The organism is Abyssisolibacter sp. ZYX002 (genome assembly GCF_056892235.1).
This window is the reverse complement of record NZ_JARMXH010000001.1, coordinates 1,211,102-1,268,772: the sequence shown is the minus strand read 5'-3', so window position 1 is coordinate 1,268,772 and position 57,671 is coordinate 1,211,102. Positions and strand designations below refer to the sequence as shown.

General features: G+C 30.6%; 49 protein-coding genes (1 of these 49 cut by a window edge). 41 read left to right on the top strand and 8 right to left on the bottom strand.

Annotated features, from left to right (window positions below; genetic code table 11):
- Nucleotides 1–175: 175 nt before the first annotated feature.
- From P3X86_RS05765 to P3X86_RS05755, 3 genes are read left to right on the top strand one after another with little or no spacing between them, the layout of a single operon-like run.
- Nucleotides 176–1,951: a helix-turn-helix domain-containing protein gene (locus tag P3X86_RS05765; RefSeq protein ID WP_483291678.1), complete on the top strand. Its 1,776-nt coding sequence runs from the start codon at nucleotides 176–178 to the stop codon at nucleotides 1,949–1,951.
- A 39-nt stretch (nucleotides 1,952–1,990) separates the two neighbouring features.
- A complete protein-coding gene (locus P3X86_RS05760) occupies nucleotides 1,991–2,371 on the top strand; it encodes a ribosomal maturation YjgA family protein (protein WP_483291677.1) in 381 nt (126 codons plus the stop codon).
- Nucleotides 2,372–2,373: 2 nt separating this feature from the next.
- Nucleotides 2,374–2,865 (top strand): NUDIX hydrolase, encoded by a 492-nt coding sequence (locus P3X86_RS05755; RefSeq protein ID WP_483291676.1) that lies wholly within the window; start codon nucleotides 2,374–2,376, stop codon nucleotides 2,863–2,865.
- A gap of 212 nt (nucleotides 2,866–3,077) precedes the next feature.
- Here the strand turns inward: P3X86_RS05755 and P3X86_RS05750 are convergent, their stop codons facing one another.
- Together P3X86_RS05750 and P3X86_RS05745 are read right to left on the bottom strand one after the other, a co-directional pair.
- Nucleotides 3,078–3,275: a transposase gene (locus P3X86_RS05750; RefSeq protein ID WP_483291675.1), complete on the bottom strand. Its 198-nt coding sequence runs from the start codon at nucleotides 3,273–3,275 to the stop codon at nucleotides 3,078–3,080.
- Nucleotide 3,276: 1 nt separating this feature from the next.
- Entirely contained in the window at nucleotides 3,277–3,573 is a 297-nt protein-coding gene (locus tag P3X86_RS05745; RefSeq protein ID WP_483291674.1) for a transposase, read from the bottom strand.
- Nucleotides 3,574–3,815: 242 nt separating this feature from the next.
- On the opposite strand from P3X86_RS05745, the gene P3X86_RS05740 reads away from it, so the two are divergent.
- The 3 genes from P3X86_RS05740 to P3X86_RS05730 all read left to right on the top strand — a co-directional run bounded on the left by P3X86_RS05740 (nucleotide 3,816) and on the right by P3X86_RS05730 (nucleotide 6,278).
- Entirely contained in the window at nucleotides 3,816–4,595 is a 780-nt protein-coding gene (locus tag P3X86_RS05740; protein ID WP_483291673.1) for a hypothetical protein, read from the top strand.
- Nucleotides 4,596–4,616: 21 nt separating this feature from the next.
- A complete protein-coding gene (locus P3X86_RS05735) occupies nucleotides 4,617–5,396 on the top strand; it encodes a hypothetical protein (RefSeq protein WP_483291672.1) in 780 nt (259 codons plus the stop codon).
- Nucleotides 5,397–5,471: 75 nt separating this feature from the next.
- On the top strand, nucleotides 5,472–6,278 hold the full coding sequence (locus P3X86_RS05730) for an ETX/MTX2 family pore-forming toxin (protein ID WP_483291671.1): 807 nt from the start codon (nucleotides 5,472–5,474) through the stop codon (nucleotides 6,276–6,278).
- A gap of 66 nt (nucleotides 6,279–6,344) precedes the next feature.
- Here the strand turns inward: P3X86_RS05730 and P3X86_RS05725 are convergent, their stop codons facing one another.
- Nucleotides 6,345–7,166 (bottom strand): alpha/beta fold hydrolase, encoded by an 822-nt coding sequence (locus P3X86_RS05725; RefSeq protein ID WP_483291670.1) that lies wholly within the window; start codon nucleotides 7,164–7,166, stop codon nucleotides 6,345–6,347.
- A gap of 310 nt (nucleotides 7,167–7,476) precedes the next feature.
- Between P3X86_RS05725 and P3X86_RS05720 the strand changes: the two genes are divergently transcribed.
- Nucleotides 7,477–9,012, top strand: a complete 1,536-nt coding sequence (locus tag P3X86_RS05720; RefSeq protein ID WP_483291669.1) for a methyl-accepting chemotaxis protein — start codon at nucleotides 7,477–7,479, stop codon at nucleotides 9,010–9,012.
- 170 nt (nucleotides 9,013–9,182) lie between these two features.
- Here P3X86_RS05720 and P3X86_RS05715 read toward each other — a convergent pair whose 3' ends face one another.
- Nucleotides 9,183–12,275, bottom strand: coding sequence for a DUF4183 domain-containing protein (locus P3X86_RS05715; RefSeq protein WP_483291668.1), 3,093 nt, complete (start codon nucleotides 12,273–12,275; stop codon nucleotides 9,183–9,185).
- A gap of 179 nt (nucleotides 12,276–12,454) precedes the next feature.
- Here P3X86_RS05715 and P3X86_RS05710 point away from each other — a divergent pair, with 179 nt between their 5' ends.
- From P3X86_RS05710 to P3X86_RS05660, 11 genes are read left to right on the top strand one after another with little or no spacing between them, the layout of a single operon-like run.
- Nucleotides 12,455–13,450, top strand: coding sequence for an NAD-dependent 4,6-dehydratase LegB (locus P3X86_RS05710; RefSeq protein ID WP_483291667.1), 996 nt, complete (start codon nucleotides 12,455–12,457; stop codon nucleotides 13,448–13,450).
- Entirely contained in the window at nucleotides 13,447–14,634 is a 1,188-nt protein-coding gene (locus tag P3X86_RS05705; protein WP_483291666.1) for a LegC family aminotransferase, read from the top strand. Before P3X86_RS05710 ends, P3X86_RS05705 begins: the two co-directional genes overlap by 4 nt.
- Nucleotides 14,615–15,790, top strand: coding sequence for a UDP-N-acetylglucosamine 2-epimerase (gene neuC, locus P3X86_RS05700; protein WP_483291744.1), 1,176 nt, complete (start codon nucleotides 14,615–14,617; stop codon nucleotides 15,788–15,790). The genes P3X86_RS05705 and neuC overlap by 20 nt, the downstream gene beginning before the upstream one ends.
- Nucleotides 15,780–16,856 (top strand): N-acetylneuraminate synthase, encoded by a 1,077-nt coding sequence (gene neuB / locus P3X86_RS05695; protein WP_483291665.1) that lies wholly within the window; start codon nucleotides 15,780–15,782, stop codon nucleotides 16,854–16,856. Before neuC ends, neuB begins: the two co-directional genes overlap by 11 nt.
- On the top strand, nucleotides 16,853–17,476 hold the full coding sequence (locus P3X86_RS05690; protein WP_483291664.1) for a NeuD/PglB/VioB family sugar acetyltransferase: 624 nt from the start codon (nucleotides 16,853–16,855) through the stop codon (nucleotides 17,474–17,476). Before neuB ends, P3X86_RS05690 begins: the two co-directional genes overlap by 4 nt.
- A 29-nt stretch (nucleotides 17,477–17,505) precedes the next feature.
- Nucleotides 17,506–18,333 carry an SDR family oxidoreductase gene (locus P3X86_RS05685; RefSeq protein ID WP_483291663.1) on the top strand — a complete coding sequence of 276 codons (828 nt, stop codon included), beginning with the start codon at nucleotides 17,506–17,508 and terminating at the stop codon, nucleotides 18,331–18,333.
- Nucleotides 18,324–18,668 (top strand): hypothetical protein, encoded by a 345-nt coding sequence (locus tag P3X86_RS05680; protein ID WP_483291662.1) that lies wholly within the window; start codon nucleotides 18,324–18,326, stop codon nucleotides 18,666–18,668. The genes P3X86_RS05685 and P3X86_RS05680 overlap by 10 nt, the downstream gene beginning before the upstream one ends.
- Complete coding sequence (locus P3X86_RS05675) at nucleotides 18,655–18,969, top strand: hypothetical protein (protein ID WP_483291661.1); 315 nt, start codon at nucleotides 18,655–18,657, stop codon at nucleotides 18,967–18,969. Before P3X86_RS05680 ends, P3X86_RS05675 begins: the two co-directional genes overlap by 14 nt.
- Entirely contained in the window at nucleotides 18,966–20,891 is a 1,926-nt protein-coding gene (locus tag P3X86_RS05670; protein ID WP_483291660.1) for a motility associated factor glycosyltransferase family protein, read from the top strand. Before P3X86_RS05675 ends, P3X86_RS05670 begins: the two co-directional genes overlap by 4 nt.
- Before the next feature lie 10 nt (nucleotides 20,892–20,901).
- A complete protein-coding gene (locus P3X86_RS05665; RefSeq protein ID WP_483291659.1) occupies nucleotides 20,902–21,270 on the top strand; it encodes a tetratricopeptide repeat protein in 369 nt (122 codons plus the stop codon).
- A complete protein-coding gene (locus tag P3X86_RS05660) occupies nucleotides 21,263–23,761 on the top strand; it encodes a glycosyltransferase (protein WP_483291658.1) in 2,499 nt (832 codons plus the stop codon). Before P3X86_RS05665 ends, P3X86_RS05660 begins: the two co-directional genes overlap by 8 nt.
- A gap of 74 nt (nucleotides 23,762–23,835) precedes the next feature.
- Here P3X86_RS05660 and P3X86_RS05655 read toward each other — a convergent pair whose 3' ends face one another.
- Entirely contained in the window at nucleotides 23,836–24,198 is a 363-nt protein-coding gene (locus P3X86_RS05655) for a DUF4183 domain-containing protein (RefSeq protein WP_483291657.1), read from the bottom strand.
- A gap of 184 nt (nucleotides 24,199–24,382) precedes the next feature.
- Nucleotides 24,383–24,763, bottom strand: coding sequence for a DUF4183 domain-containing protein (locus P3X86_RS05650; protein ID WP_483291656.1), 381 nt, complete (start codon nucleotides 24,761–24,763; stop codon nucleotides 24,383–24,385).
- Between the two features lie 374 nt (nucleotides 24,764–25,137).
- On the opposite strand from P3X86_RS05650, the gene P3X86_RS05645 reads away from it, so the two are divergent.
- The 4 genes from P3X86_RS05645 to P3X86_RS05630 all read left to right on the top strand — a co-directional run bounded on the left by P3X86_RS05645 (nucleotide 25,138) and on the right by P3X86_RS05630 (nucleotide 43,770).
- The gene (locus P3X86_RS05645; protein ID WP_483291655.1) at nucleotides 25,138–25,929 is read left to right on the top strand and encodes a YiiX/YebB-like N1pC/P60 family cysteine hydrolase; all 792 of its coding nucleotides are present in this window, start codon (nucleotides 25,138–25,140) and stop codon (nucleotides 25,927–25,929) included.
- Nucleotides 25,930–26,216: 287 nt separating this feature from the next.
- Nucleotides 26,217–27,332 (top strand): hypothetical protein, encoded by a 1,116-nt coding sequence (locus P3X86_RS05640; protein WP_483291654.1) that lies wholly within the window; start codon nucleotides 26,217–26,219, stop codon nucleotides 27,330–27,332.
- Nucleotides 27,333–27,396: 64 nt separating this feature from the next.
- On the top strand, nucleotides 27,397–43,320 hold the full coding sequence (locus P3X86_RS05635; protein ID WP_483291653.1) for an amino acid adenylation domain-containing protein: 15,924 nt from the start codon (nucleotides 27,397–27,399) through the stop codon (nucleotides 43,318–43,320).
- Nucleotides 43,321–43,470: 150 nt separating this feature from the next.
- On the top strand, nucleotides 43,471–43,770 hold the full coding sequence (locus tag P3X86_RS05630) for a type II toxin-antitoxin system HicB family antitoxin (protein ID WP_483291652.1): 300 nt from the start codon (nucleotides 43,471–43,473) through the stop codon (nucleotides 43,768–43,770).
- A 176-nt stretch (nucleotides 43,771–43,946) separates the two neighbouring features.
- Here P3X86_RS05630 and P3X86_RS05625 read toward each other — a convergent pair whose 3' ends face one another.
- Nucleotides 43,947–44,084, bottom strand: coding sequence for a hypothetical protein (locus tag P3X86_RS05625; protein WP_483291651.1), 138 nt, complete (start codon nucleotides 44,082–44,084; stop codon nucleotides 43,947–43,949).
- A 220-nt stretch (nucleotides 44,085–44,304) separates the two neighbouring features.
- Nucleotides 44,305–45,489, bottom strand: coding sequence for a DEAD/DEAH box helicase (locus tag P3X86_RS05620; protein WP_483291650.1), 1,185 nt, complete (start codon nucleotides 45,487–45,489; stop codon nucleotides 44,305–44,307).
- 255 nt (nucleotides 45,490–45,744) lie between these two features.
- Between P3X86_RS05620 and P3X86_RS05615 the strand changes: the two genes are divergently transcribed.
- The 19 genes in view from P3X86_RS05615 to P3X86_RS05525 are tightly spaced (at most 58 nt apart) and all read left to right on the top strand, a layout consistent with a single transcriptional unit that may run on beyond the window.
- Entirely contained in the window at nucleotides 45,745–45,906 is a 162-nt protein-coding gene (locus P3X86_RS05615) for a YqzN/YkzM domain-containing protein (RefSeq protein WP_483291649.1), read from the top strand.
- 1 nt (nucleotide 45,907) lies between these two features.
- On the top strand, nucleotides 45,908–47,233 hold the full coding sequence (locus P3X86_RS05610; RefSeq protein WP_483291648.1) for a phage tail sheath family protein: 1,326 nt from the start codon (nucleotides 45,908–45,910) through the stop codon (nucleotides 47,231–47,233).
- 1 nt (nucleotide 47,234) lies between these two features.
- Complete coding sequence (locus P3X86_RS05605; RefSeq protein ID WP_483291647.1) at nucleotides 47,235–47,705, top strand: phage tail tube protein; 471 nt, start codon at nucleotides 47,235–47,237, stop codon at nucleotides 47,703–47,705.
- Between the two features lie 13 nt (nucleotides 47,706–47,718).
- Nucleotides 47,719–48,135 (top strand): phage tail assembly chaperone, encoded by a 417-nt coding sequence (locus P3X86_RS05600; RefSeq protein WP_483291646.1) that lies wholly within the window; start codon nucleotides 47,719–47,721, stop codon nucleotides 48,133–48,135.
- A gap of 14 nt (nucleotides 48,136–48,149) precedes the next feature.
- A complete protein-coding gene (locus P3X86_RS05595) occupies nucleotides 48,150–48,311 on the top strand; it encodes a hypothetical protein (RefSeq protein ID WP_483291645.1) in 162 nt (53 codons plus the stop codon).
- Nucleotides 48,312–48,332: 21 nt separating this feature from the next.
- Entirely contained in the window at nucleotides 48,333–50,138 is a 1,806-nt protein-coding gene (locus P3X86_RS05590) for a phage tail tape measure protein (protein ID WP_483291644.1), read from the top strand.
- Between the two features lie 14 nt (nucleotides 50,139–50,152).
- Nucleotides 50,153–50,776: a LysM peptidoglycan-binding domain-containing protein gene (locus P3X86_RS05585; RefSeq protein ID WP_483291643.1), complete on the top strand. Its 624-nt coding sequence runs from the start codon at nucleotides 50,153–50,155 to the stop codon at nucleotides 50,774–50,776.
- A gap of 8 nt (nucleotides 50,777–50,784) precedes the next feature.
- The gene (locus P3X86_RS05580; protein ID WP_483291642.1) at nucleotides 50,785–51,753 is read left to right on the top strand and encodes an XkdQ/YqbQ family protein; all 969 of its coding nucleotides are present in this window, start codon (nucleotides 50,785–50,787) and stop codon (nucleotides 51,751–51,753) included.
- A gap of 13 nt (nucleotides 51,754–51,766) precedes the next feature.
- Nucleotides 51,767–52,129 carry a DUF2577 domain-containing protein gene (locus P3X86_RS05575; RefSeq protein WP_483291641.1) on the top strand — a complete coding sequence of 121 codons (363 nt, stop codon included), beginning with the start codon at nucleotides 51,767–51,769 and terminating at the stop codon, nucleotides 52,127–52,129.
- A 1-nt stretch (nucleotide 52,130) separates the two neighbouring features.
- Nucleotides 52,131–52,526 (top strand): DUF2634 domain-containing protein, encoded by a 396-nt coding sequence (locus P3X86_RS05570; RefSeq protein WP_483291640.1) that lies wholly within the window; start codon nucleotides 52,131–52,133, stop codon nucleotides 52,524–52,526.
- Between the two features lie 3 nt (nucleotides 52,527–52,529).
- The gene (locus P3X86_RS05565) at nucleotides 52,530–53,603 is read left to right on the top strand and encodes a baseplate J/gp47 family protein (protein WP_483291639.1); all 1,074 of its coding nucleotides are present in this window, start codon (nucleotides 52,530–52,532) and stop codon (nucleotides 53,601–53,603) included.
- The gene (locus tag P3X86_RS05560; protein ID WP_483291638.1) at nucleotides 53,600–54,142 is read left to right on the top strand and encodes a putative phage tail protein; all 543 of its coding nucleotides are present in this window, start codon (nucleotides 53,600–53,602) and stop codon (nucleotides 54,140–54,142) included. The genes P3X86_RS05565 and P3X86_RS05560 overlap by 4 nt, the downstream gene beginning before the upstream one ends.
- Complete coding sequence (locus P3X86_RS05555) at nucleotides 54,130–54,744, top strand: hypothetical protein (RefSeq protein WP_483291637.1); 615 nt, start codon at nucleotides 54,130–54,132, stop codon at nucleotides 54,742–54,744. The genes P3X86_RS05560 and P3X86_RS05555 overlap by 13 nt, the downstream gene beginning before the upstream one ends.
- Before the next feature lie 10 nt (nucleotides 54,745–54,754).
- The gene (locus P3X86_RS05550) at nucleotides 54,755–55,066 is read left to right on the top strand and encodes a hypothetical protein (RefSeq protein ID WP_483291636.1); all 312 of its coding nucleotides are present in this window, start codon (nucleotides 54,755–54,757) and stop codon (nucleotides 55,064–55,066) included.
- A 2-nt stretch (nucleotides 55,067–55,068) separates the two neighbouring features.
- Nucleotides 55,069–55,218 (top strand): CD1375 family protein, encoded by a 150-nt coding sequence (locus P3X86_RS05545; protein ID WP_483291635.1) that lies wholly within the window; start codon nucleotides 55,069–55,071, stop codon nucleotides 55,216–55,218.
- A gap of 58 nt (nucleotides 55,219–55,276) precedes the next feature.
- A complete protein-coding gene (locus tag P3X86_RS05540; RefSeq protein WP_483291634.1) occupies nucleotides 55,277–56,335 on the top strand; it encodes a baseplate J/gp47 family protein in 1,059 nt (352 codons plus the stop codon).
- Nucleotides 56,336–56,350: 15 nt separating this feature from the next.
- Nucleotides 56,351–56,944, top strand: coding sequence for a putative phage tail protein (locus P3X86_RS05535; RefSeq protein WP_483291633.1), 594 nt, complete (start codon nucleotides 56,351–56,353; stop codon nucleotides 56,942–56,944).
- Nucleotides 56,944–57,219 carry a hypothetical protein gene (locus P3X86_RS05530; RefSeq protein WP_483291632.1) on the top strand — a complete coding sequence of 92 codons (276 nt, stop codon included), beginning with the start codon at nucleotides 56,944–56,946 and terminating at the stop codon, nucleotides 57,217–57,219. The genes P3X86_RS05535 and P3X86_RS05530 overlap by 1 nt, the downstream gene beginning before the upstream one ends.
- Nucleotides 57,216–57,671: the beginning of a hypothetical protein gene (locus P3X86_RS05525; protein ID WP_483291631.1), read on the top strand. 1,182 nt of this gene lie beyond the right edge of the window; the window shows 456 of its 1,638 coding nt (coding positions 1–456); it begins with the start codon at nucleotides 57,216–57,218; its stop codon lies off the right edge, out of view. The genes P3X86_RS05530 and P3X86_RS05525 overlap by 4 nt, the downstream gene beginning before the upstream one ends.

Here is a 57,671-nt window from a genome sequence, read left to right as displayed (position 1 = left end):
ACTCACAGACACAATTTTAAAATTACAAAAACAAGAATAAACATATATAGTCTTTTATATATTCAAAGATTTAACCAATAGTTAAAATTTGAGTAGTAAGCTTAACTATTGATACATAGTTCTCAGCAATACAGGATGGTAACATTATAGTATAATAATATAAGGAGGTAATATAATGTTTAATACAGGGGAAGTTGGCAAACAGATTGCACTATTACGTAAAGAGAAAAAATACACCCAAGAAAAGCTTGCAGACAAGTTAGGAATTAGTTGTCAAGCTATAAGTAAATGGGAGAATGGACACTCACTACCAGAAGTTTCATTATTACCATTACTTGCAAAAACATTGGATTGTACTATAGATACTATTTTGATACCATCAAGATTACAAATTTTAGAGGCAAAATATACAGATGGTTATAGAGAATTAAATGTAACACAAAGATTAAATAGATTAGTGCAAGATGGAAATCTTTCATTAACTGTGTGTAGTGAAATGATATTAAAAGTAGATAATGATAGAGTATGGTATTTATTAATAAAATACAAGAATGCTACTGGTGTATATTATGCATATAGTAAGCAAGGAAGCCATATTCATATTAAAGAAGAACAAGAAGGCTTAAATATTGAAAAAAGGAATCTAAAGATAATAGATGCTTATTATGGAAACAAAGAAGCTATGAGTAATGTTAACGATATAATAAAGCAGCTTAAATTCTTGAATTATACAAAGATCTATGTGAATCATGAAACATTTCCAAGTAATCCATCGACATCTGACAGAGAATATTTATCTATAATCTATATGAACGAAGAAGGCATACAGATAATAGTTTGTGAAGAAAATCAGACTATTGAATATTCATCAGATATGAAAAATCTAAATAAAGTATCAGAGAACAAGAAAATCATAAAGGGAATAGAGCCATTAGATTATGAAAGAAGGATGTATTGTACATGGGCAGGAGCCTTGACGGTATCATTGAGAGCAATGGGAATAGATACCACATACGAGAAAATAATGGGTGTTTCTGGAGCATGTTATAGAGTAGCATGTCATTCAGTATGGGATTATAGCTGGGCAGATGCATTAGTTTCATATGACTATGCTACGCCAGGATATAAAGCATTTGGATATAGACATGCTCATGCACAGAGAGTGCCAAAAGAACATAGAGATGAAGAAAGAAGTTGCATAGTTAAAGATATTGACAAAGGCTTGCCGGTGTTAGCGATTAATTTAAAAGTAGCGCCACAATGGGGAGTTATAACGGGTTATGAACAGAAAGGAAAAAAGTTATTGTGCAGAACTTATTTTGACAAAGATGTTATAGGAGAAAAGTTTTTGGAACAAGATAGATACTTACCAGCTGATAATTGGCCATTTATAATAACCCACTTTGAGGAGAAAATAAAAACTCCATCTGATAAAGAGAACTTTATAAATTCATTAAAAACAATGATTGACAGTAATAATAGTAAAGATAATAGATGCGGATATCTACAAGGATATGATGCTTATAAAAAATGGATAAATGCTTTAGAAAATAGTAATCATTTTATAAATCTAATAAAGAATGATTACGAACAATTCTCTAGAAACTTTGATGTCCATTGCCATTGTATAAAATCATTAGTCGATGCACGAAGATGTGCCTATTTGTATATTAGAGAGTCATCAAAACTATTTGACAATTATTTTGATGATATTATTAATATTGCTAACGTATACAAAAGCATATATAATAAAGCTAATACAATGTTAAAAAAGTTGCCTAGAGAGAAAAAAATTGGTAAAAACATTGCTAAAGTTTGGACTGGAAATCTCCGCTTAGAGCAAGCAAAGATTTTAAAAGAGATTTTGACATTGGAGAAAGAAGCCGAAGAAAAAGCAACTAAATTACTAAAAATCATTGGTAAAGAAAAGTCTGAAAGGATAGAAGAGTAGCCAATATATGCATAAAAACTAAACAAATGAAGGGGTTATATGATTAAATTAAATAAAAGATACTTCATTATATTTATAATATTTTTTATAGTAGAAGTATTAATAGCTGTGTATGTACATGATGGTATAATCAGACCGTTTGTAGGTGATATATTAGTAGTAATATTAATATATTGTTTTGTAAAAGCGTTTGTCAGTGTTAGAACTAAGTTATTACCATTATATATATTTTTATTTGCTAGTACAGTAGAACTACTGCAGTATTTTCAAATAGTGAAACATTTAAATTTGCAAAACAACAGAGTTCTTAGGATTGCAATAGGATCAACCTTTGATAAAAAAGACATTCTATGTTATCTACTAGGCTCTTGTATTTTATTTATATACGAAAGGATACAAATAAATCAAAGGGGGAAATAACAATGATTTTACCAACGCATATAGTAGGAGCAGGGGGATTAGTAATGAATGATGAAGGTAAGATATTACTTGTAAATAATCCACGTAAAGGCTGGGAATATCCAGGTGGGATAGTAGAAGTGGGAGAAACTGTTATACAAGGCGTAAAAAGAGAAATAAAAGAAGAGACAGGAGTAGATGTAGAAGTCGTTAATATGGTAGGAATCTATTCTAATACGAAGAAGAAAAAAGGTTATGGCGGCGTAGAAGTAGTACCTACAATAGTTACTATAGATTTTATATGTAAGTACATATCAGGAGAACTAACTACAAGTGTAGAAAGCAGTGATGTTAAGTGGTTTTCAAAAGAAGAAGCTATAAATATAGTAAGAAAAAAACAACAGTATAGGTTAAGAAAAGCTCTAGATTTTGGAAATGCAATTACTTGCGCTGGATTTATAGTAAATGATGAAGATGAAATAGAGGTACATGAAGAATATGAGTTTGAGAGATAAAATAAAGGAATATAGATATTCCTATGTGTTCAAACTATAGACAAAAGCCAAATATCTGCGCCCGTGTTAAAATTTCCGTTGCTCACTTACCTCTAAGTAAGCTCTGCTACTCAATTTTAATACGCCTTGAAATTGGACATTTACTACAGTTTGCTATCTTGATGACTTAGTCATCAATCTAAACAAAGAAATGGAGATATTTCTTTGTTTTTTTATATAGAAAAATATAAAATTAATGTAAAATAATTAATAAAAAAGGGTGCATCTGTTCTTACTTTGTAGTGTATTGCATCCATTACTACATGTGCATAGGTTGTATCTAATGGTCTGTTTTGCCATCTTTTTATTACTGGCATTATTTTATCTGTTATGCTTGATATCATTGTCGGTGATATTTCTATCCCATACAAGTTATTTTTTTACTATTTGTGGCTCAAATTCTCCTGTTCTATCTCGCGGTACATCTATTTGTAGTTCTCCGTGGATTGACCTAACTTTTTTTGAGCGTTTACTGTTTCTTGTATTTTCTGTATTTTTATTTTTATAGTCATATTTACTATATCCTAATTCATCTTCTATTTCTGCTTCTAGCATTTCTTCTATTAGGTCTTTAAACTGTTCTTTTAATAGCTCTTGTATATTTGTTATGTTGGTTAGCTTTCCTTCTTTCATTAATTTTCTTACTGTTTTTTTGTCTATTAAACTCATAAATGGTGTACCCTCCTATTTGATATTTTTATTATCATTTTAGAAGTTTACACCATTTATTTTACACTGTAGTTTACATCTTATTTCAATAAACTTTTGATTCTTATAGCTCTTGTATAATATTTATCTGGTACTTGAAACATTAATAATTAGATGCTATCCATCAAGATAAGAGCTGTATAGTTACAATAAGCAATAAGGAGACATATCTTATAGTAAGAATATTCATAAAAGAGGTGAATATGTTGGGAATAGACATTCAAATAAATGCTGGGATGGATGCGAAGTCTTCAAGTGTTAAGGCAACAGGAAATATAGTAGATACGGTTTCAGATACAGAAATGAAATCTTTTGGTTTAACTGGTAAGGATTTTTCAAAAGCAATTAATTCTCTAACAAAGCTATTTCCGATGGTTATATCTACTAAAGATGTAAAGAGAGAAGTTGTTGTGAAAAGTGCAGAAATTGTGGATATTACTTCTGAGCCAATCATAGTAAAAACTCAGAAATTTATTAATAACAGTGATGTCTCAGGTACGTTTGATGTTTCAATATCTGACTCTGTAGCAGATAGTGTAACAAATAGCTGGAGTACTACTTCCACGATAACAGTTGGTCAAAAGATTGGATATGGTGTAAAGTTCTTAGGTGGAGGGACAGGTGAGACGTCAATCAGTTATAGCCAATCATGGACGCAAGGGGGGTCACATTCAACCACTATAACAGTTGGCTCGACATCTGGGGTTACTGTTAAATTAGACCCTGGACAGAGTGTATTAGCAACATTATCAGCTAGTAGAGGTAAACTTAATGTAAAGGTAGTCTATAATGCATATATTTACGGAACTTTATATGTAAGAGGAGTTTCAGGAATATCAGCTAAGGTAGATATTCAAGATTTGTTAAATAAAATGAATAAGCAAAATAGTATATTAACAACAGAAAACCTTAGTATAGGTTACTATGGTAATTCAACTATAGAGCTTAAAAAAGGTGGGGAAACAAAGCTTTATCATGTATAAATTTTATAGGAGGAAATTTTTATGGGAATAGATATTCAGATTAATGCTGGGATGGATGCGCAATCATCAAGTGTTAAGGCAACGGGATATACAGTAGAATCAATTTCAGATACCGAAATTAAATCATTTGGGTTAACGGGTAAAGACTTTACAAACGCTTTTTTAAAAAAATATAAGACACTTCCTATGGTTATAGCGTCAAAAAAAGATGCAAAAAGGGAAGTTGTGGTAAAAAGCGCAGAAATCGTGGATATTACTTCCGAGCCTATTATAGTAAAAACTCAGAAATTTATTAACAACAGTGATGTATCAGGTACGTTTGATGTTTCAATATCTGACTCTGTAACAGATGATGTAACAAATAGCTGGAGTACTACTTCTACGCTAACAGTAGGTCAAAAAATTGGATATGGTATAAAGTTTTTAGGAGGAGGAACAGGAGAGACATCAATAAGTTATAGCCAGTCATGGACACAATCAGGTTCACATTCAACAAAAATAACCGTAGGCTCAACATCTGGAGTTACTGTTGTTTTAGATCCTGGACAGAGTGTGTTAGCAACATTATCAGCTAGTAGAGGTAAGCTTAACGTAAAAGTAGTCTACAATGCATATATTTATGGAACATTATTAGTATCAACAGTAGGAGGATGGTTAGTTAAAGTCGATGTTCAAGAGTTTTTAAAGACACTGAATAAACCAAATAGCATTTTAACGACAGAAAACCTTAGTGTAGGTTATTATGGTGATTCAACTATAGAGCTTAAAAAAGGAGATGAAACTAAGGTTTATTATGTTTAAAACTCTGTAGTTGTGAATCTTCCCTTCTATACATTAGATAAAATTATAGTAAGAATATTCATAAAAGAGGTGAATATGTTGGGAATAGATATTCAAGTAAATGCTGGGATGGATGCGAAGTCTTCAAGTGTTAAAGCAACGGGTTATATAGTGGATACGATTTCAGATACTGAATTAAAAGCATTTGGAATACTTGGTAGTAAGTTTAGTAGTAGTTTTAAAAATTATTTTGAAAAAAAATACAAAGCACTTCCTGCATATATAGCTGATAAAAGCCATGCAAAAAGAGAACTTGTTGTAAAAAGTGCAGAAATTGTAGATATTACTTCTGAGCCTGTTATAGTAAAAACTCAGAGATTCATTAATAATAGTGATGTGTCAGGATTGTTTGATGTTTCAATTCATGATGAAGTATCAGATACCGTTGAAAACAGTTGGAGCATTACCTCAACAATAACAGTAGGTCAAAAAATTGGTTATGGCATAAAGTTCTTAGGTGGAGGAACAGGTGAGACATCGATATCCTATAGTCAATCATGGACACAGGCAGGATCTCATTCCACAAAAATAACAGTAGGTTCAACATCTGGAGTTAGGGTTAATTTAGATCCTGGTCAAAGTGTGTTAGCGAAATTATCAGCTAGTAGAGGTAAACTTAATGTAAAAATAACCTATAATGCATATATTTATGGATATATACAAGTAGGCGTGATTGGTGGCATATCACCGATGCCTTTTGTAAAAGTAGATCTTCAAGATGCATTAAAAGCAATGAATAAAGAAAATAGTGTTTTAACAACAGAAACTCTTAGTGTTGGCTACTATGGTGACTCGACTATAGAACTTGATAAAGGTGATGAAACTAAGTTTTATTTTGTATAAATTAATAAATAGATTAAAAAAGGGGAGGTGTGATTATACCATCCCCTTTAATGCTGTTATACTTATTTATACAATATTTATTTGTTTAATAGATGTTTTGGTATTATCTATCTCATTGATATATTTAATAACTATATCATTAAATTCCTGTGCTTTATCAAATATAAAGATATGACCCGAATCCTTGAATGTTATAAACTTGCAATTTTTATACTTTTTGCAGAGCTTTACAGCATCGTTATAGAAGCAAAAATCTTTTCTACCTGCTATAATTAATGCAGGTATTTCAGAATGAGGAATATAATCATAATGATTCCCTTGTAAAACAATTTTCCACCATTTCGCAAATTCAAGGTCATCCATTTTTTTTGATTCCCTAATAAAGAATTCTCTAGATTTTTTATGCTTTTTACCAGGTAACATTAGTTTAGATATTAATCTACAATAAGTGTCTTTAGAGAAAATTTTCAGAAATATTTTATCAACAAAATTGTTATAAATAGTGGTGAATAGATTAGATTTTGTTAATGGGCTAGTATAAATTAAGGAAAATACTCGTTCGGGGAATAGTGCAGCAAAATACTGTTCAACTATTGCACCTAAAGAAATTCCAAGAAAATGTGCTTTGTCAATATTAAGTTTGTCCATAATCATCCTAACTTGATTAGCCATTAAGGAACCACTATAAAGTTTGGTATCAAGACTAGGTGATTTACCATGACCATTTAAATCCAAATTAAGAACAGAGAAGTGCTTGTTAAAACTGTCAATTTGAGCCTTCCAACTCTTTGTAGAACCTGATAATCCATGTAATAAAATTAACCAAGGACCATCCTTATTACCTGTGATTTCATAATTTAAGATACTTTCACTAATTGTTTTTTTCATAAGTTAGCCTCCTTTGTAGTTTAATATTTTTTGATAATATAAATTGTCAATGACTCTGTAAAATGTTTCAAAATATTATTACAGGAGAAAAGTTGATAATTCCTTTTTAATGCATTCTGCTATATTATGGTAAAATGTGTGTAAATAAATGATAAGACAAAATTAAATATATGTCAAATAGACAAAATTTATTTATTTAATAAATATTTATACTTGAGTGGAGAATAAGACCTTAATTGGTAGAAGAATATTGTAAAATAATCAAATAATGATATAATTAATAATAGATTATAGAATAAGGAGAATAAAAATGGAACAAAAAATTGTCGAACGATTCAAAGAGAATTTAAAAAAGTATCAAGATGATGTTAACTATTTAATTCTTAAGGTATGTTTTTCTGGAGCTATTGGTGGTATAGTTTTTTTCTCATTACTAAAAATTACAGGTATCCTTAGTAAACTAACGTGGTCAGGCATAACTAAACTAAGTATTGGAAGTTTAGTAGATGTAGCTATTCCAACGGCTGTATATTTTTTATTTGTCAGAAATAAGAAAACAAATAAAACAGTTAATTTTTTCAAATACACATTAATATTATGTACTTTGATTAACTACCTAGTCCTAGTAATAGCGATACCATATCAAGGAATGTGGGCAACGATATTCATGGTATTGTTTATATGTTCATTCTTTCTAGAGATACATACAGTAATAATAACAATAATTTTTGGAATAATCTTTTCTATAATAGCTTACTTTATTAGTCCCACGCCTAAACCAGATACAGCAGAATTAATTATTAGAGCTACGACATATTTCTTTGGCGCTGGTGGCGCAGTATTTGTGACAATGCTTTCAAAGAAGTTATTACTTAGAGCTACAATAAGTGAAGTAGAAGCTAATAAATCCGTTGATAGTTTAGCTATAGTTATGAATAAGGCAAAAGGAATCTCAGAATCATTGGCTCAGTCGAGCGAATTAGTAGCATCAATGGCTACTGAACATAATGCTACATCAGAAGAAATGGCTACTACAACAACATATGTATCAAACAGCATGATACAGACAGCAGAGAGTATAAAAGAAGGATCAAAGAACCTTGATACTTTAGTAGAGGGCATAAATATAGTGCTTAAAAGAGTAGAAAAACTTTTAGCATCATTTAGTAACTTAAAAGTTGTAACGGACCAAGGTAAAGATGAGATGAATGAGGTAGTTACTAAGATTACTGACATAAAACAAGAGGTAATGAAAGTATCTTTAAGTACTAAAAAACTAGATGTTAAAGCAAAAGAAATAGATAAAATAGTAGAGTTCATAAAACAAATAGCAGATCAAACTAATTTATTGGCACTAAACGCATCAATAGAAGCCGCTAGAGCAGGAGAACATGGTAAAGGATTTGCAGTAGTTGCAGATGAAATAAGAAAGTTAGCGGAACAAAGTCATGAATCATTAATAGCTATAACAAACACACTAAAACACATAATTGATTTGAGTAGCGAAGTAGATGATATGATGAATTCCAGTGTTCATCTAGTTGAAGAAGGTGTTGAAGTTGTAAAGAAATCTATGGACAATTACAAACAAATAGATGATAGTATAGTTTCATCAGCAGAGGAGCTTGATATTATCAATGCTGTATCATTAGAACATGCACAGCAATCTAAAGAATCGAACAAGCTTATGAATAATATAAATGAAGTTTCATTAAAAACAACAGAAGATATAGAAAGAATAGCAGGTTCTATGCAAGAAGGTTTTTCAACTAGTGAAGAGCTTTTAAATGTAGCTAGAAATATAGAAGAAAGTGTAAAAGAATTAAACAATGTAATGGAGAAATAATGTTAAAAATAAAGGGATGTATTATCAGTTTTAATACCACTGATGATACATCTTTTTTAATTTAAACAAAAATAGCCAACAACTGTTCTAAAGTTGACCTAAGGAGTTAGCATTTTTCATAAACACTTTCTTATTATGAGGATAAGTTAATAGTAAAATATGACTTAATATTAATCAGTATGAATAGTAATAAACTTTAAGGTCATAGGAGAATTAGTTATAGGGATATCTAATGTCTGTAAATCTAGTAATCCTTCTAATACTGAATAATTAACAACAGGTTGCAGAACACCATTTACATTTAGATGGTAGTATGAAGCATCTTTTGGATTTAAGATTCCCTTGTCACCGTATGCAGCAATTTCATCACTATTTGTGTATTCTTTTTTATTATCTGCAACAGTATTGTACTGATATGTGTTAGCTTTTAGAAGTTGGTTATTTTCATCTTGAATAATTAAATATTGTAGTATTATAGGTGAATTTGCTAGAGGTATATCTGTTGTTGTTAAAGTAAGTAAGTTTTCATTAACAGAGTAGTTGACAGGTGGTTGTAGCACCCCATTAATATATAAGTTGAAGAACGATACAGTACTAGGGTTAGGAATATTATCAGAGCTATATTCTGCGATTCCATCAGCATTCGTAAATTGAGTTTTGATCCCATCAGAAATAACAAAATAATGACTATTTTCTGTTTGGAATTGTTTTTCTATAACATTAAACGATCCAGTAACTTGCACTGATAGAGTTGCCATAGTTACAGAAGGAAGTTCACCAACATTCCATATGATTTTATTATATTCTACAGTAGCAGTACCTTGAGAAACACTTTCAATATCAATACTTTCTATATCATCTAACAATAGAGTGTCTACTACTACTATGTTAGAAATAGGACCATTGCCATCGTTAGTGACACGTATCTCAAAAAACCATGTGTTAGGTTCATTTAAAGATATACTTAATGGACCGTTAACAACGATCTTTGACATAGTGAGATGACCAAATATAGGAGGGCCTGGAGCAGGTATGCATTCGCTTGGATCATCTGTACCAATATCGTCAATAACTTGATAAATGCTCTCAAACTGAGGTGGATAGAAATCAGGGAATTCTTCATTGAAGAATTCATCGCATAGCTGATCACTATCTGCTTCTATACATGGCAATAGAGTAGGAGCAAAATTAAATGCAGGAATCAATAATTGAACTTTTCCAACTACTTTAGTTATTATAAATACACCAGCTGCAAAATTCAAATCCTCATTACTTTTATATGGTTCGTTTAACAATTTTGAACTAGTTTCTACAACAATTTTGAAAGAAAATTCATCTCTAGACTCTGGTATAAATAGTACTATATCTTTATATATATCAGGGAGACAACCATCTATAGTATTGTTATTTGTAGTAGTAATAGTATAAGAAACCCTCAATGCAAACTGCACTCTATTAAAGTTAGGTCTATTTTTTATAGGAGAAATAATTAATGTATTTTCTACTATAAAGCCTTCTTTAAACATAATACTCTCAAATGTTTCACAACCTATAGGAATGATTATATTATCAAAACAATGCCTTTGCCTACAATGTGAATAAACTTTATCTGTTATAATGCAATCAGTAACCAAATCAGAAAGATTAGCAACATATATAGAAGAACCTGATTGAATGTTAGATAATACATAATCATTATTTAATAGCATTGCAAACGCTAAACTTCTATTAAGAGATCTGTAACCATTTGACACAAAATACCCAGACACTTTAAAATAAGCTTGTGCAGATTCATATGGTTCAAGACTGTTAATATTCCAAGTTATAGTTTTATTGGATATAATAACACTACCTGTAGTGACAGATATGTTTTTTAAACTAATTATAGTATCTAAAAGTATATTGTCAGTAACAATGATATTAACAAGAGGCATATTAGTATTGTTGGTGAGTTTTAGGGAAAAATGATACGCATTTTTTATACCAATCATAGAATAAAGAGACCCTAATGTTATAGCTTTTTGTAAATTTAGTTGATTAATTTGTGTATATTGGTCTGATACAACTATCTGAATATCCCTAGAAGGACCACTAGTGATAATCGGACCATAAGGAGTGTCATTAAGTACATTACCTGTAACGGTTGCTTCACCTATATTATAAAAACCAGTATTACTGAAAGAGCCTTCAATATTGAATACTAAGAGAACACTTTGAGAACTTTTTAATGTACCTATATTCCAAATATATGATGATGGCTGAAGCTTTGTCGTACCATTTGATATACTAATATCTGAGATATTATTTATATTAAAATTCTCACTTAAAACATCATTTACGGTTATATTGTAAAGATCTACGGAACTAGAGTTGGTTACTTTTAGTTCAATACGCCAAGTATTTTGGTTTAATGTAGCAATTTCTAAAGGGCCAGAAATCATAGTGTTAGTTATTTGAAGACCATTTTCAATATCTTGAGCAAAACCAGATATCATATCTGAGATAACACTACTAGATGAAGTATCAACGGTTAAGTAAGATTTATTCAAATAACGTTTGCCAGAAGTGATAAAATATCCATTAGTATAATAATTAAAGTAGATTGTTTCATTAGGAGATATACTGCTTATATTCCATAAAATTGTGTTACCATTTATAACACCATTTACTTTTGGATTTTGCAACATAGGAAAGAATATCTTAATGATTTTATCTAAAAATACCGTAGTTGTAACAGTTATATTATTGAAAGTAGTACTACCAATGTTTTTTAATTTAAAAAATGAACCCCACTCAATATTATATCCTGCAATAGGAGTAACATGTTTATGAACACTATTTTGAAACACCAAACCTAAATTTTCAATATCGGTAAATGAATTATTATTATTAATTATAATATCAACATCTGATGACACCTCTATGCAAGTCTGCCCAGATGGAATAGTACCTTGACCTTTAGCTTCATTAACATCAACAGTGTTATTAAAGGTAACAAAACTAATGATTATAGGAGAACCTTCAACAGGAGTATTATTTGTAGTAAGAGTAAGTAAACCTTCTTCTATAGTATAATTAGTTTTTGGCTGAAGAACACCGTTAATAAAAAGATCATAATAAGAAACAGAAAGAGGGTCAAGTATGCCTCTAGTGCCGTATTCAGTTATTTCATCAGCATTTGTATATTCAGTTTGACCTTCTACGGCAAATGCATTGTATTGATATACTTGAGCATTTACCAACGATTTAGTATATCCATTCATTGCGTCACCCCCATAACTATAATATTAAGAATAATGAGTATACCTTTTATCATTTTATGTGTAAATGCCCAATTAGTTACAACTTAAAGAATATTCTTTACTATATGTCCAATAGACATAATTCATTATTACACAAAATAAGATATATAAAGAAAATAAACGATCTCTGGAGGAATAACATGAAAATTTTAGTTACTGGAGCAGATGGATTTATAGGTTCACACTTGACACAAGAATTAGTCAAAAGAGGACATAAAGTAAATGCATTTGTTTACTATAATTCATTTAATACATGGGGATGGCTTGATCATATACCAAAAATTATACTAAAAAACATAGAGATAATACAAGGAGATATTAGAGATGCAGTTAGGGTTAAATATGCAATGAAAGATTGTAAATTAGTATTTCACTTAGCAGCATTAATTGCTATACCATATTCTTATTATTCTCCAGAGTCATACATAGACACTAATATCAAAGGTACGTTGAATATATTGCAAGTTGCAAAGGAGCTTCAAGTTGATAAACTTGTTCATACATCAACAAGTGAAGTTTACGGTACTGCTAGATTTGTTCCTATATCAGAAGAACATCCATTGCAAGCACAATCGCCATATTCGGCATCAAAAATAGGAGCTGATCAAATAGCATTAGCATACAACAAATCGTTTTCAACACCAGTATCTATTGTTCGTCCGTTTAATACATACGGACCAAGGCAGTCCGCTAGAGCAGTAATACCAACTATAATAACGCAAATAGCAAAAGGAAAAGAAAGTATAAAATTAGGTTCATTGACTCCGACAAGAGATTTTAATTATGTAGAGGATACAGTTAGAGGATTTATAGAAGTTGCTAAATCCAATAAAACAATAGGTGAGGTAGTTAATATAGGTAGTAGTTATGAGGTATCAATAAAAGAAACTGCAAAGATTATAGCAAAAATAATGGGTAGAAGCATTGATATCATAACAGATGAAAATAGAGTCAGACCTCAAAATAGTGAGGTAGAAAGATTATATGCAGATATTACTAAAGCTAAGAGGTTATTTAACTTCACTCCTAAATACGGTGGTAAAGAAGGGTTTAGACGTGGATTAACAAAAACGATAGAATGGTTCAGCAAACCAGATAATCTGAAGATGTATAAAGGAGATAGGTATAATATATGAATGAAAAATTAGACACTCTTAGCATAGTATCATTAGTTAAAGATGTTTTGGATAAAGGAGAAGAAAAGATATCGTTACATGAGCCTAATTTCCAAGGAAATGAATGGAAATACATTAAAGACTGTTTGGATAGTGGTTGGGTGTCATCTGTAGGTAAATATGTGAATGAGTTTGAAAAGAGGCTAGTTGAATATACAGGAGCAAAGTATGCTATATCAGTAGTGAATGGGACCGCTGCATTGCATATATGTCTAAAAATATCTGGAGTAAGCATAAATGATGAAGTGTTACTACCAGCATTGACGTTTGTTGCTACAGCGAATGCAGTAAAATATTGTGGTGGGATACCTCATTTTGTAGATAGTGAATATGTGAGTTTGGGTATTAATCCCAAGAAATTGAACAGGTATTTAAAAACAATTGCAACTATTAAAGATGGTTGTTGTTATAATAAATTGACAAATAGGCGTATAAAAGCTGTAATAGCAATGCATACGTTTGGTCATCCAGTTGATCTGGAGAAGCTTATGAAAGTATGTCAAAGATACAAATTGATATTAATAGAAGACGCAGCAGAAGCGCTAGGTTCATACTACAAAGATAAACATGTGGGTAATTGGGGCAATGTCTCTTCCTTGAGTTTTAATGGTAATAAAATCATTACAACTGGTGGAGGGGGAGCTATACTTACAAACGATAGGAAATTAGCCACTATAGCAAAACACATTACTACAACGGCTAAATTGCCACATAGGTGGGCATTAATACATGATAAAGTGGGATATAACTACAGAATGCCAAACATAAATGCAGCTCTTGGGTGTGCGCAAATAGAACAACTAGATAGATTTGTTCAAAAGAAAAGATCACTAGCAAAAAAGTATCATAATAAATTAACAAGAGCTAAAGGTATTACAATTATGAAAGAACCGAAATACGCACGTAGCAATTATTGGCTTAATACAATATTAATTGATAAAAAACATTCTGACTATCGTGATGAGCTATTAAATATCTTCCATCAAAACAACATATATTCACGTCCTGCTTGGACTTTAATCAACAAATTGATACCTTTCAAAGATTGCCCAAGGATGGATTTGTCAACATCTGAGAGTTTAGAGAAGAGAATAATAAACATCCCTAGTAGTGCATGTTTTGGAGATGATATCATTGAAAAATAAAATATGTGTAGTCACAGGATCTCGAGCAGAATATGGACTTCTCTATGCATTAATGAAAGAAATAGACAAAGACCCAGAGTTGCAATTACAGCTAATAGTGACGGGAATGCATCTGTCACCAGAATTTGGACTTACATACAAGGAAATAGAAAGAGACGGGTTTAGCATAGATAGTAAAATAGAAATGCTTTTATCGAGTGATACTCCTATAGGAATATCAAAATCGCTAGGATTAGGGATTATAGGATTTGCAGATGCTTTAGATAAATTGCAACCAGATTTACTGATATTGTTAGGAGATAGATATGAAATATTAGCAGTAGCTCAGTCCGCAATGATAGCTAAAATACCAGTAGCTCATATTGCCGGAGGAGATATAACAGAGGGTGCATTTGACGAAGCAATTAGACATAGTATAACCAAAATGTCACATATTCATTTTGTGACAAATGAGAGTTCAAGACAGATAGTTAAACAATTAGGAGAAAATACAGACAACATTTACAATATAGGAAATCCTAGTATAGAACGTATAAAGAGTATCAAATTAGTGCAACGAAAAGAGTTAGAAAAAGCATTTAAGTTTATATTTCAAAAAAAGAATTTACTCATTACATTTCATCCAGTTACCTTAGAAAGGCAATCTTCTAGCGAACAATTCATAGAGTTATTAAAATCACTAGATACAGTAGGATCCGAGATTGGATTAATATTTACAAAACCTAATGCAGATCCTCAGGGTAAAGAAATCATAAATCTAATAAACAAGTTTGCTGATAGACATATTAACGCTGTTGCATTTACTTCATTAGGTCAACGATATTATTTTAGTTTTGTTGCTCAAGTAGATGCAGTTGTTGGTAATTCATCAAGTGGAATATGTGAAGTTCCATATTTTAATAAACCTACTGTAAATATTGGGGATCGTCAGAAAGGAAGAATGATAGCATCGTCTATTATAAACTGTATCCCTTGTAAGGACGAAATAGATAAAGCTATAAAAAAAGCATTAGAGATGGATTGTAAAAATGTAGTGTTTCCATACAATGGTGAAAATAGTTCAATCAAAATGCACAAAGTAATAAAATCCATTTCAGATTTTAAGGTGTTATTGAAAAAGCATTTTTACAAAGTAGGTGAGAGACATGGAAAATAGGGTTTATATTATTGCAGAAATAGGAGTAAATCATAATGGTTCATTAGAGATGGCAAAGAGGTTAATTAATATTGCTTCAAAGGCAGGCGTAGATGCAGTAAAATTTCAAACATTTCAAACAGATAAATGTATGATATCAAGCACGCCAAAAGCACAATATCAAATTGATAATACAAATTCAAACGAATCTCAATATGAAATGGTAAAAAAACTTGAGTTGAACCAACAAATACATTTTGAATTGAGAGACTACAGTATCAAAAATAATGTTCAATTCTTATCAACTCCGTTTGATTTTGAAAGCCTTGATTTTTTAGTGAATAGATTGAATTTACCTACAATCAAAATTGCTTCAGGAGAAATTACCAATGCTCCATTACTTCTTAAAACAGCACGAACAGGAAGAAAGATAATTTTATCTACAGGTATGTCAACATTAGGGGAGGTTGAAGAAGCATTGGGAGTTATAGCCTTTGGATATTTGGGTAATGATATAACACCTTCTGAAAGAGCATTTAAAAAAGCATATTTTTCAGAAGAAGGTCAGAAATATTTGAGGAAGAACGTTAGTCTACTACACTGTTGTACAGAATATCCAGCTCCATATGAAGATATAAATTTGAATGCACTAGACATTTTAAAAAAATGTTTTAATTTACCAATAGGATATTCAGATCATTCGTTAGGCATAGCAATACCAATAGCAGCAGTTGCACTTGGAAGTGTAATCATAGAAAAACACATTACACTTGACTGTAATTTACCTGGACCAGATCACAAAGCATCATTAGAGCCAAAAGAACTGTTTCGGATGGTTAAAGGGATACGGCAGACAGAAGAAGCATTATTGAAAACACAAAAAAAACCAACCCTTTCAGAGCTGAAAAATTTAGCTATAGCCAGAAAGAGTATAGTAGCATCCTGTAATATAAAAAAAGGTGAGAAATTTACAGAAGAAAATATAACAGTTAAAAGACCTGGTAAAGGAATGTCGCCGTTTAAATATTGGAATTTATTAAATAAAATATCGCATAAATCTTATCAAAAAGATGAGGTGATTAAATGAATGTAGCTATTTTTGGAGTTTCAGGATTTTCTAGAGAGGCAAGAGATATAGCTTTGGAGCTAGGTTATAAGGAAATCATATTTATAGATAAGTATTCAACTGGTTTCTTAGACGATTATTTAGTTTTTTCAGAAGATAATGTTTATAAACTTGCGCAAGCAGGATATACATTTGTTATAGGGATTGGCAATCCAAGTATACGTAAGGAAATAGCGAGTAAATATAGTGATTTAGAATTCATAAATTTAGTGCATCCTAAAGCAACATTTGGATATGATCAACTACATGAAGTAGAAAACAGAGTAGGAAATATAATATGCTCTGGAGTACGAATGACTAACAATATACAAATAGGGGACTTTGGTATATACAACCTGAACTGCACTGTAGGTCACGATTGTATTATTGGTGACTTCGTCACAATAGGACCAGGAGCAAATATATCTGGAAATGTAAAATTATCAATAGGTTCATACATCGGCACAAATGCTTGTATACTGCAAGGCAAGTCTATAACAGAGAAATTAACCATAGGGCAGTATGCGACAATTGGAGCTGGAGCTGTAGTTACAAAAAATGTTCTACCATATAGAATGATAAAAGGTAATCCTGCCAAATAATTCAAGATAGATTCTAATGGAGGAGAAACATGGATAAGACATATTACCATAAGTTATTTGATTTGAATAATAAAACAGCGATAGTTACAGGAGGCTTAGGGATACTTGGAAAGAGGTTTTGCTTAGGGTTAGCAGAATTTGGAGCAAATGTCGCAGTAGTGGATTTAGACGGAAAAGAGACAAAATCATTTGCCAAAGAATTAGAAGATAAATATAAAACTAGAGCTTTAGGTGTTAGTTGTGATGTATCTTCACCTAGTAATGTAAAAGAAATGGTATCAGAAGTAGTAAGTGTCTTTGGAGAAATCAATATATTACATAATAATGCAGCTACCAAATCAGATGATTTAGATGCTTGCTTTGCTTCTTTTGAGAAATATTCACTTGCGCAGTGGCGTAAAATAATGTCTGTGAATTTAGATGGAATGTTTTTAGTTGCACAAGCTGTAGGCACACAAATGATCAAGCAAGCAAAGGGAGGTAGCATCATACAGACATCATCAATATATGGTATGCTAGCTCCAGATCAAAGAATTTATAAAGGGTCATATTATATGAACAGAGAGATAAATACACCTGCCGTATATTCAGTGTCTAAAGCAGGTGTAAATGGATTGACTAAATATTTAGCAACTTATTGGGCTGACAAGAATATTAGAGTGAATACATTGACACTTGGTGGTGTTGAAAGTGGTCAAAATGATACTTTTAAAAACAAATATTCGGCTAGAGTTCCACTTGGCAGAATGGCTAGAGGAAAAGAAGTAGTAGCGTCTTTAGTTTTTCTAGCCTCAGAAGCATCTAGCTATATAACAGGGCAGAATATTGTAGTAGATGGAGGGTTGAGTTGTTGGTGATGGTAGATGAAATGATGAAAATAAATCAAGATATTCAAATTAGCAACGAAGAATACACTGACGAAATAAAGGAGATAGTTAAAAGTACATATGAATATGTTATATGGAAATCTGAGTTTAAAGAAATAGTGAGTTCAATTAAATCAGAAATAAAGAATTTAAGTGATATATTATTATCTCAAGATGAAATAATAAAACGCAATCAAGTAGTGGATTATTTTGATGAAAGAGTCAAAGCTACGGTGTATTATACTTTAAAAAATTTAGAAAGCTACAGACAAATAGGTTGGCAAAAATTAAAATATGAAGGAGTAAGCAAAGATGAGCAAGTTTAGTCAATTCAATAATAGATGCGTTAGATTTCAAGAATTATTGCTTGAGGCTATCGATTGTTTCAAGATAGGACAGGAACATCTAGGTATAAATGCGATGTTGGACATACTTGATGATTTAGAAAATTTGGTAGAACATTGCGAGTATTGTAGTGATAAAAATATCCACATTGAAAGTATCGTATTAATTCTTAGAAATATCTTAAAATGCATAGAAAATCAAGATGTAGTAGGTATGACAGATGCACTTGAATTTTCGTTATATCCTTTGACAATAGAATGGATTAAAGAGGTGGTAGTATGATAATTGCTAAAAAAGAAGAAATAAATAAGATGTTTCAGAAAAATATTAGTTTATTGTCGCCTTGGCTTAGAGAAACAGTGTTAAATATAGACGAAAAAAAGCTTTGGGAGAAGATAAATATAAATTATAATAGTGAAGGTTTTCCTATATGCAAGTACATACAAGATAATAGAAAATTTCAGATTACAAGTACCAAGCCTGTCCAGGAAGCTAAGCAGTGGAGTAGAACTGTTAAAGTAAAAGGGACAGGTGTTATTTTTATGTATGGATCAGGTTTTGGATACTCGTTATTTGAGTTATTCAAAATTAAGCAACCACATACACTTGTAGTTTTATTTGAACAGGATATATATTTATTCGCAGCAATGCTTTACTACTTTGATTTTAGAGAGATTATTGATACAAAGAAAATATCAATGCTCATAGGGGATTCAAAAAATTTTGCAAAAGCATTTGATAACCTGTTTTTTAGTATTACTCTAATAAACAGCACATCACCTGTACTAGCATTTACAAACATAGCACGAAGAAATTTTAAAAATCAATACAACAAAATACATCAATATGTATTTAAACAGCTGGGCTTGTTTGTATTTTATATTGGCAATGACCACTTAGATAATTTAATAGGTCTTCACAATCTTCTAGCCAATATAAATGAGATAGTAACAAATCCCTATATAACGTGCATAAAAGATACATTCAAAGAGGTACCAGCATTTATAATTGCTAATGGACCATCACTTGATAAAAATATACATTTTTTAAAAGAGATTAAAGAAAAAGGGTTAATAATATGTGGAGAGTCAGCAATAATTCCACTAATGAAAAATAATATAAAGCCAGATATATTAACTATTGTAGAGAGAAGTATATATACTTATTTTTATCACTTTGAAGATATAGATTATCCAAAAGATATGGCTCTGCTTTGTCTTGGGTTAGTAGATAAACATGTATATCCTTGTTTTCCAGGTGCTAAGATTCCAATATTCCGAAAATCAGAATTTATCAACGAGTGGATTAATAGTTATGTAGGCGATAAAAGTGCATTAAATGCAGGTGCAAACGTATCACATTTAGCTTTTGAACTGGCAGTGTATCTAGGGGCTAATCCAATAGTATTTGTTGGTCAGGACTATGCATATGGAAAGGAAGGTGTCACACATAGTAAAGATGCACTTTATTTAAAAGAAAAAGGTAAACGAGCAAGAGATATATTAAAATCAAAACCTACCGTATATGTTGAAAGTAATGAAGGAGAAATGATACCTTCCATTCAACTATGGGTAGATTTTAAACAAGGATTAGAAGGGAAAATAGCTACAAACTCAGATAAGATATTGATAAATGCAACCGAAGGCGGTGCAAAGATCCATGGTACAGAGTATATGAAACTAAAAGATGTAATTGATAAGTATTGCAAAGAGCAGATGCCATATAAAGTATTTGAATTGATAAATAATAGCAAAGATAATATTTCTATAAAAGAGAGAAAAGAAGGACTTGAAAAGTTCATAAAAAGTGTAGAGAAATACGGTAAAGAATTCCGAGAATTAAGTAAAAAAGCAAACGAGGGTAAGTTTTCTTGCAGACAGATGATGCGTTTAGCTAAAGACAGTAACAACCATGAATATAGGGAAATACTAGAAAAATCATATCGTAATAATATCGATACTTTTCAACAATTCATAGAAGATGAACTTTATCGTTGTTTTTCACAACAGATTATTTTCGTGTTTTATTATCTAATGAATAGCTTAGGACTTATAGATACTCAAGATAAGATTATAGAAATTTTTAAAATACAACGTGATTTCTTTAATCATTTAAATATTGTATTTCAAAGTATAGCAGTGCATTTAGAAGATGCAATAAAGCCACTAAAAGATTTATTAAATGAATTGGATAATATAGATTAGGGGGAGTTATATGGAAAAACTAAAAACTATATTAGAGCGTTTGATAATGCAACCAACTAATTATCGTATGTTTAATGATATAGGAGTGATACTTTATCAATTAAGAGATTATGAGAATTCATATAGATTTATAAATAGAGCGTATGAGTTAGATAAAACAAATAAAACAATATTATATAATTATGCAAGTATTTTATACGAATGTTCTAAATTTAAAGAAGCAGTAGAGATATATAAAGAATGTTTAAATACTAACCAATCTTCAACAGAAATTATGCAAAGTATAATTGATTGTTATTATATATTAGGCAAATATGAATTAGCAACAAAAGCTTTGTATGACTTAGAAAAAGCCAAGGTAGGTGAGCAGAATGTATGAAAAATACCGATTAACAGTTTGCATAATATCAAAAAACAGTCAAAATAATTTATCAAAGTGCATAGAAAATATTATAGATATTGCAGATGAGATAGTAGTAATAGATTTAGAGAATGATGACTATACAAATGAGATTGCATTAAAATACAATGCTAAATATATTAATGTAGATTATAAAGGTGATAATAGTAAGGTAAAAAATTATTGCTTAGATATCGCTAGAGGAAGGTGGATATTGTTTCTAGATGCAAGTGAAATTGTTACAATGCAAGAAGATACTATAGATTGCCTGTTAGATAATCCAAATGTAGAAGGATATTTGGTTTATATTGATTACATTGAACAAAACAGAATAAACTCTCCCGTACAATCTATGAGACTTATTAGAAATAGAGCTGATTATAGATTTAAATATAGAGTATTTGAATATATTGAGATTAGCAATATAAAAGATGCAAATATTAGAGTAATAAAAAAGAATGATGAAGGTGATAAAAATAACTTTAAAATTTTATTAGAAGAGCTAAAAATATATCAAAATAATTCATATTTGATGTATATTTATGGTATAGAACTATTAAATCAACAAAGAGTTGAAGAGAGCATTGAATATTTAAAAAAATCACTAGAAAGTATAAATTTAGAGTATATATATGCACCACATCTATATAAGTGTTTAGCTTGGGCTTTAATATCAAGTAAAAGGTTTGATGAAGCTTTGAATATATTGGAAGAAGGAGTAAATGAATTTTCTTTTTATACAGACTTACTCGTATTAAAAGCAGAAGTAGAACGTATAAATAATAACAACATAGGAGCTATAAAGGATTTGGAAGATGCATTGAGAATGAATGCAAGTTTCAATATTGTTATTCCAAAACCAGAAATACACAACACTGTTATATTAGATACACTTGGAGAAATACATGAATCATTATTAAATTACAAACAAGCAATTACGTGCTATAGAAATTCATATGAACTAAATAAATCAAATATTGAAAATTTATATAATATAGGGCGAGTTATACAAAAAAATAACTCAGTATATATACTTGATGAAATGTTGGAGGAATCTATAGAGCAAAATGACATGAATCAGATGATGGCTATAATGGACATATGTTGCCAGCAAAGAGAGTATAGCAGAATTTTAAAACATATAAAACAATTACAACCATCATTGTTACAAGAAGAACAGGTAAGTAGTGTAAAAACTGTATGTCATATGATGCTAGGAGAAAAGGAAGAAGTAAAAAGATACTTTGAACAAGCGAACAATAAAAGCCCATTTTATAACTATATGCTACTTCAACGTATGGAGTATTGTTGGGCAAATGATGATTGGAAGAAAGTAGATGAAATTATGGATGAAATAAATAACATAGAAGATATAGAAAAAGAGTTAAAAGAGATTTATATGCTAGTCAATAGTGTTATATTAGAAAATAAAATACAAAATATTGAATTAAATGAATTTAAATATGATGTAATCAATTCAGTTATGGAAAATCTATTATTTCTAAATCAAACAGATAAAGCAAGTATATTGCTCACATTGTTACTACAAGTTAAAAGAAAACATAAATATATTGATTTAGCATTACCTTGGATAAAGCAATGTAATACACAAGCAATAAAACAAATATATACATGTATACAAAGTAAGTCAGATCAAAAAGAGTTCTTAGTACAAATAGTAGAACAATTACTAAGATATGATTATATCAAGGAATCACGAGAAATGGTTCAGCTAGGAAAAGACCTTGATTTAGGACTATATGAATATGTACTAAATACAAAAGAATTCATGCAGAAACTTGATAATTGGATTAATGATGTATCTACTAATAAAATTATAGAAAATAATAAAGCAAATATTAATAAAGAGTTATTATTATTTTATAGGAGTTTAGAGATGTCAGCAAAAGATGACGATTTAACTAATGATAAAATACATGTAGAGATAGGTAATTATTATTATGAAGAGTTAAATAAAACAACAGAATCATTAATAGCATATCTAAGAGCGGTTCAACTAAATCCTCTGAACTATGAAGCACTAAAAAAAATAAAAAAGATTAATGATAATAACTTAACTTTAACTGTTAATATATTAAAAAATGATTTTATAATAGAGGGAGATTATTTTTATAGCAAACAGAGCTTGGAAAGTTATCTTAATGGATTCATCTATTTTTTAGATTACAAATTTAATGAAGCAATCACTACTATGCTCAGTGTGAATGAAGATGATATGAGAGATAACCTAAAAATCGCTTTTATAACTAGTTGTTTGTGGATTGATAATAACATAGAAGTAAATGACTGGATTTGTAGGCATGGTAAAACTGATGAATTCTTCATATATATTTTTGAAATTTGTAAAATATATGCTTTGAATAGAATAGATAACGGACTAAAGGAATATAGCTTTAGTGAAATTATAAGAGATGAAAGAATTAGGATAGAGAAGTTAAAATTAATTTAAAACATACATACATAATAAAAGCTACCTTGAATAATTAAATTAAGGTAGCTTTTATTATCCATACGAAATTTTTATCAAGTTATATAATCTTTAGAAGTTGAAACAGGAGCAAAGTTATTTACAAGTAAAGTTATAGGAGATCCTATAGGAACTGATTTTGCCTGAGTTATTACAACAGAAGAACCTGTAGTAGCTACTGTGAACAAGCCAGATTGTCGTACAACAGAATCCACTATCAAAAGATAATATCCGCCATTTGGAGAAATGGTAGTGAGATTGCTAGTTACAGCATTACCACAATCATCTGTAAAACTTGTAGATGGAATAGTAATGGTACCACTGACTATATCACTTGGCACTAAATTATAAAAATATCTTGCTATTTGCGGGTCAACAGTAGTTGGTGTTGATATTGGATTTATTACAAGTTTATACAATGAAGTTGAAATAACTGTTCCCCCTCTTTTTTATAAATTTTATAACTCTATGTTAAGAATAGAAGAATAGAACGGCAGTCTCCCAAAACCTAAGATTTGAAAACTGCCTATTATTTCAAAAATAAGGAATCTAGCAAACTGCTATAACTTTGTTACAGCAGTTTTTTTATAAAAAAGAATATAATTATCCGGTTACCGTAGTTATTGAAGATGAAATAGGGCTAAAATTGTGAACAGCCAGTGTTATAGGGGCACCTAGAGGAACTGTAGATGCTTGAGTTATAACAACAGATGAACCAGTGCCGGATACAGTAAATAAACTAGACTGTTGCATTTGGGCATTTATGGTTAGTACATAATGCCCATTATTAGTTAAAATAGTAGTAAGGTTACCAGTCATAGTATTACCAGCATCATCGGTGAAACGAGTAGCAGGAATAGAAATAGTATCTAATACTTTATCTTGCACAAGTACATTATAAAAATACTTTGATACTGCAGGGTGAGCATTAGTAGTAGTGGTTGTAGTAGAATTCATTACGAGTTTAAATAATGACGTTGCCATGTTGGAACCTCCTTTTACATTTTAAATAGTTGATTTGTGAATATTTGTATTTTCACTATATTGTATGGACAAATGCTATAGCTTGACACACTTATATAATAAATATAATTAAAACAATACTGTAAATTTAGCAGATAACAGGTTTTAATGATAGCAAACACATAAAATATTGCATACCTATATACATCTTATTTGATTTAAGTTTCTTAATGAAGAACTTATAGATTTTCATTAAACAAAATAGTGTTTATGGAGACACAGTTTACAAATTATAGAAAATAAGATATAATTTAGATACATTATGGAAAAATTAAACAATTTTCAAGATACTTATTACATCATTGCAATTAGCATACACAAAAAGGAGGGATTAAATGAAAAGAGGTATATCTATTGTAAAACTTAGTTTATTGATTTCAGTAGTTATAGTATTTACAACTATGTCATTTGCAATCAACTATGGAGAAGACATAACCAAACTACCAGGGTACTATGAAGGTTTATCTGAATTCACAAATATTCCTATTGAACAACTAAAAGAATTAGTTAAAGAACATGGAGAGTTGACTAATTATATGGGCATAGACATTGATATTGATTTATTAAAACAAGGAGGATTATCAGCACGTAGTGATAGTAGTGGCGGAGGAGGAAGTGGCAAGAAAATGACAGAAGCACAATTCAACTCTCTTAAGAGCTATGCTGATGAAGGGGACATGCTAGTAACAAAGGATTCAAAAACTTGGTTTGTTAATCATGGACACGCAGCTATAATATCTGATTGCCCTAGTAATGGTGATAAATACATTGTACAGGCTATAGGACCAGACGTAAGAAGTAAAAGAGAAAAAGTAGATAGCTGGGCTAAGTATTATAAAGTGAGAATATATCACAGAAATTCAGCTTCACTATCACAAAGAAGATCTGCAGGTAGCTACGCTAAATATAATTTAGTTAACAAAAAATATAGTGCTTTTCCTAGTGTTGGTAGCTCGAGTATGAATTGTGCTACATTAATATATAAGGCATATAAATCTGTAGGAATAAAACTAAAGACATCTAAATTCTTCTTTACAACTACTATGTATCCAAATGATATAGTTGGAGATGGACGAAATGGAATAGAAATAAAAATTAACTGGGGTGGAGGAAACCATAGCTGGTAACATTATTTGGACTAATTATTTTATTATTATAAAGTGATAAAGGCTTAGTTAGGGGCTGTCATAAGACAGCCTTCAGACTGTAGATAAAAACCCAATTTCTGCGCCCGTGTTAAAATTTCCGTTGCTCACTTACCTCTAAGTAAGCTCTGCTACTCAATTTTAACACGCCTTGAAATTGAACTTTTACTAAAGTCTGCTATCTTGATGACTTTGTCATCAATCTAGGGGCTGTCATAAGACAGCCCTTGCTAGAATATACAATAAACATTTCTAAGGAGGGTTACAAGTTGCTTAACAAAATAGTTTTGATAATTTGCGCAATCTCTTTAGTATTTGCTTTAGTTGGATGTAGGGCAAATAAAAGTAAAGACATTGTTAGTGAAGTTAAAATAGATAAAATAAAAGATAGTAGTGTAGTAGCAAACTTTGTCTATGAAGAACTTGTAAGTAACAAATCAGTGTCATATCTGTGGAAAGACAAAGTTATGCTTGATGCCAAAGGAGATTATAAAAGGACTTATGCTAATATATATCCAGTAAAATCAGAAGATAAATTAAAAGATAAATTAGAATTAGGGGAAGTTATGAGTAATTCGTATGGTCAGTTGATGTATTATGTGAGTACTGATAAATTGGAATTGTTTATGTATGAATCATACTATGATGATAATTGGAAAGTATGCTTATTATACGATGATTCTGTGAAAGAGATACTCATAAAACATGAATCGGAAAAATTAATATATTCATACCAATTAACAGAAGAAGCAGTTTATATATTTTCAGAAGAAATATATAAAATACACTTAGATGACTATAGTGTTGACGTAATAAAGATACCGTTTAACGATTTTAATGTAAAGTCAGCAGCGACGAGACCAGAGCAAGTGTTTATAAAAGACAACATGTATATACAGGGAACTTCTTACTTTGAAGAAATTAATAAAACTACAGATGAACAAGGAGTCTTCTTAAAGTTTAATTTAAAAAATAACGATGCAGAGACTATATTTCAAAAAGATAGAGTAGAAAAGATATTTGTAAATAAAGATGTATACGTAGTATTATCAAGCGAAAAAAACACATATAAACCCATGCTAAACTATTATGATAAGGATTTCAAGCTATTAGGCTCAAAGAAAATTAAAATAGAATCAAAAGAAGGAACCGTAACAGCAAGTAGACTGGGCAGATTTTTTTCTTTATATAAAGATAAGCTATACGGAGTGATGAGTATAGATGGTAAACATGTTGAAGAAATTGTGGTAATAGATGTAAATACAGCAGAGGTTTTATATCAGATGGAAATACAAAATAAACTAGTAAGTAAAGGATATTCTTTGCTCGAAGCAAGATTTTATTTGAAGCAGAATAGTAAATTAATTCAACTTACATCATTTTAATTAGCAGTCCTAAGGGCTGTTTTAATATTGATTAAAGAGGTTATCAGTGAGGAGGGTCTATACTATGCATAAAAACTTAGCACAGATAATAAAGGAAAGAATAAGTAGTAATTCAAAAATGATTTTTATCGAAAACAATCAAGATAAAGAGGTGTTCTATAGCCAGATATATGATAGAGCACTAAATGTATTATATCAATTACAACAAATTGGGATAAAAGAACAAGACAAATTAATATTGATAACTGAAAAAAATGAAGATTTTGTTTATCTTTTTTGGGCGTGTATATTAGGCAATATTGTGCCAGTTCCAGTAATTCCTAGAGCAAATCAAGAAGGAATAAATACAATTATGAAGATATGGCTAAAACTAGAAAGACCATTTATAGCCACTAACATGAGTATAATAACAAACTTAAGGCGAATGATGAGTACTAGTAAGAATGAAAAGCTAGCACATATTGCTAAGAAGTTTATAATATATGAACAAATTCAAAATAGAAAAGGTATCGGAAAAGTATATGAAGCAAACCTTACAGATACAGCTTTAGTACAGTTTTCATCTGGATCAACAGGAGATCCAAAAGGAGTTGTACTAAGTCATGAAAATTTGTTATCAAATACTAACAGTATATTAAAAGCTGCAAAAATTAGTAAAGAAGATATTTCATTGAGTTGGATGCCACTTACACATGATATGGGACTCATAGGTTTTCATCTTACGCCAATAATAGTAGATTGTAATCATTATCTAATGGATCCTATGTTGTTTTTAAAGAATCCACTTTTGTGGTTAGAAAAAGCTAACGAATATAAAGTTACAACATTAGTATCTCCTAATTTCGGATATAAACATGTTTTGAGGTTTATAGATGCAGGTAAAAAGTATAAGTGGAATTTTGAAAATGTGCGTTTAATTTTTAATGGTGCTGAACCTATATCCATGCAGTATTGCAATATGTTCCTGAAAGCTCTAAGTAAATACAGTCTGAGTAATAAATCAATGTTTGCGGTGTACGGGCTAGCAGAGGCAACATTGGCTGTTTCATTTAATCCAGTTGGTGAGGGATTGAAAGCGATAAATCTAAATAGACATGCACTTACTGTAGGGCAAAAAGTTAAAGAGGTTAGTGAAAAAGATAAAGATAGTGTAACATTTGTAGATTTAGGATATGCATTAGAAGACTGTGAGGTCAGAATATGCAATAAAAATACAGTAGTAGATGAAAATACGATTGGAGTTATTCAAATTAGAGGTAAAAGTATAACCAGTGGCTACTATAAAGAAATAGAGAAGACAAAAGATATGTTTACAGATGATGGATGGTTGATTACTGGTGATTTAGGTTTTATTAGAAATGATAGGCTTATAGTTACAGGTAGAGAAAAAGACATCATATTTATAAATGGGCAAAACTATTATCCAGAAGACATAGAACGTGTAATAACAAATATAGTGGGATTTGAAAGTTTACAAGTAGCTACGGTAGGAGTATTTAATGAAAAACTTCAAAAAGATGATATTATAATTTTTGTGCAATTTGATAAAAACATAGAAGATTTTCTCGATATCAGAAAAAAAATAAAAAGGTTAGTTAACAAGAGGACAAGCTTAGATATAAGCTATGTTATACCTATAAAAGAGATTCCCAAAACTGTTAGTGGGAAAGTACAAAGATATAAAATGGCTAAAAGCTTTACAGATGGAAAATTTGTAGAGTTAATTCAAAAAATGAATGGTTTCACGATAGAAGAAGTAAAACATGATGAAAAACAGTTAAATGCAGTAACAAAAAAACTTATATGTTTATACAGAGATGTATTAGGTGTAAATAATGTAAACATAGAAGATAGTTTTTTTGAGCTTGGAGGAAATTCACTTAAAGCTATGGAGCTAATACTTAAAATAAATAAACATTTTAATGTAAATATACAGCTTAATGAACTTCTTTACAGATCAACCATAATACAACTTGAAGAATATATAAAAAATAGCGATAACCATGTATCCTTAGAATTGGTCAAAGCAGAGCATGATGAATACTATCCTGCACTCCCATCACAGCAGAGGCTTTATGTACTAAATCAGCTAGATAACAAGAATACAAATTATAACTTGCCAGTAGCATTAGAGATAAATTCAGATTACAATCATGAAAAGTTTACGAAAGCATTAGATAAATTAGTAGCTCGCCATGAAGCACTCAGAACAACATTTCATCTAGTAAACAATCAATTAATGCAGAAAATTCATCAAAAAATAGAATATGATATTAGCTACGCTGATGATGTTATAACTGATATACAAGAGACGATACACAAATTTGTAAAGCCATTTGATCTATCATCAGAGGCGCTATTTAGAGTAAAGATAGCAAGACTAAAAAATAATAACTATCTTCTAATAATAGATTTTCATCATATCATAACAGATGGAAGCTCTATGGGTGTACTTATAAGAGATTTAGCAAGCTATTATAATGATATAGAATTGCCAAAGATTAAATATGATTTTAAAGACTTTTGTGTATTCAAAAATAAAAGTCAGGAACAACATTGGCACAAAGAGCAACAAAAATATTGGTGTAATCTATTTAAAGATGAAATACCAGTTTTGAATTTACCACTAGATTATGCTAGGCCGATGATACAGAGCTTCAAAGGGGATGTAGTTACCTATAATGTAGATAGAGAAACTACTAAAAAACTTAAAAAATTTGCAAAATCAAGCAATTCAACACTTTATATGATAATGCTTAGTGCTTATTTTGTATTATTAAATAGATATACAAATCAAGAAGAAATAATAGTAGGAACTCCAGTAGCAGGAAGATATATAGAAGGATTAGAGAACACAATGGGGATGTTTATAAATACACTTCCTATACGGAGTAAAATAGATAGAAGTAAAAGCTTCACAGAATTTTTAGAGGAAGTAAAAGACAACTTTTTGATGCTATACAAATACCAGGGTTACCAAATAGAAGAACTACTAAAAGAGTTAAATATACACAGTGATTTAAGCAGAAACCCACTGTTTGATACTGTATTTAACATGTTAAACATGGATATACCAAGCTTTGAAGTAGAGGGGATGAAATCAAAATTAGTAGAGTATAATCATAAGACATCAAAACTAGATTTGACATTTGAGGCAGAAGAGATAGACGAAGTTATACGTCTAAAGTTTGAATATTGCACAGATTTATTCCACAAAGACACAATATATAGGTTAATAAACCACTATGTCAATATATTAGAAAATATCATAAAGAATGAAAATATACTTATCAAAGACATAAATGTATTAAGCAAAGAGGAATTTAAACTATTAACGATAGATTTTAATAACACAGACAAAGATTCCTATAATGTAACAGTAAATGAATTATTAGAAAGAATAGCAAAACAAAAGCCAGATAATATTGCGATTATTGATGGAAATGATAGATTAACATATAAACAATTAGTAGATAAAATCAACTCTCTAGCTAGCACAATTAGAACAAAAGGAGTAAAGCGAAATGATATAGTTGGGATTATGGTAAAGAGAGGATTCAATAGAATAATAGGCATGTTGGCGATACTAAAAGCAGGTGGTGCATATCTACCAATAGAACCTGAATTCCCACTAGAGAGAACAAAATTTATGTTAAAAGATAGTAATACAAAGCTACTGCTTGTTGATTCAACAAACACAAATATGTCATATGAAGGAATAGTTATTAATGTGCTGGACGAAATAGACAAAAAGGGATCTGATATTAGAAATATAAATGAGCTAGGTGATTTGGCATATATCATATATACATCTGGAACGACTGGCAATCCAAAAGGAATAATGGTAGAGCACAAAAACCTCATGGCTTATGTAAAAGCATTTGAGGAAGAGTTTAGTATAGATGAGAATGAGAGAGTATTACAGCAAGCTTCATATTCATTTGATGCATTTGTAGAAGAAGTATATCCGTCGCTATTAAATGGGTCGACATTAGTTTTAACCAAGAAAGAAGAAGTACAAGATATCGAGCTACTCTCAAAGGTTATAAATAAAAATCAGGTTACAATTGTTAGTTGTTCTCCTCCATTATTAGATGAATTAAATAAATACAAGTATCAGAGCATCCACACATATTTATGTGGTGGAGATGTAATGAAATATGATAACTATAATAACCTCATAAAATATGCTAATGTATATAACACTTATGGACCTACTGAGACAACAGTATGTGCTACGTATTATAAATGTGAGAAAACAATGAAAAGCAATATCCCGATAGGAAAACCTATTGCAAACTATAAGACATATATACTAGATAGTAATAACAACCTGCAACCAATAGGTGTACCAGGGGAATTGTGTATATCAGGAAGAGGTGTTACAAGAGGATATTTAAATAGGGCTAAATTAACAGCGCAGAAATATATAAAAAGTCCATTTAAAAAAGATGAAGTCTTATACAAGACAGGGGATTTGGCTAGATGGCTTGAAGATGGCAATATAGAATATTTAGGAAGAATTGATAATCAGGTAAATATAAGAGGATTTAGGATTGAACTAGCAGAGGTTGAAAATCAACTATTAGAACTTGACTATATCAAGAAAGTAGTAGTTATAGATAATACAGATAGTCAAGGAAAGTATCTATGCGCTTATATAGTGAGTGATAAAGAATTAGTAGTTGCAGATATAAGGAGTTACTTAATAAAATATTTGCCTGAATATATGATACCGTCATACTTTATACAAATAGATGAAATACCTATTAACAACAGCGGTAAAATTGATAGAAAGCTACTCTCAGAAATAAAAGGAAATATAAAAACAAATCATGAGTTTATAAAACCAACAAATGAGATAGAAAATAAGTTAAATAAGATATGGCAAGAGATTTTAGATGTTAACCCTATTGGTATTAATGACAATTTCTTTGATTTAGGAGGACATTCACTAAAAGCTACAGCACTGGTTTCTCAAATATATAGAGACTTAGGTGTAAAAGTGCCATTAAAAGAGATATTTAGAAATACAACTATAAAAAAATTAGGAGAATACATCAATAAAGCTACTTATAGTGAAGATTTCATAGAGATTGTAAAACAAGAAAAAAGAGATTATTATAAAGCATCATCAGTACAAAAACGCTTAATAGCAATCAACCAAATGGATACAGAAAATACAAGTTATAATATTACTAGGGCAGTAGAAATAAAAGGAGATCTTGATTTAAATAAAATAAACAGAATATTTAGAGAACTTATAGAAAGGCACGAATCACTGAGAACTAGCTTTGACATAGTGAATGATGATATTGTACAGATTATACATGATAACTACGAGTTTGTAATAAAAATGATAGAGCTAGGGAATAAGGAAATAAATGAAATTGTTAAAGACTTTGTAAAGCCGTTTGATTTACACAAAAGTCCTCTAATGAGAGTAGCATTAGTAAAAGTTAATGAATATAAGCATGTTATGATAATTGACATCCATCATGTAATATCAGATGGTATATCTATATCAGTACTGATAAAAGAATTCTTTGATTTATATAAAGGATGTAACATACAAGAAGTAAAGTTGCATTACAAAGACTTTGCAGCTTGGCAGAATAAGATGTTAGATTCTAAACAAATGAAGTCAAAAGAAGAGTTTTGGTTAAAAACACTAAAAACAGATGTAGAGGTATTAGATATATTAACAGATTTTCCAAGACCTAAAATTCAGAACTTTGAAGGTAGCTGTAGAAGATTTAAAATAAATGAGAATCTTACAAGAAGATTAAAAGTTTTATGTGAGAAGTCAGAAACCACTCTTTACATGGTGTTACTAAGTGCATATAACATCTTACTGTCTAAATATTCACATCAAGAAGATATAATAGTAGGTTCACCAATAGGTGGAAGATATCATCCAGATTTGGAAAGTATGGTTGGAATGTTTGTCAATACAGTTGCTATGAGGAATTATCCAAAAGCTGATAAACGATTTGTTGATTTTTTAGAAGAAGTAAAACAAAACTCACTAGATGCATTTGAAAATCAACAATATCCATTTGAAGAGTTAGTAGAAAAGCTTAAAATAAAAAGAGACCTCAGTAGAAATCCTCTGTTTGACACAATGTTTATAATGCAAAACATGCAGTATCCAGATATGAATACGGATGATTTGAAAATATCAATATTAGACATAGATAACGATACAACAATGTTTGATATTACATTAGAAATAAAAGAAGACAATAACTACCTTGATTGTATATTAGAGTATAGTACATCATTATATAAAGCTTCAACTATTGATAGATTAAAAGAAAGATTTGTAAAGGTACTGACAGAAATTACATTAGACCATAATATTAAGATAGCAGATATAAATATATTAAAAGATGATGAGAGGCAATTGATAACAAAAGATTTCCAAGGAGTGCAAACACCGTATAAAGAGATATATACCATAAAAGATTTATTTGAAAAGCAGGTAGCAAAAACGCCACACAATGTAGCATTAGTATATCAAGGAGAAAATATAACTTATGATGAACTAAGCAAAAGAGCTAATAAAGTAGCGCATATGTTGAGAAATAAAGGCATAAAAACAAAGGATGTAGTAGGGATAATGATGCCAAGGTCATTTGATATGATTGTTGGGATACTAGGTATCATAAAATCAGGAGCTACTTACTTGCCAATAGATATCAACTATCCAAATGAAAGGATTAAAAATATTATAGAGGATTGTAAACCTAAGATAATATTGTTAAAAGAGGAAAATATGACAGTATCTATAGCGAGTGAGATTTGTCATTTAGATTGTACACAAGAAGAAAAACAAGAAGATTTAGTTACTCTTAGTACAGCTGGGGATTTACTATATATAATTTACACCTCAGGGACAACGGGAAAACCAAAGGGTATACAGACTGAGCATAGAAACGTAATATCATATATTAAATCATTTAACAAGTTATATAACATAAACGAAAATTCCACAACATTATTACAAGCTTCTATGACTTTTGATGGATTTGTAGAAGAAGTGTTTACAGTACTTACAGTGGGAGGAAAGTTGGTAATACCAGAAGATAGCATAGTTAAAGAAGCTCATAAACTTAGAGAGCTTATAGTTAAGAATAACGTATCAATATTGAGCTGTTCACCATTTATATTAAGCCAGTTTAATAGTTTAGAACCTATGAGATGTGTGGATGTTTTTCTAAGTAGTAGTGATGTGCTTAAGAAAGAATACTTTGGTAATATCATAAAATATGCTAAGGTATACAACATGTATGGCCCTACAGAAGGAACAGTTTGCTCTACGTATTATAAATGTAGAGATAACGAATCGGAAGTAATACCTATAGGCAGACCTATACCAAACTATAAGGTGTATATACTTGATGAAAAACTCAAAGCTCAGCCAATAGGTATTAAAGGTGATATTTATATTGGAGGTAAAGGGGTAGCCAGAGGTTATCATAATAGAAAAAAATTAACACATGAAAAATTTATCAAGAATCCATATGATAATGAAGTGATGTACAAGACAGGAGATATAGGTAGATGGCTAGATGACGGCAATATAGAGTTTTTTGGTAGGATTGATAAACAAGTCAAGATTAGAGGGTATCGTATAGAAATAGGAGCTATAGAAAGTAAGCTACTAAAGCATGATGCTATCAAAGAAGCTGTTGTGTTAGCAAATGAAGAAGTAGGAGATAAATATCTTTGTGCTTTTATAGTTTCAAATAGCAAGATGACAGTTAAAGATTTTAGAGAGCATTTATTAAAGACACTACCAGATTACATGGTACCTTCATACTTTGTCGTACTTGACAAATTACCACTTAATCATAATGGGAAGATAGATAAAGAAAGATTACCATTACCATCTAAAGTTATAAACACTGGAGTAGAGTATGTTATGCCAACAAACGATACTGAAAAAGTTATAGCAGATATATGGAAAGAGAATCTTAAGTTAGACAAAGTCAGTATAAACGATGACTTCTTTGAACTAGGAGGACACTCATTAAAAGCTACTATTATGGCAGCTAAAATAAATAAGATATTTAAAGTGAAGCTGTCTATAAATGATATATTTAAATATTCAACGATTGCTAAAATATCAGAGTATATAGCCAATATGAGTAGAAACAGTTATGAAGATATACAGCTTTTAGAAAAAAGCGAGTATTATGATGTATCGTCATCACAAAGAAGAATATATACACTATGGGAATTGGATCAAAAGAGCATAAGTTACAATATGCCATCGGCTGTTTTGATAGAAGGTTGTTTAAACAAAGAATTATTAGATTATACAGTCAATCAGCTAATAGAAAGACACGAAACTCTAAGAACGTCTTTCCATATAAAAGATGATAAGCTTGTACAAAAAGTTCATACAAATATCCCCAGTGTAGTAACATATCTAAAAGCCGACGAAGAAGTAGATATTAATAAGTTTATAAAGCCTTTTGAGCTATCAAAAGCACCACTATTTAGAGTGATAGTTATAAAGATTGCTATGGATAAGCATATAGTTATGTTTGATATGCACCATATAGTATCTGATGGAATGTCAGTTAGAATATTATTGAAGGAATTTGCTAGTATATATAAAGGAGAAAAACTACCACAAAATATTATACAATATAAAGAATTTGCTCATTTCCAAAATAAATATTTGCAAACAGATGACATGATTAGAGAAGAAAAATATTGGCTTGATACTCTAAAAGGAGAAATTAAAACACTGGATATAGTTACTGATTATCCTAGACCAAAGATGCAAAACTATATAGGGAAGACTTATAGATTTAAAATAGATAAGAAAACTACTATGAAACTCAGAGAGTTATCAAAAGATAATAAATGCACAATGTTTATGATATTGCTAGCAGTATACAATGTGATGTTATCAAAATATAGTTCTCAAGATGATATCATTGTTGGAACACCTATATCAGGAAGGATACATGGTGATGTAGAGAATGTTGTGGGCATGTTTGTTAATACACTAGCATTAAGAAATTTCCCAAAAAGAGATATGAGTTTTATAGAGTTTTTAGAGAATGTGAAAGTCAATGCATTTAGAGCATTTGAGAATCAAAACTATCAATTTGAGCAGTTAATAGACAAGCTAAGTTTAAGAAGAGATTTGAGTAGAAATCCAGTTTTTGATGTTATGTTTTCAATGCTCAATATGGAAAATACAAAAATAGACATAGAAGACTTCAAATGCACTGAGTATCAAATGAACAAAGATGTATCTAAATTTGATTTAACACTCTTAGCCGAGGAGGTAGAGGATACAGTAAGCTTTGAGATAGAGTATTGTAGCGAGTTATTTAAGAAGCAAACCATAATAACTATGGCTGACCATTTCAAACAAATAATAAACTCTATAACTGACAATCCTAATAGATTACTTAAAGATATCAATATGATTACAGAAAAAGAAATAGATATAATAATGAATAAATTCAATAACACAAAAACAAAGTATCAAAGAAAGCTTACAATAAATCAGTTATTTGATATGCAGGTTAGAAAAACACCAAATAATATAGCAATAGTTTGTGGCAAAGAAAGTATAACATATAGAGAAGTTAGCGATAAAGCCAACATCCTAGCAAATGATTTAATAGAAAAGGGAGTAAAAAACGAAAGTACAGTAGGTATATTAGTAGATAGGTCTATAGAAATGATTATAAGTATGCTAGCGGTACTAAAAGCAGGAGGCGCTTATCTACCAATAGATACAGATTTTCCAAAAGAAAGAATTAAGTATATGATAGAAGACTCTAAAATTCAAATACTTATAATAAGTACGGAGACAGTAAGCTTTTTAGATGATATAAAAATAAGGAATTATATCAATGTAGATGAAGTAGATTTTATAAAAGATATAGACATAATTGATGCCAGTGATTCATCAAGGTTGGCATATGTAATCTATACATCAGGTTCGACAGGTAAACCAAAAGGAGTAATGATAGAGCACAAAACTATTCATAACTTTATAGTAGGAATGATGGATAGAATAAATTTTGATGGATTAAATAACATACTATCACTTACAACCATATCTTTTGATATATTTGTACTAGAATCATTATTACCTCTAACAAAGGGGTTAAAAGTAATACTTGCAAATAAAAAAGAAAGTAAATCTTCTAGAGATATAAGTAACTTGATAGTATCAAATAAAGTAGAATGTTTACAGCTTACACCTTCAAGGTTAAGAATGATATTAAGTGACGATAAAGCAAGAGAGTCACTAAGTAATATAAAAGTCATAGTTGTTGGAGGGGAAGTATTTTCGCGAGATATACTGACTAAATTAAAGAGTATATCAAAAGAATCTAGGATATATAATATGTACGGTCCAACAGAAACTACTGTATGGTCTACGACTAAAGACTTAACTAATACACATGATATAAATATCGGAACGCCAATAGCTAATACAAACGTATTGATATTAGATAAGAGCAATAATATGGTGCCGATAGGAGTAAAAGGAGAGCTTTGTATTGGCGGAGAGTGTTTGGCAAGAGGATATTTATATAAAGAAGAGCTAACAAAAGAGAAGTTTATAGAGCATAGCATATGTAATAATAACAGAATATACAAAACAGGTGATCAGGCCAGATGGCTTCATGACGGGTGCATAGAGTTCCTTGGAAGGATAGACACTCAAGTGAAAATAAGAGGTTATAGAATAGAACTTGGAGAAATAGAAAGTAGATTATTAAAACATGAGGACATAAATGAGGCAGTAGTAGTTGTGAGAACAGATAAGGTAGGAGAGCAATATATATGTAGCTATATAGTGAGTAGCAATGAGTTAACTATATCAAACATAAGAGAATTCCTTGCTTTAGAGCTTCCTAGTTATATGTTACCATCATATTATATAAAACTAGATAAATTACCACTTACACCAAACGGAAAGTTAGATAGAAATGCATTGCCAGAGCCACAAGGAGAAATAGATATCAATAGCTTCCAGTCACCTAGAGATAATATAGAGATTATTATGCAAAGTATTTGGCAAGAGCTACTAGATATAAATAAGATAGGTATAAACGATAATTTCTTTGAAATAGGAGGACACTCATTAAAAGCAACACTTTTAATTAATAAGATATCAAAAGAATTGAAAGTAGATGTACCATTAGAAGTAGTGTTCAGTAATCCTACAATTAAAGAAATAACAGAGTATATAAAGAAAAATGCAAAAGGTATTTATAGTCCTATTCAAAGAGTCTCAGAAAGAGAGTACTATCCACTATCTTCTTCGCAAATGAGGATGTTTATACTAAACGACCTAGAAGGGAGTAATACGAACTATAACATACCTATGGCACTTACAATAGAAGGAAACATAGACAAAGAACTCATAAAAAATAGTTTCATAAAACTCATAAGCAGACATGAATCACTTAGAACTAGTTTCAAGATGATTGATAATACTCCAGTACAGGTTATAAGTAAATATGTAGATTTTGAATTAGAATATGCAAAAAGTGATTTTAATGAAATTAAAAATATTATTAATCAATATATACGACCATTTGATATAAGCAAAGCACCACTGTTTAGAGCAATGTTGATAGAAGTAAAAGAGGATGAACATGTATTAGTAATTGACATGCATCATATAGTATCAGACGGTATGTCTATAAGTATTTTATTAGCAGAGTTTGCTCAGTTATATAACAAAAGGGAGCTTAAACCTATTAAAACTCAGTATAAAGACTTTGCTATATGGCAAAAAAGTAGATTGAAGTCGTATAAATTAAAGATACAAGAAAACTATTGGAAGGAAGTATTGAAAAAACCAATACCAGTATTAAATATGATGACAGATTATCAGAGGCCAGCAATGCAAAGTTTTGAAGGAGATTGCATTGATTTTAGAATAGACAATGAGCTTAAGCAACAACTATATGACATAGCTATTGATAATAATTGTACTCTTTACATGGTATTGTTAGCATCATATAATGTGCTTCTTTACAAATATAGCTCTCAAGAAGATATCATAGTCGGTAGTCCTATAGCAGGAAGAGTTCATGAAGATATTCAGAAAACCGTAGGAACATTTGTTAATACACTAATTATGAGAAATGCACCAAAAGGAAGTAAAACATTTACAGAATTTTTAAGGGAAGTTAAAGAATCGTCTATTAGTGCATTTAAGAATCAAGATTACCAGTTTGAAGAATTAGTGAAGAAGTTAGATTTAAGCAGAGATACTAGTAGAAACCCTATATTTGATACTATGTTCATATTACAAAATATGGATAGAACTAAAATGGAATTAGATGGATTGAAAGTAGATAACTTCAATATAGGTGATAATACATCTAGACTTGATATGATTTTAACAGCTGTGGAAGACAGTAATGGTATAACATTTAATATAGAATACTGCGTAAAACTATTTAAGAAAGAGACTATAGACAGGCTTAGTAATCACTTTGTAAATATACTAAAGAGTATAGTAGAGGAACCTAATTTACTATTAGCAAATATAGACATTATTTCTAAAAAAGAAGAAACAAAGCTTATAGACGAATTTAACAGTACTTTTGTAAAACACGAAGATATAATTAATATGAAGCAGTTATTTGAGAATCAAGCGATGAAAACTCCTAATAGTATAGCTTTAGTATATAAAGATAGTAAGATAACATACAGTCAACTTAACGAAAGAGCTAATAAAATAGCCAACGACTTAATAATAAAGGGTGTAGGAAAAGACAGGTTGGTAGGAGTATTATTAGATAGATCACTAGAGATGGTTATCGCTATAGTAGGGGTGCTAAAATCAGGAGGAGCATACTTACCTATTGATATAAATTATCCTAATAATCGTATAAGTTATATACTCAAAGATAGCAATACAAATATATTGATATCGACAAAGGAATTAATGAAGTCAATAAATCTAAATAACTATGATGGAGAGATTATCGATATAAATATAATAGATGGGAATACTCAAAACCCTGATATAAAGATTGCACCTAGTGCTTTAGCATATACTATCTATACTTCTGGTTCTACAGGAAAGCCAAAAGGCGTAATGATTGAGCACAGGAACTTTTACAATTTTAATAATGCTATAACAAAGCATATAGATTTTGCAAGTGGGAAGTCTATTGGATTGATTACGACTGTTTCATTTGATTTGTCTATATTTGAAATGTTGATACCATTAATAAATGGAGTAAAAGTGGTTATAGCAAGTAATAAAGAGCAAAAAAATCCTTATCTGATAAAAGATATGATTATTAGAAATAACATAGACATGTTGTCAGCAACACCTGCTAGGCTCAGAGCGCTTATTGAGATAGATCAAGATTTAGAGTTCACAAATAAGTTAAGAGAGATTATGATTGGAGGAGATTCATTCCCAAGTGACTTGCTCGATACATTACAGAGAAAAACAGATGCAAGTATTTATAATCTTTATGGCCCAACAGAGTCTACAGTATGGGCAACAGTAAAAAATTTATCAGAAGATACACATATAACAATAGGTAGACCACTAAACAATATACAGATATATATATTAGATAGCGATTTAAGATTAGTACCTATAGGAGTAGCTGGTGAAATATGTATAGCAGGAGATAGCTTAGGTAGAGGTTATCATAATAATAAAACATTGACAGACACAAAATTCGTAGCAAATCATATAAACAATAAAGGAAGATTATATAAGAGTGGAGATTTAGGAAGATGGCTTCCAAACGGAGAAATAGAGTTTTTAGGAAGGGTAGATAACCAAGTCAAAATAAGAGGTTATAGAATAGAGATATCAGAAATTGAAAATCAGATTTTATCATATAATGATGTCAAAGATGTGGTAGTAATAGAAAATACAGATATTAGCTATGAAAAATACCTATGTGGTTATATAGTGAAATCCAATGATGATATGAGTATAGCTGATATAAGAGAGTATTTATCAGATTATATGCCAGAGTATATGATACCTTCTTATTTTGTATTCTTAGACTCATTGCCACTAAGTCCAAATGGTAAGATAGATAGAAAGTTACTACCTGATCCAATAGCTAGATATAAGAGTAGTTTATATGAGAAACCTGAAAACAAAGAACAAGAGATGTTAGTATCGGTGTTTAAAGAAGTACTAGGAATAGATAACATAGGAATAAATGATAACTTCTTTGAAATGGGAGGACAGTCATTAAAAGCCATACAAATATCATCACTACTAAAAAAAGCTAATATAAATACTAATATAAGTGATATATTTAAATATCAGACTATCAAGAAACTTAGTCAAGCACTTGATTTTGGTAGTGCAAAATCAAAGTTGTCGGATGAAACTGAGATTGAGAATAAAATACTGCAACAAATCAATCTTAAATGTAAATATGTTTATAAAAACGTGGAAGAAGACATATATAAATTACTAGTAGTAGAAAGAAGTAACCATAAAGATATTCAAACATTAAATAAGTTTATATCAGATGAAGTACATGCGTCTAGTCAACCACACTATATCGTAGAAGTAGACGACTTAAGTAGTGTAAATAAAAGAAAATTATTAAATCTAAAGAAAGGAAATGAGATAAAGTATTACTATGAAGTTAAAGATGAAATATTAAAGAAACTTGATGCATATGAAGCTAATATACTAAGAAATAGAATAAAACAAACATATATTATATCATCAGTTCAAAGAGCATTTTTAGCGTCCAAAGCTATATATACAGGGATAGCTATACTTCTAAAAGAATATGTAGATATAAGTTTACTAAATGAGAGTATATTAAAAGTAATCAATAAACACTCTTTACTTAGAAGTGCATTGAAGCAAAAGAATGATAGACATATATGGGATGAAAGAGAAGATATTATTGACATACAAGTTCCTTTTATAGATTTATCAATATATGAAGGTATGACGAGAACGAATATTCTAAAGAATATAATTTCTGATTTCTACTATGGCAAATATAATAATCAAGGCAATATACTATATAGAATTTTGATAGTAAAAGAGAACAATAAATTGTATCACATAAGGGTAGCACTACATCATAGTATATTTGATGAAATGAGTGGACAAGTGATAGAAAAAGATATATTGGATTATTACAGAAAACTCAAAAATGGTGATAAAATACTTGATTCACACAAGAATTATAATGATTATATCAAGCAGATTAATAGAGGGCCAATTAACATAACAGAGGAAGATATAATAGAGAAGTACAGGTTAGATGAATTTAGTAAAGTAAATAGAAGTATAACCAACTTAATTGGCAAAAACAAACTAAAATCTTTCCTAATAGACTTTGATATGAGACATGCAGATATCACTGATAATACGCAAAAAATGTTTGAACTATCAGTAATATTATTAGAAGAATTGGGAAGACGGTACTTTAATACAGATACATTACCAATGTTGATGTTTTATTACGGCAGAAATTATCAAGAGCAAAATTACTATGATTATGTTGGTGCATTCGTTGATTTCATACCACTCTTAATAGATTTTAATACAATAAAATATGATATATATAGCTATATAGAGGATATGATTAATACATCATTAGAGCATAATATAAACTTTGTAACATTGTCTCTAGATGAGAAATTCAAACAAAGATATAGTAATATAAGACAATTAGTGAATCCATATGAGTCTATACCATTGATGTTTAATTATCATGGCAGTGTTAGCGAGATGAAAATGAAGTTAAACAAAGAAATGACACGAGAGTATGTAAAACGTGAAAAACAGATGTCAAGCTTTGATATACAAGGGATGATGTATGATGTGAGCTATACAGCAGATACATTAAGGATAATCCTATATTTCCCTGAAAATATCAGCAATAGTGAAATAAAAGAAATACTATCTAACAAAATAAATGAAGTTACAGCAATAGATGTAGAAAAAGAGACAGCTATAAGTAAAGAATAATAATATAAAACTGATTCAAGAGAATTTGCTTGAGTCAGTTTTATATTTATACGATTATATATACCTAGTAATTGATATCAATAAGAGCAGTTAATATTAGTATGCTATAATTTATAATAACAATAAGCAATAGCTAGATAGGAGGAAATTATGAGAATAGGCTACTATGCTATTTTAAATTATGATGAGTATGATAAAAAAGAACAGAAATATGGCATTAGCATATACTTTCATGATATACCTGAGTGTATAAGCTGTGCTAGATCAGAAGAAGAAGGTATAAAAATGGCTGAGGAAGTATTAAAATTGTGTACAATTGATATGCAGGTTTACAAATTGCCAAAGGTAACAGCATTAGATGATTTACAATTAAAAGACAATGAAAAAGCTTATTTTATTACATATAATACAGAAGACTTAGATATGAGTAAGTTTGCTTTCTATAACTAAATGAAAAGAGTAATACGAATAACTTATAGATCGAGCAAAGAAGCATATGCGTTGGATAAACCATAAAGAATGAAGGGAAGTAAAATGAGGGGTGGTATAAACCCCTCATATAATGAGAAATAAAAATCTACTTTTTATTATGTAAATTTTAAGTTCTATTTATATTCATGTTAAAGCTATCTTTCACTTATAATGTGAACTGCCATATTTTTCACATCTGATTGATCATCGTCAGGATAAGGGCAACCACACGCAGTTCCAGAAATAGGGCTTATTGGAGCAGTTACTGAGAATCTCTTAGATAAATTTTTCATGTTTATATACCTCCTTTCACTCATAATATTGGGTCTAATCTGTACGGTTGACAACAATATAATCAACTGAGCTAACAAAACGGCTTGTAATAATCGAATTGTTCTTTTTTATATGTTCCGTACATTTGGTATGATGATATGAAAGGACAAAATGTTCCAGAAATACAAGAAAAAATTGAAAAATATTTAAAATACAATAAAAACATCAGGTATTTTACATTTATTTCAATTGGTTTCTTAACTTGGCTGTTTTTTTACCATTTTTATTATGTGCATTAGTGGATATTTCTTTATTTGGCTTAGAAACACGTATCCTATCAATTTTCATTTTGATAAAAGATTCAATAGCTTCCATACGTCTTTCATCTTTTTGGGTCAATATAGTATATGCAACACCAATGTTACCAGCACGTCCAGTTCTACCTATCCTATGCACATAATTTTCAGGCTCATCTGGTAGGTTATAATTAAAAACATGTGATACCCCTTCTATATCTAGTCCTCTAGATGCAACGTCTGTTGCAGTTATATATTTTATATCGTTATTTTTAAATTCTTTCATAACTTCTTCACGCTTTGCTTGTGTTAATCCTCCATGAATAGTTCCTACATTTAACCCTAAAGCTTTCATATCATCACATAGCTTTTGAGTACCAACCCTTGATCTACAAAATATAATAGCTTTATTTGGAAAATCTCTTTTTACTATTTTAATAAAATCATCAAACTTTTGTCTATTAGATGTTTCTACAATAAACTGTGAGATACTTTCTAGGGTTACTTGTTTTTTTGGAGCTTTAACAAATTTAGGGTTTTTCAAATACTTGTTTGCAAATAAGTCTACGGATTGACTGATAGTAGCAGAGAAACATAGAGTTTGCTTATTAATAGGTAAATTGTTTATTATATTGTCTATGTCTTTGATAAAGCCAATGTGAAACATTTGGTCAGCTTCATCTACAACTAGTGTCTTTACATGTTTAAAATCAATAGCGCCTCTCCTTAGATAATCTAATATCCTCCCTGGTGTTCCTACTACTAGATTTACATTGTTTTTGAGTTTGTGCAATTGGGCTAGTACGTCTTGACCGCCATAGCAAGCTAAAACATTTATAGGTTTTACATGGGTTAACTGTTTAGCAACATCTGTAATTTGTATAGCTAACTCTCTAGTAGGTGTAACTATTAATGCTTGAATAAAATCGTTGTTTTCATCTATATTTTGAAAGATAGGCAATAAAAAGGCATAGGTTTTTCCAGTGCCAGTCTGAGCCTCAGCAATCAAGTCACCTCCTTTTAGTATATGAGGTATACTTAAAGTTTGTATTGGTGTTGGTGATGATATATTAAGGCAATCAAGTGCATAAACCAAATCGCCTTTTATTCCTAATTTGTAAAATGACATTTCTTTGACTCCTTTACAGCAGATTATTACTATTATATCACACAAAATAAAAAAAATTTAAAAATGTGGTTGTTAAAAGTCTTAGTTATCGACATATATATATGAGAAGATAAAAAATAAAAAAAATTAAAAATGATGGTTGTTAAAATCCTTTCTCATCAACATATATAGTGAGAGGTTTTTTTATTACTCTTTTTTAGTATTTGCAGAGTTTAAAGAACAAAGGATACAAATCAAAAATAGTGAGGTGGTTAAATGGCTGTAAAAAAATCTTTTAGCGTAAATGAATTGTTAGAGAGCAACCAATTAACGATTTATGAAAAAGATATTCTAAAAGCACTAAATGAAAGTGGGAAGCTTACAGTTAACGAAGCAAAGAAAAAAATCAATCAATTTTTAAAAAGGAAGGTGAAGTAATATGAGTAGAACATGGGAATCACAAAACAAAGTAAGACCAGGAGTTTATATCAATACTTTTGCATCAAAACAAAGTCAACTAGCAAATCCAGAAAGAGGAGTTGTATCTTTACCACTTGAGCTTAACTGGGGTAAAGAAAGAGAGATGATAGAGATTACATCTGCTGACGTAAACAATTTATTTGACAGATTAGGATATAATATCACAGATGATGAGTTAATCTTAATAAAAGAAACACTAAAGAGATCAAAAACATTACTATTATATAGAGTTAATAGTGGTGAAAAAGCAACTAAAAAATATGGAGCTAATTTGACAGCTACTGCTGTATATGGTGGAACTAGAGGAAATGATATTGCTGTTGAAGTTTTAACTGATGTAGATAATAGTGGAAAATTTATAGTTAAGACATATATAGATACAAAACTAGTTGATGAGCAAAATGCTGGAAATGTAGCAGAACTTAAAGTAAATAAGTTTGTAACATTCAGTGGTACAGGAGCATTAGCGGCAGCGACTTTAACAAAGCTATCAGGTGGTACTAATACAGCTGTAGTAGCAGAAAATTACTCTAGCTTTTTAGTGGAAGTGGAAAAAAGAGCTAGAGAAATAAACACTATAGGTTATATAGGAGTAGATTCAGCTATTAAAGCACTATTCAAGGTATTTATTAAAAGAATGAGAGAAGAAGAGCAATGCAAAATGCAAGCAGTATTAGAAAATTATCCAGAAGCTGATTATGAAGGTATTATATCTATAAAAAATGGTGTAATCATATCAGGTGGAAGACAAGTTTCAGCGAGTGAGTGCGTTGCTTATGTAGCAGGTGCAACAGCAGGAGCTAATGTAAATGAGTCACTTACTTATAGTGCATATGATGGAGCTATAGATGTCAGCACTATATTGACAGGTAGAGAGATAGCAGATGAGCTTAAAAAAGGTAATGTTGTATTTGTAAGAGATGGAAACTTGGTTAAAATAGAGCAGGACATCAACACGCTAACTACATTCACAGATGAAAAAGCTAAAACATTTAGAAAAAATAGAGTAGTAAGAGTATTAGATGGTTTCAATAGAGATGTAAAGAGAATATACAATGATTTCTTTATAGGAAAAGTTGATAATGATGAAAGTGGAAGAAATGCGTTAAGAAATGAGATACTTAAACTTGCAAAGTTCTACGAATCAATCGGAGCAATCCAAAACTTCTCATCTGAAGATATCAAAGTAAAAAAAGGTACAGATAAGGATAGTGCTGTAGTAGTTTCAGCAATCCAGCCAACAGATTCAGTAGAAAAAATCTATATAAATGTGGAGGTATTATAATATGGCACAAATTTTAAAAGCAAAAGATCAAATAAGCGGTAAGGAAGGAAAAGCATATGTAATAATAGATGGACAGAGACAATTTTTATTTACTGCTAAAAAAATAGAAGCAAAGATTGAGAAAGAAAAATCAGAAAGAAAAGCATTAGGTAGACGTGGAACTCAGCACAAGACAATCGGATGGAAAGGTACTGGAACATTAAGTATATTATATGCTACAGATTTATTTAGAGAAATGATTTTAAAATACATCAATGAGGGTATAGATATTTACTTTGACTTACAAGTTATTAATGATGATCCTCAAAGTGAAGTAGGTGTACATGAGACTATGTTAACTGACTGTAATATAGATAACAGTATAGTAGCGCTATTAGACGACAGTGCAGAAGTACTAGAAGAAGAAGTACCTTTTACATTTGAAGATATTGATATACCAAGAAAATTTAAAAAACCAAGCTATGTAGATTAGGAGGATATAAAAAATGAGTTTGAATGCTTTTTTTGCAGAAAATGTTGAACAACCAAAAACAATCAAGAGAGTAATATCATCAAGATTTAAGGATGATAAAGGTAATCCTATTGAGTGGGAGTTCGTGCCAGTAGGAGAAAAGAGAAGTAAACAGCTAAGAAAAGAAGCGACTAAAGAAGTAAGAGTTAAGAAAAATTTATACAAAGACCAAACGGACTATGAACAATATTTGCTTAAATTAGCAGTTGAAACTATCAAGTATCCAAACTTACATGACAAAGCATTACAAGACAGTTATGGAGTAATGGGCGGTGAAAGTTTATTGCAAGAGATGCTAATAACAGGTGAATACACACAACTTGTACAAATAATAAATGAAGTCAACAAATTCGATAGCGAGGCAGAGCTTGTAGAAGAAGCAAAAAACTAATCAAGGAGGGCGATATGATGGCTATAGTATGCCATTATGCCCTCCATAAACTTCATAAATTGCCCTCTGAAATCATGGATTTACCAGATAGAGAGAGGGCATTTATTATTGCAAGTATAAGACAAAAAGTTGAAGATGATAGAAAAGAATTAAATAAAGCAAAATCTAGGAGATAAATAGTAAAGGAGGTGTATAATATGGCTGTTAGCTTAACTAAAAAAGTAGATTCTCCTAAAAAACCAGACACAAAAGAATTAGTGGATAAACTCAAAGCTGCATTTAGTCATTTAAATCCAAGTGTTTTAGTAACCCAAGGTGTAAGTGCTTTTAGAGAATATGAAGAAGCACTAGAACAAGTGCAGAGTTCTTTAGGAGCTACAGGTAAGCAGATGACTATTATAGATGAAGCTTCTAGAGTGTTAGGAGATACTACTAAATATACTTCTACAGATATTGCAGGTGCATTTGTAAGTGCCTCTGAAGCAGGTATTGGGTTTAAAGATTCAGTAGATGCTATGCCGAGTATATTAAATATGGCAGCAGTAGATGGGATGGATTTTGCTACATCTGCCCAATATATGGAGCAGTTTATGTCTGGATTAAATATTAGTGCATCGGAAACAGAATCATTAATAGACAAAATGGCGCAGACTACTAAAATATCAGGTACAGATATGACGAGTTTGGGAGATGCACTTATAACTAGTGGAGAATCTTTAACTAAATTTAAGGTAGGGATGTCAGATGCTAATGCTATGCTTGGTACGTTAGCACAATCGGGAATAGAAGGTTCTGGTGCAGGAGCATTGTTAGGAGATATGCTTGAAAATGTGTATAGCTCATCTGGAAAAAGTGCAGATGCATTGCGCACGCTTGGTATAGCTACGACAAATGCAGATGGCTCATTCAAAGACATTACTACTATTATGGGAGAATTAGATAGCACCATGCAAGGTGGTTCGCTAGATAAATACAAAGAAACTCTCAGTACTCTATTTAATATAGAAGATGATGGTACGTTGACATCTATGATAGAAAATATGAGCTCAATAGGAGAAAGTAAAGCCCAGATAGAAGCAAGTGATGGTGTAGCAAGTGAAATGGCAGGCGAAGATGCTGGAGCAAGCATAGACCAATCACTAATAGATATAGGAGCATCACTTGCCCCGATTATAGATTACCTAAATGAAATCAAAGAAATTGCCATAGCACCATACATTGAAGCATTAGCAACTTTCGCAGGAATGTTCTGGGCAATAATTTCCAATTTATTAATCCCACTAGGATGGATTTCTTCATTGTTTAGTATATTAACTCCTCTTATATATGGATTAGTTGGAGCGTTGCTTGCGTACATGGCAATACAAAAAGCAGAAGTAATATTTACAAACATAAAAAAAATACCAACATTGCTCAAAGAAATGGCAACAAAGGTACTAACATTAGGGCCTATAGGACTTATCATCATGGCTGTATCGGCTATAGTAGGAGTATTAGCGTGGGCTGTTAAGAAATTTGACTGTGTAAGAGTAAAAGTAATAGAGGTGCTGAATTTCTTTATTAGGCAGATAAATAAGATACTAAAATGGATTGGTAAAGAGATAAATGAGTTATCTGATGATGCATTTAAAGGCAAAAACTATAATGATGTAAAAGACAAAAACAAAGATCCAATGAAAGAAATATATGAGAAATACGGGAAAGATGGTGAAAAATATAAGATACCAGAGCCACCATTAGAAGTATCAACACCACCAACTGGAGGTTTTAAAGTAGACTCAGTAGGTAAAATCGAAAACAAAGATAGTATGGGTGATGAAGAAATCAAAATACTAAGAGATCTTGCAACTCAAGATGCAATAAATAAATATTCGACACTTGCTCCAAATATAAAGATAGAGTTTGGAGAAGTAAAAGAGACAGCTGATGTAGAAGTAGTAGCAAAGAGATTAGAGCAAATCTTAGTCGAGCAGATAGCAATAAGCAGTGACTTAGCGTATTAACAAGGGGTGAGGATATGCAGTACAATATTTTTATAAACAATCTAAAAATACCCGTTTTGCCAGAAGAAATAAATGTAGATAGAAAGAGCAACAATGACACTACAAACGTACTTGGTCTAGGAGAGATAAGTAGGATAAAAAGTACCAAATTACGAGAGGTATCATTTAAAAGCTTTTTTCCAAAGAATGTAGCACCCTACGTCGTAGATAAGAAAATGTTACTTCTAAAACCTTCACAGTATGTAGATTATATCGAAGCGATAAGAAAGAATAAAATATATATTACACTTAGAATAAGTGGTGCAATAGATATTGATATGAATGCAACTATTGAGAAGTTTTCAATAAACGAAAAGGGTGGAGAGCCTGGTGATATATATTATAATATAGCTTTCAAAGAATACAAAAACTTCAGTTTAACAGAGCTACAAATAAATGATACGGAAGTAGAAGAAAAAAATAGTAGACAGTCGGATAAAGATATCGATAGAACATATACAGTAAAAAAAGGTGATTGTCTATGGAAGATTGCTAAAAGAGAGTTAGGTGATGGCTCTAAATGGAGAGAACTAGCAAAGCTAAACAATATAAAGGCTAAGTATGTATTACAAATAGGACAAGTTATAAAACTTAAGTAGGTGTTATTATGGACTATGAATTAGTAATAGACAATAATCAAAACGGTAAAGCTTATAAAGCTACTAGATTAATTAAATCCGTTGATATACAAACAGACATAAGTGGTAAGCCAAGTAAAATGAACTTTCAGCTAATAAAAGATGATAATATATGTTATTTTGAAGGTAATCATGTGAGATTTTATGCAAATGATAAGCCTATTTTTTATGGCTATATATTTTCAAAGAGTAGAGGAAGCGACCAAATTATCAAGACAACAGCCTATGATCAACTAAGGTATTTAAAAAACAAGGATACTTTTGTGTTTTTCAATCAGACTGCAAGTGAAATCGTAAAAACGGTTGCAAACAGATTTGGACTTAAAGTTTCAAAGCATATAGCAGATACAGAGCATGTCATACCACAGATGATTATGGATAATAAAACAGGAATAGATATCATAAAATCAGCACTTGACAGAACGCTTATAGCAACTGGAAACATGTATATACTATATGATGATTTTGGTTTTTTGACATTAAAACATATAGAGGATTTAAAAACTAATCTAGTCATAGGGGAAGGATCACTAGCAACAGACTATACTTATAAAACCAGCATAGATAATGCTGTTAATCAGATAAAGATATCAAAGAAAGATAAAAAAACAGGTAAGAGAATAGGCTATATAGTAAGAGATAGTAACAATATTGGAAAATGGGGACTATTACAGGATTTTAGTAAGGCAAAAAAGGGTGAAAATGAAGCACAAATTAAGCAAAGAGCAGAAAATATGTTAAAACTAAAAAATAAGGTAGGTAGGACGCTTAGTATACCATGTTTAGGAGATTTCAGAGTTAGAGCAGGTACTGGAGTATATGTAAAACTACCAAACGTAGGAGACATTTCATACGATAAATATTTATTAGTAAAGAGTGTAAAACACAAGATAGCAAAAGAAGCACATACCATGAATATAGACTTATTTACTATTTAAGGAGATGATTATATTGTTAGAACCGATACAATCAGCAATAAAAAACTATCTAGAATCAGCTGATTTGGCTGATTTATTATATGGTGTTGTTACTAGTATATCTCCTCTTAAAATAAAAATAAATCAAAAGCTTGAGTTGCCCTCTCAAGCTTTATTGTTAACTAGTAGCGTCATAAAAAAAGAGATAGAGTTAAAGCATGTTCACAAATACGAGGATAGCACAAAGGAATCATCCACAGTAAAAAACACACAAGAAGCTTTAAAAGAAAAAATAGTAATAACAGAGGGGTTAAAGATAAACGATAAAGTAATGTTATTGAAAGTAAACAATGGACAAAAGTATATTGTTTTAGATAAATTGCAGGAAGGTGAATAATATGTTACCAATATCAAATTTACCAATAAACATAAAAAAAGTGAGAAAGCCAAGTAAAACTTACAAGCTTGACTTAGAGGGCAAAAGGATTGTAGGGTTTATAGATAAGCTAGATGCAATAGAGCAAAGTGTAAGAAAAATCTTAAGTACTGATAGATACAAATATCTTATATACAGCTGGAACTATGGATTTGAAGGAAATAGTCTTCTAGGACAAGATACTGATTTAGTCAAGATAGCAATAAAGAGAAAAATCAAAGAAGCATTATTAGTAGATGATAGAATAATTGACGTATCTGATTTTGATGTAAAGGGAGTAGGAGACAGTGTTACTTGTAGCTTTACAGTTAACAGCGTAGAGGGCGTATTTAAGACCTACTATGAGTTGGGGGTGTAGCATATGGACAGATATAAAGACCAAACATTTGATAATATAATGAAAAGAATGCTAGCTAAAATCCCAGATAGCATAGACAAAAGAGAAGGTTCGATAATATATGATGCATTATCACCAGCTTGTAGTGAACTATCACAACTTTATATTGAGTTAAACACAGTTCTAGAGTTAGCCTTTGTAGATACAAGTAATAGTACATGGCTAGATAAAAGATGCGCAGAGCAGGGTATAGCGAGAAAAGAGCCAATAAAAGCACAGCGAGTAGGAGCATTTGATGTACTAGTACCTATAGAATCAAGATTCAGTATAGATGGTATAAACTATAAAGTTATCAAATCAATAGATAGCACTTCTAATGATAAAAAATACATATTAGAGTGTGAAAAAGCAGGTACGATAGGAAATGAGCCTATAGGTAATTTAGTACCGATAAACTATATAGCAGATATTGATAGAGCAGTCTTGACAGATATATTGGTAGCAGGAACAGAGAAAGAAACAGATGAGTCGCTCAGAGCTAGATACAAGCAAAAAGTAAACCAATCACCAACAAGCGGAAATATTTTTCACTACATGAAATGGGCAAAAGAAATAAAAAATGTAGGTGCAGTGAGAGTTATTCCAGTATGGGATGGTACAAATACTGTAAAGGTATTGTTGACAGATAACAATTTAAGAAAGTCAACAGATGAAATAGTCAAAAACGTGCAAAACCATATTGACCCAAGTGTATCAGGTCTAGGAAAAGGAGTAGCACCAATAGGGTGTAAATGTACAGTACAAAGCGCAGATGAAAAGACTATAAATATAACAGCAACAGTAAATGGAACAAATGCAAGTAAAGTAAAAGCTGTATTTGAGAGCAAAGTACAGCTATATTTTAATAATTTGATAAAAGAAAAGTGGCAGTCAGGTGAGAGTTACAGTGTTAGTTATCCAAAAATAGGAGCATTGTTACTAGAAAGCATAGTAAGTGCAGGGGGTCTAGATTATAGCAATCTATTGATAAACAAAGCAACAGGAAATATACAGTTAGACAACAATATTCCAGTAGTAGGGTCGGTGATATTAGGATGAAGCTAATCGAATACTTACCCGAAATGTACAAAGACGTATTAGAAGTAAAAGAGATAATGAAAGTAGAAACCATAGAAATCACTACTTATAAAGAGCTATTATCAGAGCTAGAAGCTCAGATGTTTATAGACACAGCTACATGGGGATTATCACTATGGGAAAAAAGTCTCTCCATAGAGTATAACCCAGAGTTAAGCTATATGGAGAGACGAGGAAAGATAAAGAGCAAGCTGTTTGGAGTAGGAAAAGTTGATGATGTATTGATAAAATCCATAGCTGATTCATGGACAAATGGAGATGTAATAGTATCAATGAACAGTGGAAATGTAGGTATAGAGTTCACATCATATCTAGGTATGCCTAGTAATATGGACGAACTGAGAAAAACACTAAGAAACATGATACCAGCTCATCTAAAGATAATGTACAAATATGCCAGTCTTTTGATAAGAGATATAGAAAACAAAATGACACTAGGGGAGTTAGAGAATACCCCTCTACACAAATTTACCGGAGGTGAAGAAGAATGGGTTCAGTAACAGATAACTTAAAATTATATAAGGCTAATCCAGTAGAGGATAGAGATGAGAAGTTTGATATTAAGAAGATGTTTAATGATAATTGGGATAAGGTGGATGGATTAGTTGATAACATTAACAATATAAAAAATGGGCAACTACAAAATAATTTAAATGCAGATATGCTAGATGGGAAGCACGCAAGTGATTTCAAACTTAAAAATAGTTTTATTAAATTACCTAATAGATGGGATATATTATCTGGAAATATATCACCATTCTTATATTTAAATCCTATAGAGGGAGCGCGATTAATATATTTAACTATATATTTATCAGTTAGAGATTTTCCAGCAGATGGTTATCAGACTAATCAACTAGATGTTGTTCTTCATAGAGTTAATAATAGTTGGAAATACAAATCTTATAGTTGTTATATTGATTTTGCAAATGATAATTTAATAAGTGTGAGTGCAGGATATGCAGGGATAACAATAGGTACAGCTTGTTATAGTGATGGAAGAATAGGATTTTTAATATCACTAAGTACAAACGCACAATATTTAAACAAAAGTAATAAGACTGAACATATAGCTAATATAACAGCTATATCATATGCATAGGAGGGATAATATGATAGTTAGACAAGACAAAAACTATGGAACAGATAGTTCACGACCTAACACCGATTGGGAAAATGCAGGAAATTATGTTGTAGATGAAACTACTGAAGAAGGGCAAAGATTAGCGAATAAAATTAAAAAACATGCTCCTTATTTTGATTTTGTTTTAAATGATGAAGGTAAATTAATAGATATAATACCAATAAAAAGTAAAAAATATAACATTACAAATGAACCAATTAATAAAGAGAAAGTAGCTATAGCTGAGGCTATAATAGATTTAAATAATCGGATATCTAAATTAGAGGGAGGGAGAGATTAATAATGGAATTGAAATCATATTTGATAAAAGCATATTCATATCTTGTTAAAACTGGCAAATGGGAATTAGAGAGAACAGAGGGAAGTACTAAAGATTCAGTACCAGAGGAATATAGAAATATTGTAGCAGAAAATATAACAGAGGATAAATAAGGGAATTTAGTTTAAATAATAGTTTTAGAAGACTTTTATTCAATAAGGAAGTGATAAAATGCAAAACTACAAAAACAAAACCTTCAACAATCTCATGTCAAAAGCACTAAAACACATCCCAGATGACATAGACAAAAGAGAAGGTTCTATCATATACGATACACTATCTGCTGTGCTTGTTGAGATCACGCAGGAGTATATTGAGCTTGACAATATATTAGAGCTTGGATTTGTGCAGACTTCAAATGGAGATTGGCTCACAAAGAAGTGTGCAGAGTTAGGTGTTAATAGAAGATTATCTTCAAAGTCCCATAGAAAAGGTGTATTTAATAAAGAGATACCGATAGGTGCTAGATTCAGTATAGAAGATACCATATATACTGTAGTAGCACCTATTGACGTTTCAGGAGATGAAAAAGAGTACAAGCTAGTAGCAGAAAAAGCAGGAGTGAAAGGAAATAAACCATTTGGTAAGCTATTGGCTATATCTTATATAGAGGGACTAGAAAAAGCAGAGCTTGAGGATGTATTGGTTGCAGGTGAGGAAGAAGAGAGTGATGAGAGTTTACTAAAGAGATACTTAGCATATGCCAACAAACCAAGCTTTGGAGGAAATAGACAACAGTACATTTCGTTTGTAGAGGAAATGGATGGAGTTGGAGAGGTCAAGTGTTATCCACTTCATAATGGAAGAGGAACAGTAAAGCTAGTAGCTATAACTCCAGAGAAACAACCACTTAGTAGTGAAAAGATAACAGAGATACAGAATAAAATAGATCCTAAAAAAGATGGTATGGGAGATGGATATGCACCTATAGGTCATATAGTGACAGTGAATACAGCAAGTGAGACTAGCATTGATGTAGCTGTTGATGTCGATTTAAAAGAAGATGTACAAATAGATACGGTAAAAGAGGAAATAAAGTCAGAGATTAAACAGTACTTTAAAGAAAATAGCTTCAATATGGCTACAATCAGAGTAAATACAATTGGTGGAATAATCATAAAGCATGATGATGTACTTGACTATAGAAATTTAACCTTAAATGGTGGGACTTCTAATATCACAGTTAACGAAGACAGTATTATAGTATTAAAATCACTGAATGTTCATTAGACAGGAGGTAATTATATGAAAGAAAATAAAACAGATATAAAGCACAATCTACCACAGTACTACCATGATATAAAGGATATTGAGTATCTGAGTAAAAGCTTAAATGCTCTGCTTGATGATTTAAAGCAGAGCAGAGAAGCTATATCTAAGAATTTTTTCTTGAGTGATATGGACGAAGTAGGTATCAAAAGATGGGAGAGAGTTTTTAATATCAAATCAAACAAAAATGAAAGTATTGAATTTAGAAAGAATAGAATTATATCAAAGTATCAAAGTCGTCCACCTATAACAATAAGAAGTCTAGAAAACATACTCAACAACTATTTTGATAAACGAATACTGAGTATAAAGCTTGTTCCAAACGAATATGCCTTTAGGATAGAGTTCATGGCAACAGATGCTACGCTTTACAAAGAAATAGAAAAGCAAATCAAAGAACTGAAACCAGCGAATATGGAGCACATACCAACTCCAAAAGCAAAATCATATATAAAATTTAAATCAACAGCAAAGAAAATAGATATAGAAAGAAAAACAAAGCTAGGAACTACATGGATACTAGGAGAAACGCCTTTTGGTGAAGTAAAAAATGAGGAGGTGTTATTTTAATGAGGTATATATTAGAAAAGACAGTAGAGAGACTATACGAGCAGGACATAACAAAAGTACTAGTAAACGACACGCTAGAGATAACTAATTTTAGCAAAGTAAAAGATTCAAACAAACTAAAGTTAGAATTTGAACTTAGAAAAACTAAAGTAGAAGTAGTGACAAACTATAAGCTACTAGACAGCAATGACAACATAATAGACGAAAGAAACATATATGTACCAATAGATGGCATCACAATAATTAAGCACGAGATTGAGGTGATTAGCCAGTGATAGACTACAATCCAAAGACAAATTGGCAGAGAAATGAGATTGTATCAGAGAGTGATTTTAACAGAATAGAGCAGGGCGTAGCAGATGCATATGAAAGACTTACAGATGTAAAGACAGAGGTAGATGATAATAAAAATAAGATAGGTGATTTGAGTTCTTTAACCATAAGTAATAAGTCTGATTTGGTTAGTGCTATAAATGATATAAGCAACTCTAAGAGTAAACCAAATGGGATTGCAAGTCTTGATAGTGATGGTAGTGTACCAGTTGAACAGTTAAAAAAAATGCTTGAAATTATAAATACAGAATGTAGGGAAATAGCTTTTGATATAGAAGATTTTAATCCAATTGCAAAAAATATTTCTTTTAGTGAATTTAATACCTATAAACTACCTAAAATAATTAAACATTACAATACTAAGACATATATACCTGAAATAAACTATGATATC

Excerpts from the sequence above, each read along its gene's own strand:
- P3X86_RS05765 (WP_483291678.1), top strand. The coding sequence starts at position 176 with ATGTTTAATACAGGGGAAGTTGGCAAACAGATTGCACTATTACGTAAA.
- P3X86_RS05760 (WP_483291677.1), top strand. The coding sequence starts at position 1,991 with ATGATTAAATTAAATAAAAGATACTTCATTATATTTATAATATTTTTT.
- P3X86_RS05755 (WP_483291676.1), top strand. The coding sequence starts at position 2,374 with ATGATTTTACCAACGCATATAGTAGGAGCAGGGGGATTAGTAATGAAT.
- P3X86_RS05745 (WP_483291674.1), bottom strand. The coding sequence starts at position 3,573 with ATGAGTTTAATAGACAAAAAAACAGTAAGAAAATTAATGAAAGAAGGA.
- P3X86_RS05740 (WP_483291673.1), top strand. The coding sequence starts at position 3,816 with ATGTTGGGAATAGACATTCAAATAAATGCTGGGATGGATGCGAAGTCT.
- P3X86_RS05735 (WP_483291672.1), top strand. The coding sequence starts at position 4,617 with ATGGGAATAGATATTCAGATTAATGCTGGGATGGATGCGCAATCATCA.
- P3X86_RS05730 (WP_483291671.1), top strand. The coding sequence starts at position 5,472 with ATGTTGGGAATAGATATTCAAGTAAATGCTGGGATGGATGCGAAGTCT.
- P3X86_RS05725 (WP_483291670.1), bottom strand. The coding sequence starts at position 7,166 with ATGAAAAAAACAATTAGTGAAAGTATCTTAAATTATGAAATCACAGGT.
- P3X86_RS05720 (WP_483291669.1), top strand. The coding sequence starts at position 7,477 with ATGGAACAAAAAATTGTCGAACGATTCAAAGAGAATTTAAAAAAGTAT.
- P3X86_RS05715 (WP_483291668.1), bottom strand. The coding sequence starts at position 12,275 with ATGAATGGATATACTAAATCGTTGGTAAATGCTCAAGTATATCAATAC.
- P3X86_RS05710 (WP_483291667.1), top strand. The coding sequence starts at position 12,455 with ATGAAAATTTTAGTTACTGGAGCAGATGGATTTATAGGTTCACACTTG.
- P3X86_RS05705 (WP_483291666.1), top strand. The coding sequence starts at position 13,447 with ATGAATGAAAAATTAGACACTCTTAGCATAGTATCATTAGTTAAAGAT.
- neuC (WP_483291744.1), top strand. The coding sequence starts at position 14,615 with ATGATATCATTGAAAAATAAAATATGTGTAGTCACAGGATCTCGAGCA.
- neuB (WP_483291665.1), top strand. The coding sequence starts at position 15,780 with ATGGAAAATAGGGTTTATATTATTGCAGAAATAGGAGTAAATCATAAT.
- P3X86_RS05690 (WP_483291664.1), top strand. The coding sequence starts at position 16,853 with ATGAATGTAGCTATTTTTGGAGTTTCAGGATTTTCTAGAGAGGCAAGA.
- P3X86_RS05685 (WP_483291663.1), top strand. The coding sequence starts at position 17,506 with ATGGATAAGACATATTACCATAAGTTATTTGATTTGAATAATAAAACA.
- P3X86_RS05675 (WP_483291661.1), top strand. The coding sequence starts at position 18,655 with ATGAGCAAGTTTAGTCAATTCAATAATAGATGCGTTAGATTTCAAGAA.
- P3X86_RS05670 (WP_483291660.1), top strand. The coding sequence starts at position 18,966 with ATGATAATTGCTAAAAAAGAAGAAATAAATAAGATGTTTCAGAAAAAT.
- P3X86_RS05665 (WP_483291659.1), top strand. The coding sequence starts at position 20,902 with ATGGAAAAACTAAAAACTATATTAGAGCGTTTGATAATGCAACCAACT.
- P3X86_RS05660 (WP_483291658.1), top strand. The coding sequence starts at position 21,263 with ATGTATGAAAAATACCGATTAACAGTTTGCATAATATCAAAAAACAGT.
- P3X86_RS05650 (WP_483291656.1), bottom strand. The coding sequence starts at position 24,763 with ATGGCAACGTCATTATTTAAACTCGTAATGAATTCTACTACAACCACT.
- P3X86_RS05645 (WP_483291655.1), top strand. The coding sequence starts at position 25,138 with ATGAAAAGAGGTATATCTATTGTAAAACTTAGTTTATTGATTTCAGTA.
- P3X86_RS05635 (WP_483291653.1), top strand. The coding sequence starts at position 27,397 with ATGCATAAAAACTTAGCACAGATAATAAAGGAAAGAATAAGTAGTAAT.
- P3X86_RS05630 (WP_483291652.1), top strand. The coding sequence starts at position 43,471 with ATGAGAATAGGCTACTATGCTATTTTAAATTATGATGAGTATGATAAA.
- P3X86_RS05625 (WP_483291651.1), bottom strand. The coding sequence starts at position 44,084 with ATGAAAAATTTATCTAAGAGATTCTCAGTAACTGCTCCAATAAGCCCT.
- P3X86_RS05620 (WP_483291650.1), bottom strand. The coding sequence starts at position 45,489 with ATGTCATTTTACAAATTAGGAATAAAAGGCGATTTGGTTTATGCACTT.
- P3X86_RS05615 (WP_483291649.1), top strand. The coding sequence starts at position 45,745 with ATGGCTGTAAAAAAATCTTTTAGCGTAAATGAATTGTTAGAGAGCAAC.
- P3X86_RS05610 (WP_483291648.1), top strand. The coding sequence starts at position 45,908 with ATGAGTAGAACATGGGAATCACAAAACAAAGTAAGACCAGGAGTTTAT.
- P3X86_RS05605 (WP_483291647.1), top strand. The coding sequence starts at position 47,235 with ATGGCACAAATTTTAAAAGCAAAAGATCAAATAAGCGGTAAGGAAGGA.
- P3X86_RS05600 (WP_483291646.1), top strand. The coding sequence starts at position 47,719 with ATGAGTTTGAATGCTTTTTTTGCAGAAAATGTTGAACAACCAAAAACA.
- P3X86_RS05595 (WP_483291645.1), top strand. The coding sequence starts at position 48,150 with ATGATGGCTATAGTATGCCATTATGCCCTCCATAAACTTCATAAATTG.
- P3X86_RS05590 (WP_483291644.1), top strand. The coding sequence starts at position 48,333 with ATGGCTGTTAGCTTAACTAAAAAAGTAGATTCTCCTAAAAAACCAGAC.
- P3X86_RS05585 (WP_483291643.1), top strand. The coding sequence starts at position 50,153 with ATGCAGTACAATATTTTTATAAACAATCTAAAAATACCCGTTTTGCCA.
- P3X86_RS05580 (WP_483291642.1), top strand. The coding sequence starts at position 50,785 with ATGGACTATGAATTAGTAATAGACAATAATCAAAACGGTAAAGCTTAT.
- P3X86_RS05570 (WP_483291640.1), top strand. The coding sequence starts at position 52,131 with ATGTTACCAATATCAAATTTACCAATAAACATAAAAAAAGTGAGAAAG.
- P3X86_RS05565 (WP_483291639.1), top strand. The coding sequence starts at position 52,530 with ATGGACAGATATAAAGACCAAACATTTGATAATATAATGAAAAGAATG.
- P3X86_RS05560 (WP_483291638.1), top strand. The coding sequence starts at position 53,600 with ATGAAGCTAATCGAATACTTACCCGAAATGTACAAAGACGTATTAGAA.
- P3X86_RS05555 (WP_483291637.1), top strand. The coding sequence starts at position 54,130 with ATGGGTTCAGTAACAGATAACTTAAAATTATATAAGGCTAATCCAGTA.
- P3X86_RS05550 (WP_483291636.1), top strand. The coding sequence starts at position 54,755 with ATGATAGTTAGACAAGACAAAAACTATGGAACAGATAGTTCACGACCT.
- P3X86_RS05545 (WP_483291635.1), top strand. The coding sequence starts at position 55,069 with ATGGAATTGAAATCATATTTGATAAAAGCATATTCATATCTTGTTAAA.
- P3X86_RS05540 (WP_483291634.1), top strand. The coding sequence starts at position 55,277 with ATGCAAAACTACAAAAACAAAACCTTCAACAATCTCATGTCAAAAGCA.
- P3X86_RS05535 (WP_483291633.1), top strand. The coding sequence starts at position 56,351 with ATGAAAGAAAATAAAACAGATATAAAGCACAATCTACCACAGTACTAC.
- P3X86_RS05530 (WP_483291632.1), top strand. The coding sequence starts at position 56,944 with ATGAGGTATATATTAGAAAAGACAGTAGAGAGACTATACGAGCAGGAC.